Below are 56073 nucleotides of genomic sequence, written 5' to 3'. Positions count from 1 at the left end.
AACCGGCAGTTACGAACTCTAAAACGGCTCCACGATGTTCCCTGCCTGCGAGTAAAAGACTGTCTTATTCACGACGTTGAAGTCCCGATCTTGATAGGCAGCACGCCACATGAGATCGGGAACCTCGCAACCCAGTTTGATGGCGACCGTTTTGAAGTAGCCCAGCTCTTTGCCGATTGAGTTTGGATCGTCGAGATTGGAATACACAATCCTGTCTTCGTCGAACTCCTGACCTTCCGGCGGCTCCTCGAAGACGACCAGGTAGAAATCGGACATGGGCTTATCCCAGCCAAGCTGGACCCGGACCTGACCTCTCCCCCCCTCCCGCTCCAAACGCACAATGTGTTGGCTCATCTTTACTTCCCAATCAATCTGTCGTTATTACTATCCGTAATGTCCACCACGGCGTCTTCAAGCGGATTCGGAAGAACCTGCAGCCGACCAAAGCCATCCAAAACCCGTCCAAGGCTGTCGAATGCATGTACGATCGTTGACGAGTCCCCTTTGAGCGTGACCAGAGCGCCAGATCCGCACTCGCGAATGCCTTTTACCGTGTGCGTGGTCCGAATGGTCCTCGGCTCGTCTTTTAATGGGTTATCGAGACGTTCGTATTCGACACGCTGACCCACCGCAATACACCCAAAATGCTGAAGTTGCCGACTTTGCATCATCGATCCAAACCCACTCAGTAAGCCGAGTATTTGGCTTCGATGAGGCGTTGTTCACGCAGGTGTTGCTCGTAACTCAACTGTTTGTCTTCAAGCTTGTGATCGAGCTCCCGCAAGGCCTTGGCCCTGTCACGCTCGACCTGGATTTTGGTGCTGTAGTAATTGCGCGACTCTGCAGCTGCGGCCGTGTCGAAAGGCATCCAAAGCGGGCCCAGAGAAATCACATAGAGAGGAATCGTCGTAATGCCGAGTACCGGATGGCCGGTGTAAAAGTAACCGACGCCTGGGAGCAAACCTAATGCAGCTGCCGCCCCAACCGATTTGTCCTTCACGACCAGGCCTTTGCTTTCATAGATTGAAAGCTCTTGTTTTTGTCCTTCAGCGAGATGCGTTGTGCAACCGGATGCGAAGCTCAAAACAACTGCCAACGCGCTCAAAGTGAAGATTTTCATACGAGTTATTCCTTTGCGGGGTTTCGGTGCGATGTGAGCGCCAAGGTGGTCGAAGACCTTGGCGCTTCCTTTTTGGGACGGAAAGTGCCATCCCTTTACGGCCTGGGCCCCGCGTTTTGACGGCGGGGCTTATCGGTTTGTCTGGCATGCGAGAATGGCTAACGGCCCAACGCTCGAAGAATCATCTGACGCTGTACCGGGCCGCTAGCCTGGAAGTAGCGGGCAAATGCCCAGATGCCCATCTTGTGAATTTCGGACAGCGGCGTTTCAAGGATGCGGGTATACTCTGTGCCTGACATAGCGGATACCTTTTGCGGGGTTTCGGTGTGTTATGAGCGCCAAGGTGGTCGAAGGCCTTGGTGCTCTTTTTTGGGCGAAAGAAAGTGTCTTCTTCCTACGTCCTTGGCCCCGGCTTTGGGCCGAGGCTGGGGAATCTCTCCTACGCGAGGAATTGTTTACAGCCCGAAATTACGCATGAAGTCGCGGACTTTTTCGTGGGTTACTCCTTCAAGCAAGACGACCCACCCGAGATCATCAGTCAGAACCTGAATACCATGCGTACCCTTGGCAATGTTCTCGCTGAAGCAAATGGTTTTACCGCTTCGCTCGCGTGCGGCGCCGGTCAATTCAGCGTCAGCCAATACGACAGCCACATCCGCCTCAAAAGCCTCATCAACAATGTGCAGCGTTTTTGAACGTGCGATCGCCGCGTCTAGATCACCACCCTCCTCGACAACCACGCATTGCTCCGGGCGTGTATAGCGACGATTAACGTAATTGCGTGCCTTTCGAGCGGTGCTGTTTTCAAGAACGTCGATACAGGTTCCATCGAAGTAGACATAGAAGGTCGGCATTTCAAATTTTCCTAGACCTGGTGGCCCGGCGAACCGGGCAGGTTTCATTCAGTGTCAGCTGGCATTTGCCTACCAGCCGCGCATCCCATGACGCTGCATCAGAAGCGACGTAGCGGCGCGCTGCGGCTCAACCATGTAGTCCAGCAAGTGTTCGGCTTTTGCATTAGTAACCTCGGCGAAAGCTTCCTCGGAAGTAATCCCGTAATGCCGAGCGATTGACTTGAGAATCGCCGCCTTGGTGTCACTGTCGACGACTGAAAGAAACTCTTCGTTGCGGTTGGCCATGGCCATTTCATCCTTCCTCATTGATTCGCTTCAGTGAGGATAATATTAGCCTATAGGCTAACTTCAATCAATATAAAATTAGCCTATATACTAACTTTATTATATTCCGGCAAACCTCTCACCGCGTCGTCCCAATGCCTTGGACGCTCCGGATCATTGACGATCTTGCTGAGCGACACCGGGTGCTTACCCCAGCGCGCCGCCAGATCCTTACCGCTCCATCCCCGGCGTCGGTATTCGGCCTTGAACTCTTCCGAGGTCATTCTTTGAACCGACATCAAATAATTCTCCGTTTCTTGGCGGCTCTCAGTTAGCGAGGCTCAAACTGCAGACTTCCCTGTTCTTGAGATTGCAACTGCGCACGAATAGCCGCGGCCTCGACACGCTGCCTCACTCCAATCGCATCGTATTCTCCGGTGTGCACCCGGATCAGATAGCTGAGCGAGGTTGGTTCAGCAGGTCCTGTCCAGCTCATCCAACACCGACGTATAACCGCGCGATCCGCCGCCGGCAGCGCGTAGTACATCGCCCGGACCCGACGCCAAACACCGGCGTGAAATGCACGCATGCGCGCTTCGGTAGCCTGCATTCGCTCTGATCGGAACAACTCTTCTTCCATTACGGAGTGCTGCTCCTGTGCGATCTGCTCGGCCAGAAGAGGAAACCGCTCCTGTTCATTGCGTTGCTTACGGGCGAAGGCTTGCCGCTTGCGTTCTGTGAACTGGTACTGCTCTGAACGCAGAGTAGGTTTGAAGCGCATAGCCGAGTACCTCAACCTTTGGAGGGCGAACAGCCCAGTTCACGCGGCCCAGCAAGCCGGGGTGAGTAATAGGGTTTGGGCCTGGTGGACCAGTCATTTGCCTTCGCGCATTCAGCTGCACCCCTCGCCGTCCGTGAGCGCACGTACATGGTGCGAATGACCTTCCGCTTTTTTCCGCTGCCCTGGACAAGATCCACAGCAAAGGTCTTGAACTCCTTGTCCTTCCAAAATGCATGAGCGTCAGCTTCATCACCAAACAACATGCGCTCTTGCTTCGGCGCTGGAGGCATAGCCCGCCCCTCGGCTTGCTCCTGGGCCGCATCGATGATCTTGGCAGCAGTCAGCTGCACGTCCATGCCTTTGACCCAAGACTGCTGCATGTAGAATGGCTGCGCCACAACGACGCCAGTTGCGTCGGAATGACTGATGACCATCAACTCGGCCACCGCCTCGACCACTGCGCCTTCCCATTCGAAATACTTCATCGCGGCTTTCCTTGAAGGCCCCGGCTAACCGGAGCAAGTGGTTAGTCAGTCAACGCTCAGAGTCGCAAACTTGCCGTCCGCGACGTATTGCTGCCACAGCGCGATTGCCATTTCTTGCTGGTCTTGCGGGAAGGCCGTAACCACATTGTTCTCACCGTGCAGCGTTACCAAATACTCCATTCTCTACATCCCCAGTGATTGACTTCAATGAGGACAACATTAGCCTATAGGCTAATTTGTATCAACAAATAATTAGCCTATGGGCAAACTATTTGTACTCTGGTAGACCTCTCACGGCGTCGTCCCAATGCCTTGGACGCTCAGGGTCATTGACGATCTTGCTGAGCGACACCGGGTGCTTACCCCAGTGTGCCGCCAGATCCTTGCCGCTCCATCCCCGGCGCCGGTACTCAGCCTTGAACTCTTCCGGGGTCATTCTCTGAACCAACATCAAATACTTCTCCGCACTATGTCGCTCAAACGAGCAGGATCACCCGCGAAGAGCTTAACAAAAAGGCCGGGGATAGCCCCGCCTGCTCGGTGGACACGGAAATTACAGGGCACTACATAGGCGATTCGAAATCCACAGCGCCCCTCCCAGCGGCTCGGTGACAGGAAGAATTCACACCTTTGGTCTGCACGCCTATAGGCGCGCGGCTTACACTGCTTTACTGTATATAAAAACAGTATTAACGGTGCTGCAATGAATGTCGTGTCTATTAATCAACTCACCCCCTCCGATTTGGCCCTGCAGGTGCTCGCCGGAACCGCGGCCGGTGGATTTCCCAGCCCGGCGGCTGACTACTACGAGGCCCCGATATCCCTTGATGCCCTGCTCAACATTCGGGCACCCCATGTGTGGATCGTCCAAGTCGAGGGCGACAGCATGCGTGATGTCGGAATTTACAATGGCAGCCGGCTGGTGATTGACCGAGCCATTACCCCGTGTGCAGGGCACGTCGTGTTGGCCTACGTAGACAATCAACCCCTAATCAAGCGACTCGCCAGATCCGCCGACGGCTGGCTGCTCGAATCGGCCAACACCAATTACGCACCGATATCGCCGAATGAGTATGCCGCGATCGAAGTGTTTGGCGTGGTCACCTGGTGTCTGACGCACCATGCACTCTGAATCTCGCGCAGTCTTTGCCCTGGTCGACGCAAACAGCTTTTACTGCAGCTGCGAACGGATCTTCAGGCCGGAGCTGCGGCACCGGCCGATCGTGGTCCTTTCGAATAGCGATGGTGCGATCGTGGCCCGAACCAACGAGGCAAAAGCCCTAGGCATCAAGATGGCAGAGCCATATTTCAAGATCCGTCCATTCCTGGAACAACACGGTGTGGCGGTATTCAGCAGTAACTACACGCTGTATGGAGAGTTGAGCCATCGCATGTCGATGGCAATTGCCTCCCTCACATACTCGCAAGAGCAGTATTCAATTGATGAATGTTTCGTTCGGTTAGACGGCTTACCAGAACCCATTATCGAGGTTGGCCGCGCGATTCAGGCACGAGTGCTCCAATGGACAGCGTTACCAGTGGGAGTAGGGATCGGGCATACCAAAACCTTGGCTAAAGCGGCTCAGCATGCATCGAAAATCTGGAGGGTGAAGACGGGCGGCGTCGTTGATCTTAGAAAACCCGAGGCGGTGGAGTGGTTGCTACGAAGGATGCCAGTACAGGAGGTTTGGGGGATCGGTAGCCGGATACGGGATAGGCTAGCAGGGGAAGGCATCACGACGGCCTGGCAGCTGTCACAGGCTGATGCGAGAACGATGGGTAGAAAGTACAGCATCGTGCTTGAACGAACGATCAGGGAGCTGCAGGGCGAGTCCTGCATGGATCTTGAGCAGTCCGCGCCGGCTAAGCAATCGATCTGCTCAAGCAGAATGTTTGGCCAGCGAGTGCATACCATCGAGGGGCTACATCAGGCGCTGGCCACCTACTTACACAAGGCAACAGAGAAACTGCGCAAGCAGCGATCACTATGCGGCGCAATGCGCATCGGAATACAGACGTCATTCCATGGCGACGGGCCGAAGTACGCCAATGCTGCGACGATCATTCCCGATTATCCTACTGATGATGTGCGCAGGCTCACTGAGTACGCGCAGCGCGCATTGGAAGGCATCTACAGGCCCGGCTTTGCGTACAGCAAGGCAGAGGTGATGTTGATGGACCTCCGAAAACGCGGAGAATACACGCAGGATCTGTTCGCCCCAAGCCAGCCCGCACGATCAGACGCGCTGATGACGGTGATGGATCAAGTTAACCGCCGCTGGGGTCAGGATTGCTTAAGAACAGCTGCAATGCCCTTAACCCCTGATTGGGGTATGCGCCGGGCATTGCTGAGTCCCAGCTATATGACTAGCTGGGATCAGTTGTGGAGGGTTCGATGTCAATAAACCTCGAATGGCAAAACGCAGGTATGTTTGATTACTCTTCTTCAAGACGTACCGCGTCCAGATCAAGCGCACGCAGAAATTCTTCGAACTTAGTTCCCAGGCGCTGAACATCAATACCTTTGTCACACTTGAACTCAAGGCGGGTACCAGTCACTTTGATGGTGCCAATGCCTTTAACCGCCCTGCTCTCATTTTTTGGCGGTTCCGGTCGCTTATTCAGTGCAGCAATTTCTTTCTCAATCTGCCGTAGTGCTGATTCTTGTGTGCCACCCGATTCAGCCATTGCCAGCACGGCTTTTTCCACAATTGCTGGATGAGCATCGGCGTGGTCTACAAATCTCTTTGCATAATTACTGGTGATCAGTTTCGGATTGCCATCCAGAATGGCCCTGACCTGTTCTGGCAACTGCATCAATGTTAGGCAACGATTCACAATCGAAACGTTAATCCCCAAGCGGCGCGCGAGTGCCCGCTGACTCTTTTCCTTCTTGTCCTTCAGAATCAAGTGGTACTGACGGGCGTACTCGTAATCGGTTAAGTCCTCTCCGCCGTTGTCAGTCAGGGCGAGGATCATAGCGAAGCTATCCGACATGTTCTGAATGACCGAAAGTATGGTTTCACTTCCGTTCAACTGCACCGCACGCCAGCGCCGCTCCCCTCCGACCAACTCCAACTTACCATTCGGCAAACGCCGAACGATAATCGGTTTACCCAGACCAATGGTCTGAATGGAAGTGGCCAACTCTTCAATGCTTTTCTCGTCAAAATATAGTCGCGGCTGATAGGGCGACTTGACGATCTCGCTGACCGGGACCTCTTCAAGTGTCCGTTCTGCACTGATCCAGTCCCCCGTAAGTGGAGCCAGAGCCGGCGCAGGCGCTACCTGATCGTCTTCAGCGGTTTGATTGAGTCCAGCAAGCATCGCTGCCCTCGCAGTCACACGCGAAACTTGTGGCTCAGGTATGGATTCAGGTGATCTGAGTCCTGGCATTACTTTCGTGTTTGGATTACCTGGGAAGTCGGTAGATTTCATCTGCAGCCTCACTTTCTGTTTGCGTTGCTACTAGCAACACTTCTCACGACCTCAAGTGTTGCTAGTAGCAACACCCTGCCGGCGACAATCGCTGTTGCTACTAGCAACACATTACTCAGCTTTCGCCAAGCTCCGAATTCGATCAAGAATCTCACCGTAAACCGTCCTTGCAGTTTTTAGCGTGTCCTTGTTTGCACCCTTCCAAAGCATTAAAGGAACACCTTCATCCAAGGCTTTTTCGTAGTCTTCGGAAAAATAAATTTTCTCCTCTGTAACCCCTTTCGGGAACAACCCGTTAAGGCGAACGAGGTTGTTCAGCAGGCGAGTCCGATTACGTTTGAACATCGTGGGAATTGCGGAAATGACAGGAGAGTAGCTGTACTCTTTGGCAAATCTGGCACACCAGTCATGCAGGCGAATGAGGGCTCGGAATGAGAACTTATCCATTCGAACTGGGCAAAGTAGCAACTCGCTGGCAGCGACTGAGTTTTTCGTCAGGCGAGATCCAGACGGTGCGTTATCAAAAATAATCAGGTCATAACCTGAAAGGTCACAGCCGGGAATTTTTCCAGATGCCGCGTCGTCAATCCATTTCATGTACCACATGTCAGAATTGTTTGAAGCATCCAAGGCAAAACCCAGGTCCTCTAAGGAACTGTCGGCTGGAATCAGGTGAACACCCTTTTCGCCGAACGGTTTTTTGATCACCTGATCCAAGGTTTTGGCTTCAAATGGTCGCATGCGGAGGAGGGGGCTGATTAGATTCCCGAGGTGTCCATCAACAAGTCTGTCAGCTGGAATGCCCATTTCCATCAAGTCATCCGGATCGAGATCAGGATCGTAACCGAGCATGCTCGACGAATCGCCTTGAGGATCGTTGTCAATGATCAAGGTTTTCAGCCCCGCCATCTGTCCAACAATCGCCAGGCTGACAGCGGTATTTGTCTTGCCTGTGCCACCTTTCGGAACGAACGTAGACACGACTATCTGCCGCCCGATGCCTTTGACATGCCCGAGCGCGCGGCGCAACGCTGATATTTCGAAAATATCCTCAGCGGTATAGGTACGGCGCGACGAAGTCCCGCTTTGAATCCGGCGAATATCGAGACCATTTTCAGCTTCAATATCCGCCAGACGCCGGGTAGTTAGACCAAGGCACCCAGCAGCAAAGGCAGGTGTGTAATACACAGTGTTGAAGTCGACGAAATTCACCAGATCATCTACAGCATTGTTGTCATCAGTCATGGATTCACCATCCTTAATTGGCGAGCCCATTGTAATTCCTAAATCATCATAAAAAAACACTAATTCCGGAATTATCATAAAAAATAGACAAAAAGCCGAACTGATGGGGGGAGGGGTGGTAAAGAACCAACGTTCAGACTCGATAGAAGCGCGGCTCACATTGAAATCTGGGACAGCATGAGTGCTGCGCATCAGCAGATTTCAAGCTCGTGAAGGCATCCATCTACGTTCCAGCAGTATCAGGTTTAGGTGATGAAGCATCAGTGTGCCGATCACTCCCTGGGGATGATGAAGGCCTTTCATCTTCTTTCTTTTCGAAGCACTGCCCTATGCCTTTCAGGCATGGGGCAGGTACCTGATGTACACCGTAATTAACATTTTTTGCCGCAGCGCTCGCAGCCTCCAATCGAGGCGCGGAATCAGGACCTTGCTTAGGAGTGGCCCGGTCAGTGCCCACGTCCAGAACGGCGACTACAGCGCTACCATCTGCTTCTTTAAGGATGTGTCTGTAGCTGGCCACCGTCTGACGTGTCACGCCGGCGATCGCTGCAATGGCTGCCTGGCGCAACTTCTCGCCTTTCGCCTGCAGGTGACGACACGCGGCTCGGATTTTCGATTCGGTGGCTTTATCACGCAGCGCATGCGTGCGCTTGGCTGCCAGGCGCTGCCGCTCCTCCAGTGGAAGATTTTTGTCGAGCTGCATAACGCCACGGTGGCAGGTGCTGTCACCTTGGTACTTTTCCCAAGTCCAGCGAGCCACCGATTTGACTGTTGCCCTCAACGAGGACAGCAGCAGGTTCTGAGAGAACCCATGACTGATGAAATTGTTATGGTTGTACGCGAAGGCCTCGAGCGCGGCCGTGAATGACAGATACGAACCTCGATCTCTCTCGCGGTTGACGATGCTGTAGGCGAAGTACCGGAGCTGTTCAAACAGGATGCAGTGCCGAGAGTCTGGGATCTCATCGATCTGCGGGACTTTGCGCCACGGGGTGACGGTCAATTCAACACAATCCGCCAGTTCGCCCAGGTCGTAGACGTGATTATGAAATTCGGTTGTTGCCCACCACGGGTGGCCTGGCGTTTTCGCAACCGGACCGCTGTTGTAATCCTTATCGGCATTCAAGCGGGCAGCAAAAGCTGCGTAGACGGCCTTCATGTACTTGATCGGCTTGGCTCGAGCATTTTCTGTCGTGCAGACAGGAGCGATCGCGTAATAGAGGTGCGAGTGACCATTATTCCTGTTGCGAACAACCAGGTTGGGAGCAGGCAGGCCCGCGTCATCCCAAGCCAGAGAGTTGGTGTGATCGAGGTCAAAAATCAACCACGACACCATCCCTGGACGGTTGATCTGCATGTAGGGGTAACGGAGTGCGAGTTCGCGAGGGCGAGTCAGCGCCGCGGTTTTGTCATCGCTGCAGCGTGGGTAAAAAGGGGCTTCTTGTAAGACACGGTTTAGCGCTGTGTCGCTTTCAAAGAAACGATCGGAAGGGGAGTAGGTGGCAGCAGATTTGCCATTGTGGCGGGTGTTCCTGTCCAGATCGGACACGCTACCAGCTTTTAGAGTCAATTCCATTTTGAACGCCGTACGGCGGAAAGCTAATTATGTTGACTTTCTGCGGCTTGCAAGAATCCGCAGCGCGCTCCATAATCAGCTCACCAATGAGAGTGAAGAGCAGGTTTTCCCCGTCGAAAGAGAAACCTGTTCATGAGTTACCAAAAGCCCGGTTACCAGCCGGGCTTTTTGGTTTTTACGATTTGTTACGCCACTTTCAGATTCCCCCCTGAGAACCTAATTTTCATTTCTGCAAAGCCAACACGCTCAGCATCGGCGTGGACGGCCTCAAGGCTTTTGTAAACCTTCTGCCTGTCCGATCGCGCGACGGTCATAAATTCGTTTGAGCCATTGGTGCATACAACCATTAACAGCCACGCATCGTTTTCCATAGCGACCGGGACAGCAACAGCCGCCCTCAACTCACCTTGTTCAAACTTAACGCGCATCGCTGAAAGGTCCATGGCCTCGCACCTCAACCTGAAATCATCCTGTAACGATAAGCCTCGATGCATGAAAATGCAAATTCATGCAAATGCAAAGCTCATTCGACGCGCTTTTGCGGGCATTGCCGTGCAGGAAAATAGGTTTTCGTGTAACCGGCGATGGATGCCTTGGTGGGCATCCGCCATGGGATAACTGGGGGAGGGAACAGCAGCCTCGGGCTATGCCCTTACTGCCGCATCAGCTGCAGATTCCCGGCAGTGATGGGCTAGCCATGCCTTGGCACTTGGGTAGATATGGCAAAGACCAGGCTCCGTATAAGCCTTGATGATCACCTGCTGAAAATTGTCATCAAGGGAAAAGATTGCCATCGTAGCTGCAGTTAATGCTTGCTGATAAGTAGTAAACCCTACCTTCGTTTGCTTGCCGTTCAGCTCATAGTGCAGACAGCACGGTCCTTTGAAATCAGGACCTACAAGTGAGTAGGCACGACGTGACCCGTAACCAGGCGGGGACTCTCCCACGCAACGTTTAGAGGTGATAACACCCATTGAGAACTCCAAGGCATTTGGTGTGAGCGGACAGGGGGAAGGCGACTCGATAGCCACGAAGCTATCGAGTGTTGCCGATCGACAAATCATGATTGTTGTTAAACGAATTGGCTCGCCTGCTTAGTCCCACAGGTCGGCCGGCGGCTCGAGCTCATTGCTTGTCATAGGGCCAGGTAGCTCAGCTGGCAGCATGACCATTCGGGGCGGCCGGGCAGGCGCAGCGCTATAGCGCGATGACGGCTCCCGAACATCCGGCACCCAAGGCGACATCGGTTGTGTCGTTGCAACGTGTTGCATTTGATAGCCATCGAGACGCTTGCGGCTAACGGTCAATGATCGCGCAGTACGAGTACGTGCTTTGTACCCTGCGCCGCGCTTTGGCAACATGGACAAGGCGGTATGCCAAAGCAAGGTGCTGCGTACCGCCGCCCCGGGGCGCCGGCGCCAGATGTAACGCCATTCCTGATCCAGTTCGTTCAGCGTTGCTAGCAGCGGGTCGGTTAATACCAGATTGCTCAGGTCCGACCGCCCCGGTTCCGTGTCCAATGTCCGCAGGATCTGCTGAATATTCTCTGCCCTTGGGTAAGAACGTCGGACCTTCAGCGGCGCCTGAGCCAGCAGCATCTCAAGGCTTGGCGGCTGAACTTCGATGAAGCGGTTAATGCGGATGGTTTCCCGGGAGTGTTTGTCGATATCCTTGATGTAGAGCGAGCTGCCTCGAATCACCTTGCCCTTGTGCAAGGTGATGTGTTCGCCCTCCTGCAGTTGCTGTACCTCTTCCACAGTAACTCGCTGCTGATCACGGAGATTAAGCGTGCCTGAATCAGCCCAGGTCCCACCAAACATCCCCTCTTGGCGGACCATTCCACTCATTTCCGGTAAAACCTCTTTGCCGGCCATCAACTGCAGGATCTCCAACGTGTCCTTGGGATCCATGATTTTCCCTGTGATCCTGGTACCCATGTTAGCGATCAACGTCCAGACCTTATCGCCGGCCGCTGACTTGAGACGCTGAGCCTCCTGACCCGCCAATAGGAGGCAATAGCCAAGCGAACGGATTTGAGTAGCAGCTTCGCCAAGTTTCTCGGTGTAAATTGGGCCGACTTCATCGCAAATCCAGAGAAACGGGAATCGATCCTTGTACTTCCGGATCACCATGATGTCTTCTGGTTTTCCCTCAATCTTCTCGCCAAGATCCTGGCTCAGGACCATTGCAGTTTGCGAAACATAAAGCCGGCCCAACGTCGTAGCCTCGGTTGCGGATATCTCCAGTGCTGGAATCAGGACTGTGAGAATCCGGTCGTTGTGCACCACATCACGAATATCGATATCGCCGGCGTCACGTGCGAAAACATGGCCATAGGTGTCGTTGAACATGGCCAGCATTTTGTTGAATTGCTGGATCAGATAACCGTGCTGATTCAGCGCCTCCGGGGCCCATTCCGAAGGCGAGTCAACCTTCGCTAAATCGAAGCCCGCCAAAGTGCCGAGATAGTTTTGAAGCGGCAGCCGCGCTTCTTCATGCCATTGCTCCTGCACCGACTGGATGTAGAGTTTTGCCATTGCACGCAGCGGCAGGTGCGCCTGAATTGTGCGTTGCGACAAGACTGTTCCTTCCCGCCGGCACTTATAGACCAGGGCGCTCACCAGAGCCGAGTTCATACCTCGCGCCTTTTCCTGCCAGCCACCATCATTACCGGCGGCTGGAAGCATCGAGTCCATAAGGTTGATGATGTAGGTTTCCTCGGCAACTCCAAATGCCTGAACGGTGTTCGTTTGAGGCCGTCTTTTGTTGTTATCCAAAAGATCCTGCGCACGCGATCGACCGCCGGTGATGAAGTTCATTACGCGCAGATCGTCCTCGCGGCCGTAACGTCTAGCCAACGATGCGACCGCGATATGAACGTCGTTCTGGGCTTTTCCGTCGGAAAAAATTAGACCTTTTGCGTATGAAAGCTGGCCAGCCACAAACCCAAGGAGGGTTTCGGTCTTGCCGCCGCCGGTAGTTGCAAACATCAAAATGTGACGACAGAGGTCATCCATCGACAACCATAACTCGCGACCAGCATCACGGAGGCGGAGAAAGCCCAGATACAAAATCCCCTCGGCTTTTTCCATGCTGATACGCATTTTCGCGATCGGCAAAAACCCAAACAGTTTGCCGGGCACGAGGCGCTGCGTTGACGGGTCAAGTCGGTCCATATCAGACGGCATTCGCATCGGCATCTGCCACGGTTCAAGGAGTAGGGCAGGAGCCCATACCGCCAGCGCCGGAACTGTAAGCCAGATACTGACCGGGTACATGAACCCCGTCACTACTGCAGCCAGCATGCCCAAGGCCAGGCTCCCCGGCCCCATCAGCAGCTCGCCTAGCGCAGAGTGATAGATCCGCCGGTTTATTCGCTCGCGGTCAACCGCGTAATCATTCTGCTGCATCACTCGCATCCTCCCCGTTCAGAAACGCATCTAGCCTGGCCGGATCCCCCAACAACGACTGTTTTACGTGACGACCGTCATCTGCGATCACCCACGGGGTTCCCGGGATGCGATAGGCCTTGTAGGCCACCTCATTAATGCCCAGGGCTCGCTCCCCATCAGCACACGCGCTAGCGCCAATTTCCGTGTCGTTCACGGCACCTGCTTTACCGAGCGTCAACCCGTCACGACCTATATCGAACAGTCCTTCCCATGCCGCCTTACGCAGTTCTGGCGGCAAACAAAGCACCGGCGTGATGGATGCGATTGATTTCTCCTTCCCAATCACAGCCACAGGGAAAACCACGACGTTGACCGTATTCGAAGCGGCCTTCAGCAGGGGCTCTAAACGTTGACAGTTGGGGCAGGCTGGATCTGCGAAGACGTAGAGGGTTCGCGCATGACCGCTGGAGTAGTCCACCGAAAAAAGTTTGGTCGCTGCTGCTTTACCCATCGCTGTCGGTACCGATGCCGGCACCTTCCACTCAACGTCTTTTTGCACCCCGGGAACAGGAGCAAGTGCACGCGAATTGTTTCCGGGCGATAACGCTTTAGCCGACGTTGTGAAACCTGCGTCCGCGACGGCTTTGTCGTGGATGTCATCCTTGCTCAGCGCTGCGAGGTAACCCGTGATAATCAGCCCGCCGACAATTGCCACGCGCAGCGTCCAGTGCGCCACGCTGCTGCGGATGAAGCGTTTATTCAGTTTGGCGGGCACCAGCTGGGCGAGTAACTCGTGTGCGCGGCCGGCTGTTGTTTCGAGCGTGAACTCCTTGCCCTGATGATCGCGGCACACAACAACATCGTTTTCGATGTAGAACGACGGTTTCATTCGCCGATCAAGCACGCCCAGCATCCGGGGCTCGCCATTCGTGAGCTCAGCGATGACTAACTGGGTGCTATCTACCGATACCGCAAACGTGGAATGTGAAGTCATGGGATTGCCTCGGAATATGGATATACAAGCGCACGGAGGCCGCCCAAAAATTTGGGGATTCACCGGCTGTGAATTTTTGATTTGAAGAGAACTGCGGCCTAGGCGTCGTCGGTGACGGGTGGTTCATCCGTGGAATACACGGCTGTCACGACAGCTTCCATCGCAACCTCACGCAGTCGAGGCGCTTTGATTTCCAGCGGAAAAACTTCACCGATGCCCTCGAGCTCAGACTGAAGCCCATCGATCGCTTTCGTCACAAGCAACCCTGGGCGCGGCAACGAAAGCTCTCGCGCACGGCTTTCTGCTCGAGCTTGAGCAACCACACCGGTGCCCTCGGGATAGACTTTTGCCGTATCTGCAGTGTGCAAGGCATACCACAGCGTGCGATCGACACCTTTCAGCCAACGGTATTTCGCCGGCGGCAACCGCAGGTCACGGCCGTAAAGGCCAACAAGCGCTGTACGCACGTACCCGTGGATCTCAAGCAACTCGGAAAATCCATCCGAGTTCGCCACTCGTGCAAAAAGCTTGTTGGCCAGTGAATAACGTGGCGGTCGAACGCCTTGCTTACGCCCTAGAAATCCCTTGATAAGGCAGGATCTGTTCAGGTCATCGAGCAGCCGAAGCGCGGCTTTACGGTCATTCAAAAATACCTGCGCACCAAAGACTGCGAGCAAGGCCCGCTCATGAGGTTCCCAGCCCTCACGGCCGGCGTGAGGCCGGCCTATTTGCGCTTCAAACGAAGCCCGGGCAGCCTCTCGATCAAGTACCTGGCGTTTGACCAGGTTGTCCTGCTCCGCGAGCTCCTCAGGCCATTGACCCCAAGCATTCTCGGGCGAGGTATCGTTCATTAGCCCGTCAGGACCTGAAGCCGCCATAACCGGTATCACCGCCGGCGCGAAAGCACTGACAATTTTTGGAAGTGTATGAATATTGACGAAGCGCCGACTGCGGAATGGCAGCATCGGATGTTGACCCAGGACCAATGCACTGAAAAAAACAATCGGGATCAGGAAAATCATCAATATCCCGGACGTCTGATTCATCACCTCCAGCCACTCGTAGAAGGTCACTTCCTTGGCATGGTTTGCGAGGTTGGCCAAGAGATTGATCTTCGTGCCGGCCCAGACGTGGATCCTGGGGAAATCCACCAGCATCCACAGCCAATACAGGACCCAGCTTGTTCCATAAACGAAGGAATCGAAGAACAACCAACATAAGAATGCGAAGGCGCACACCATGAGTAATAACAGCCCTTGTTCACTCTCCGGGCTGGATTGCGGCAGTCTGTTTTGCATGTTTTTGTCCCACAAAAAAACACACCGACCCAGATGGGTCGGTGTGCAAGGAAATGCTTCAGGGGAATTGAGCGACGATCAGTGCCAACAGCGGCTGTTGACGATCAAGTGATGCGGTGGTTAGGCAAAGCGTGGGATCTGGATTTCAAAATCACGCTCAAGGCGCTCCCGCTGGACGGATACATAGCTCGAGAACGCGTTCGCTGTTCCGATCTTTCTGACTGCCATGGCGCCCAGGGTATCGTGAAAACGTTGTGCCCAAGGCGTCACGATTTCGATTCGCGGCAGCTCCGGCAGCTTGGTTAGCAAGCTGAATTTTTGCCCGTCATTGTCAACCTCGCTGCTAATCCAGTCGCTCATGTTCATGGCCACCACGTCGACGGCACCGTTGCGGACCTTATGCACATACAGAATCGTGCCATTGTGAATGTCGATACCCAGGTACTTGCCCTCACCATCGTGATACACCTCATGGGCATCATCCGGAGCGAAATGCTCCTTGGTGCGCAGGGCGGCCGTGATGTTACGGATAAGCCGCCGGCGTACGACGAGCCGATAGCCGAAGAGTCCAACCGGCCCAAGGATCGCTGCCCACACGAGAACCGTAAGCAAAGGCAGCCCCTCGATTCTGGCCTCTGGCCGGGTCGAGTTGAGGGCATAAAGCAAAATGCCCCCTATCAATAACAGGATCGGGAAACAGAGCGCGTAGCCCATTTTTACGAGCCAGGCCAATGTTTCCTTGGCGGTCTTATGACGTTTCACCATGATTTCCTCCTTGAGGAATGGATTCTATTGAAGCCTCTGCTTCAGCAAGACATTCAAGAGCAAATTGCACTGGATAACTGGCTTCTCGGTACAGCGGCTCAGACTCATCACGCAAATAATGGTTGAAACCCGTTCGCGACATGCCGATCAACCTTGCCGCTTCACTGCGGCTGATCCCTGCCTTATCGAGTAACCCACGTAAATACCGCGGATCAGGATTGTGATGACGAGCGTCAGGCTTCATCGATTGCCGCTCCTCTTCAGTAGTGGCCAATTAGCCACATCCGAAGCATAGCTGTCAACAATGTTGACAGCTATGCCGATGATCGGAAATTACTGAACACCATCCCCTGTCGCGTTCGGATTGCGTTGGCTGGTACGTACACCCGGTGCACGCTGTGCGCCGGCACCTGCTGCCGCGAACATTCCTTTGACGTTATCGACCATACCCCCCATCAGGTTTGCACCGTCACGGCCGCCCAGGAACGTAATGACGTAATCGGGCAGCGTTCCCTGTAAACCGAACAAACGTGTGGTCCCAAACGTTGAAAGCCGAGCGTAGATCATCAGCCAGCCAATCGATTTGAAAAGGCCGACCATGGAATCAGCATTCGCGTTGGCCAACGCTGGAGCGAACATCAAATTGAGAATTGTGCCGCCGGCGATCACTGATACAGCTGCGAAGAAAAAGCCGAGAACCATCAGCGATGGTCGCAGCATCATGTCGATCAAAAAGATGTAGCCGTACGCGCTGCGACTGCCTTTGTCCTCTTCAGCACCCAAATGGGTTGCAGCCCACATAGGCCCGGCCGCACAACCCACCAACACACTGACAATCCAGTTGAAAACGCCACCCATCCAGAAAATGAACGGCACTGCCGGAAGGTATACCGCCAGTGAGAACCCGATGGCCATCAGCATGAACATGATGAAATAGAACAGCGGCGACATTGCGCTCATAACATCCTTGACCACTGCGCCAGTGTCCACTGCAAACACCCGGGTCACAGTCCCCAGCCCGGAATTGCTGGCAATAGACGCAGCCGCCCAAGTTCCTGCGTAAGCAACAGTCAGGGTTTCGGTCGTCAACAAGGTGGCGTCACCGATCTCCTGCATTTTGATCAGCGGATTCACCTGGTTGGAGAAGTCTGCGTCAGTACCGATTTTGCCGGTCGCGATCAGACTTGTGAGCCACTGCATCGGCGACCTGAAAACGCTCACGAACACCGCATTAGGATCGACTGCCGTTGCTGCAGCACCATCATCCTTCGCTGTTTGGGTACCGAGAGGAGCTGTGTACGGACTATTCAGCACTTGCGAACGGTAGGCAGCAAAAACCTGGTTATAAAGATCACCAGTTCCCGTTTCGCCTGATCCGCTCATGCCCGTGACAACAGGAACCGAGCTGGCCACGTCATTGGTTTTGCTATTGGCAGTCGCAAATGTGTGGTACCAGCTCCCCAAGCACACCCATCCACAGCTTTTTATTTGGTTGGATAGCTGACTCTGCAGCGTGTCCTTGAAGTCAATTCGGTGCAGCGCCTGGTTAACCGTGTCCTCATAATCGGCCGCTGCATTCTGAATCTCAGTCTCTGCGTCCTGAAAGGAGCCAGTATCGTCATCCCGTTTGCTCAGGTACGTCTCGACGAAATGCTGGGCGGCCCTGTCCAAGGTCGTCTGCATGTTGTCCAGACCTTGCTTCTGCGCAGCAATGACCCCCTGAGTGTCAACGTCGCTGTCAAACATGAGGTTCCATACACCGGTTCGCCCCGTATTCGGAGTTTTCGCGGTACCACACACGGCACTGCCATTGCCCGTGCTGTACTCACCACTCCCACCTTTCGTGGTCATCATCGGGGTGTTGGCCACTCCGTCGGCATACAGCGATTGCAGCTCGCTATTGACGGCGTATTTACACAGGTTCATCTCGAAGATTCCACGCGCGGCCGAACGCGTTGCCGGAGCAGTCGGCTGGGTAACCATGGAGTACCCTTCGTTCATCTTGTCTACCGAACCATCGGTGAGCAGATTGGCGCTGCCGACGCCCATCACCGATGTTGCCCACAGCATGACCAACTGCGAAATCGACCAGCCAGAGCCCGTGGGCACCAAGGTGATAAATCCCGCGAAGGTCATTATCGGCCAGAGGGCTGATCGCCCTCCGTTAAAAACCTGTCCCTGGTGGCCTGCCTTCACCACGTTTTTAACTGTGATGGAAAGGAACCAGATCAGGGCCACCGAGCTGAGTACGCCATTGATCGTGGCAAATATCGACCCGATTAGTGTTGGCCTCGAAACGTTGAATGGATTCAACACTACGTCGCCGAAGATCATCACCAATGCCTGGCGCGACATATCATTGTTCTTTTGGGCGGCCTCACTGATGGTCTGGTAAGTCACGCTGTCGGCGAATACCGGCAGGGAAAAGACCAACAGTAAACCGACCCACCAAAATCTTTTGATGAGTTTCATAGCATTGTCCGAGTGTATGCCGGGCCGAGGAAGGGCCGAGCGGGGGGGGAGAAGCGAAGAAGGGTTAGCCGGCCATTCCTAGGGTGATCACATGCCGACACCAACGGGTTTCAGACAGGAAGTGTTGGAACGTGCCACCTTCTTCCTCGCTGACACGCCGCATCTGCAACTGCCAGAGCCGGTAAGAGGCGATCAGCGCCTTCACAAACCCCACGCCACTCAAACAAGCAAGCACGACTAGCGCCATTCCAGCGCGTAGCAAAGTGGCCGAGGGCAGATCCAGTTTGGTAATCATCATCATAAGCAGTAGCAAGGCAGCCAATCCCCCAGTCACCGCCATCAAAACCCACCATGCCGCACGAATCGCTTTGAATGTCTTCTGCAGGTGCTCGATCGGCTTACCCGCCCGCTGCACGGCCTGCTCCCAATTGAGCGATTCTTGGACTGCTGGTTGGTGGGTCAGTATCTTGTGCAGCAGCTTGAACCGATCCACGGATGGCAATACGCCCTTTCTGTAAATCACTACCAGATCGGAAAACGGGTTGATCAGATCCAGCCCGATCTGGCCCGCGCGCTGCAATGGCGTGACGGTTCTTCTTTCAGATCCCACCACTGAAGCCTGGCCTTCAACCCCAGATTGCTTGTCATCAGTTTGCATTGGCACTCACCCCTGAACTCATCTTGCTGGACAGTTCCTGGAACTGCGGTACGTATTTGACATCGGCCTGAAGCGCCAACTGCTGCCCTGCAATGATGTTGGCCTTACGCTGCTCGTTCTTGATCCCCAGTTGCAGCCAATTACCCAGGCCTTGAACCCGGATCAACTCGCGAGTCAGATTGTCCCCGCTCATTTGCTGCAGATCGGTCTCGTACGCCGTGTTTGCATAGCGCCGCCCAACTTCGAAAGATTCGAATTCCCGTTCGCTCATCACCATGGTCCGTTGCGCCTCCTGACTTGCAGTCGCAGTGAAATATTGTGCAGCTGATGGGCTTTTCATCGTTTCCGCTAAGGCCTCCCGCGTGGCCGGGTTGGCTTGGCTTGAGGCGATGATGTCTAGTTGGGGTTGGCTGGCAGCACTTTGTATCGCCTTGTATTGGGTCATCAGCCCCTGATACTCACGCCCTGTAGCAGACTGGATTTCGCCCTTACCAGGCGATCGGCCGCCATCATGTCGCGCGGAGTTCTTCATGTACGCCATGCCGGCGTCCACCTGCGCCTGTGTGAAGGTCAGATCCGGAGCCTTACCAACAGAGCCGGCACCGTCCAATAACGATCGCAGCTCAGTATCCCCCCCTGGCAGGTCTGACACCCTCGGGCACAGGTCGGTCCCACCGTAAAGTGCGGCTTCAGCAGCAGTGCAATAACCTGCGTGCATCGCTGCGCTGCGGTAACCACCATGCCGCGGCGCCACTGGCAGCGACGCAACAGTGGTTCGGACTGCCTGACTACTCACGCCTTCCCCGCCGGCGAGACGTGAAGCTCCCGCCCGGCTCACCCTGCCCACAGCCGAAGCCACCCCAGAAGCAGATTCGCTGCAAATGCTGTCCGGGACCGTGAACTTGTCCCGGGCACGCTCCAGCCGGTCTGTTTGTCGGCCGAAAATGTCCGCTTCACGCTGGGTTCGCGCAGCTTCAGTAATGGCGCTTACCTGCTTATCACTGGCCTGAACAATTGCTGTGCCAATTTGCATTTCTGTTGTCAGAATTTCGGACAGTGTTGCCTCCATCGTCCCCAGCGTGCCCTGCATTGTGGCCATGGCTGGCAGCACCTGTGTTTCGATGGGAATACTCGCTACTACTGTCACAGCAACAGGAGACGCCAGGCACTGATGCCCCCCCAGCAAACCGACAGCCAGAGCCGTCGCCGCATAACGTCGATTCATGTTCGTTTCCTTCTCAAATGTTGTAACCGCGCTGGGAAAGAAGCTGGTTGGCCAGGCCTCGGGTCACGTTGGTAAAATCGGCTTCACCGGCCTGTTTTTTTCGAACCTCAATCAATTTTTGAGCCGAACCCAGCTTGAATGCTTCCGCCAAAATCGCTCGGGCAGATCGACCACCCACGGCTTCGTAAAGGATTTTGCGCAGTGCGCTATCAGCAGGTGAGGAGTTGAGCGACCATAGCTCCAGTGGCCCGAGAGCGTTTTTAAGGATCCTGGCCATAGTGCCGCTTCCCTTGATCCTGAATATTCCCAGGAATGGCACCCCGCTTCCGTCAGCCGCTGGCCCTGAGCCAATTCGCTGAAACTTTCGTATGGTGACCTTGGGAACCTTGAATCGCTCTATGAGAAGCGGCTCATCCTTGGGATCCACTTCCATCATGAACAGCGAGTTCGCCGACTCAAGAATTGCTTGAGGGAAATCTCGCAGATATTGCGAGGACAACACCGTACGGACACCGAACTTCCGCTGTTCACGATCCTGTGTTTCGAGCATCGGGAATATAAACGGCACTTTCGCGGCGTTATGGAGCTCGTCATACAGTTTGGTTTTGACCTCTTGATCCAACTGCTCCAACCGTTCCTCGTGCATCGGACGGTACATCGGAGCAACTGCCTCCAAAAGTGCTTTCTTGTACTGCGGCAACACAAAATGGCCGCCGGCCACTTCACCGGCAAATAGGAACATGAGCCCCGTTTTGATATGGCCGGACTTGCTGTCATCACCCATAACGTTATTCAGGTCAATGGCAATGATCCGGGTAGCTGGGCTGATCACGAATTGAGTGCGACCTGCCATCATCTTGTACTCAGAACACGCACTGGTGATGCAGCGGCGCAGATACCCCAATAGGACTTCATCACTGTCCTCGCGCTGCACGTCGCCGAATGCAGTCAGAACATCTTCATGGTTCAAATAACTGGTGATGTCGGCCAGCTCAGGCACAGCCTGGAACTGAGCCCTCTGGGCTTCACTAACATAGCCAGCCTTGAACAACAGATCCCGAACCTCATACCAGGTCGCGCTTGACCACCATTCCGCAGATTCGCTTTCGTAGATGCCACTTTTATCCAGTGCGGCATCTACCGCCGGCACTACGCCTCGCATCCAGCCGCGGGGGCTCAATTGAGAATTGTTACTGAAGGCCATGCTTACGACACGATCAAAGATCTGATGCGTGTCCCGGGCATTCGGTGGCTCCCCGCTCTTCGGATCAATACACATAGCACTGAGGATGCTGATGATAAAGTTCCGCTCTGGAGCAATCGGATGATCCGCACCCAGCTGGATATCGAACAAGTTGCGGCAATACTCCGGCCTGTTTTCCAGGACAATACCAATCGCTTCATCTACCCGATTGGCAGGCAGGCTATCCCGCAGCAGATCGATCTGGCCCTGCATCGAAAAACCCTTATCGACGCCGGCCATGAATGGCAACTTCTGCTGGGCGCTTGCCACGTTCGTATTACTCAGGGAGTTGAGCAAAATCGATTTCCCCAAGCCCGGCGAGCCGCTCACCAGTTCTGTGTGCTTGTTCTGCTTGGAACTTGCCAGACCAACTGGCCACAGCTTGCCATCAAGCGTTGGAAACAGTGCGTTTCCGTCATCCTGCCAAGCCGAGGCCGGCCGGGTAATTGGCAGCAGATTCAATGCTTCTGATATTGGTGGATACAGCAGATGCGGACCGCTTCCCTTGCTCGATGCCACCAAGGTTCGCGTCCAGGCTTTTATAGGGTCGCCAAAGATTTGGGTTACCTCGCAAATACCCCAGGCCTGAAATGCCTGAGTCAGCAGGGTAAGGTTGCGGGTAACTGCCTCCTGAGTTTCCCCCCAAGTGGAGGCCATTATCGTCATGACGCAGACGGGCTCCTGCTCTTCGACCTTAGTCAAGGCGGCGATGGATTCCCATACCGGCTTGAGTGCTGGCACAAACGCCATGAAGTCCAGCGCGGTCTTTTTCATCCCGAGTGCTTTCATGCCGCCTGGCATTAAGTCCATCCGCACGCGCCAAGGAACGTGCCGAGGAACCAACGCTTTTAGATGTGCGAAGGACTTCGGCGCCTGCGGGCCCAGCGAGACTGAAAGTGTCCCGTGCCACAAACCGTTGTTGACACACAGTTTGTTGCCCTTTGGCTGCACGTCGACGTTCAAGAGCTGAAAGTTGAGATGGGGTGCGAGGAAAGGGGTGTGGTCGCTTCCCTGACGTGAACCGTGAGGAATAATCCGGTCATCTGGTAACAGGGGCTGCCATTTTTCACTGGTTCCCTGCCGATCGACTTGAGACCGCAGCGCTTGGCCAACCGCATGAGCGTCCATGAGGTTCATCAGTACACCCTGACCGTTATCGCCGAAAGCCCCCTCCACCAGACTCAAAAATGCATCATGCCGGATCTTCTGACCGGCCATTTCGGCCAATACGGGGTTCTGACCGAATTTGGCATCTGGACTCTGTTCGGCCAAAGCCGTGAGCCGTTTGTTCTCATCCGCCAATTCGTGCGCCGAAAGTGCTTCTCGGCCGGTGTAGCACACCAGATAGCAACGTTCGCGAGATACCCAGGGTGAGAGTTTCGTGCAGCGCTCATCCAGAATCTCGGCCAAGGCAACTCCGGTACGCTTCACGGACGCATACTGCGGCGCTAAAAGCCGCTGAACCTCCTCATGCCCCCGGTGCGGATCCTCTTCGTACACCAAGCTGATCTTGTTGCCATAGCGACGATAGTTGGCAGTCAACTTCTGAGCCATACGCTCAAGCCGCCCAGCCCAAGAATGGGGCTGATCGGCCGCCGCATCCTCGTCGGTATCACAGAAACTGCCGGCGACATCATAAACCGAGCAGTAGTCGCCATCGTGATTGACCAAAATGTACGGCGCTTCAAGTTGAGGGTGTCGAACGCGATCGTCATCGGTCAGCCGCACCACGGTCTGCAGGTCGCAATAATCAGGCAAGTCCCGCGACACAAGAAAGCGTGAAGCGACGGTAATAGTGTCTTCAACCCAGCGGAACACGTTCGACATATAAATCACTCCTGGTGTAGGTAGTCCAACTTCGAGAGGTCAGAGCTGACTCAACCGTTTTCCCTGTCGGCAGCAAAAGCGACAGGTCATCTTCAAAAACATCTGCAGGCAAGATGAGCGCGCATCCAGTGAGCCGTCTGTGCAGCTCATGGCGCTTGTGCGGAGGAAGACGTTTCATAGCGGCTGCAAACTCTCCGGCACGCGCAGAACCAAACGCTGTTTCAACTTCCCGAGCGTGCAATAACAACCACCGCCAAAGCCCCTTGCCCGCACTTTTCTGCGAGCGCGAACCACCAATGATGGCGAGGAGCGCCCGACGCTGCAGGTGTTGTACATCGCTCATTACCAACCCGGGCAAATACGCCAGTCGCCCATGCGCAGCAGTCGGACTGTCCAAGTGACCGGTGAGGTAGCAAAGGGTGCACGCTGAATGTGAATCCGGATGGGCTGCTCGTGCGCCCTGCCACAGTTTGGTCGTATTGAATCCGCAACAATTGCAAACTTCGCCTTGCACTACTTCAGGCTTTGGAGTTTGAGGATCACCGCTAACATCAAGCATCAACGGGACAAGTGGTGTTTGTTCACGACGTGCAGACAGCAGTGGTTCAACCTCTGCTTGTGGTTCTATCAAATCCATATCCCACCCCATTCCCCTGTGAACACATTTGTTCACAGGGGAATCACTCGATTAACCCACAGAAACTGGGGTAAGGCCGACTTGCTTCTGAGTGCGCTTAATGATCTCGGGAACAACCACAAGGCAGACACCGAACAGAATCCCACCTGCAATGTGGGATACCTTGATCTGTGGGTTGTCTTTCTTATTCTTCGCGGCAATCAAAGCGCCAACCACGAAGACCACGCCGACAAATTGCGCGATATCCAGCGTACTTTTCGTACCACTGGTTGCGCCGTCAGCCCCTGCTCTGAGCATTCCTGCAAGGTCATCGCCGTCCGCAAATGCAGCTACTGGACTGCACGCTGCCAAAGCAGTAAGCGTCTTGATCGCTCGTTCTTGAACTTGTTGTTTGATAATTGTCGCGCGCACAAAAGCTCGCAGCATCATGTCGTTAGCCATGGCTATATTCCTTATTTCAGTTAATTCAACACGTTTGAATGAGCGCGATTGCGCTTTTATTACTCGACTGGGTTTACCGACCGAGAGAGTTTCTTACAGCTTCGATCATGTAGGGGTTACAAACACATAGAACCCCAATAATGAACTTCGTATACCCTTTTGATATATCTTCACCGGCCGACAGGCCTGTGTGCCCATCTTTGAGAGAGCGTCGCCAACTGAGCATTCCTTGGAGCGCGTAAAATACGCCAAACATTCTTACTAGAGTCAGCACAGCGTTTGCTGCATCTGCCGCTACACCGAATGTACCGACGTCCACATAACTGATGGCGTCGAAAGTCGCACCTTGCCAACCCAATTGCCGAGCTCCTGCCTGGATCATCTGGTCCAAGCCTGCCAAGCCTCCGCATAACAACAACCAAGCGATGACCGAACCAGGCCCCGGCGCCTGCCCAGGCGCTTTGCGCCCCGCACTCGCGCTTCTTGCCAGATAGGAGACTGCTCCGACTACCGCAAAAAGGACGCCTAATTTGAACGCCAGTCCGGTTGCAGCCCCGAGCAGATTGTTCGATAGGTTGACCAAAATCTGGATCGCGTCATTGCCTCCACTTGATGCCGGCATTGATCACCTCATTTGATTGTGCCTGCACTGGTGTGCACTTGTCGGGAGGCGGCATCGATCGCTGTGATGGTCACCTTCCCGTCCAATAAACTGTCGCCAACTTGCACAGCCCATGTTTTGTTTTGCCAATTCACCCATGCCATTCCTACCTGGGCCGCACTTACACGCATTTCACTCAGAGGCGAGCTGGAAGGGGCAGTGGCAACGCTTTTGACCACAGGCTTTGTGGCTTGCCGAGGCCTTGTCTCAAACGATGACAGCCTGGCCGACAGCACGCTGACTTGCGCCTGAGCTTCCTTCAACTGTTCGCTCAATACAGCGGCCTGGCTCGCTTGAGTTTTAACCACGCGTGACAGCTGCTCAATGGCGGCTCGATTGGCCTCGGCGTACTCACGAACACCAACTACAACCTCAGCTATATCGACCGCCGGTTGAGTCTGGGGCACGTCGAAGCCGGTATCGAAATGCGCTGGAGGCTGGGGGGCATTTTGCACGGGCTGCATTCCACCACCATCGCCAAAGGCCAGAGCATTGACCTGTGAAGGTCTTTCCGGAGCAAACAGATACCAGCCTGCTGCTCCCAGCAAAATTGCAATGCCCACCAACCATGGGAGTGAGAGCCCAAGGAACATAGGGCGCTTAATCCAGTCCAGTCGATCTTTCGGTTCGACAGGTGGCGGACGCTGTGCAGTGATAGGGGTATCTGGTGCGGGGCTGAACTCACTCATCACTTACTCTCCTGCAGCAGACGCTGCTGCTCGATCCGCGCCTGGGCTTGGGCTCGCAGATGATCTTCTGTGTTTGGCTGTACATATGCAGATCTTGACGATTGCGAAGGAATGGCCGGAGCAACTGCCTCACCCCCTTGGCCCGGTGCAATTGCGTCCCCGGAATAAACGCCACGCATGAACTGGATTGCCACGACTTGGCCTTTGGTCACAGTGACCTGTTTTGCCGGCCTGCGTGCCGCATCCTCGCTCAACACTTTGCCCGCCTGAGCTGCACCACCACCCACCACCGCCCCAATGACAGCGCCGCCGTCCGGCATCCCTGGACGAACAGTTTGGGTGGTGAAGCCATTGCTCAGCACTTCGGTGTTGGCCTCCTTGTACATCTCCCCGACGCCTCCGATGGCGCTCAGGAACGAAGGCAAGATGATGCGACTCATGTATCGGTGGTCGACGTCGGTCGCAACGTTCGCCAGCAGAGTGTCATCTTGAAGCGCATAGGCATCAATCTTGTAGTTGACGCCCCTGAAGGCCATTTGAGTAAAGTGAATCACCACTCCATCGCCGGCGAGCTTCGCGCCTTCCGATGCGTTGAGAATCGCACCGGCGTATGGACCTGTAGAAAGCTTTCCAAGCACTGGAGTTGTGCTGTTGTCAGAGTCCACACCGACATCAATGATCCCCGGTCCACGCCAGTAAGGCGGTACGATTTCTACTGGCGGTGTCACAGAAGCTGCTCCTCCAGCAACACTACTGAAAGCGGTGGCCTTCAGTCGCTGTCCACCGGGTAGCGAGTCACTCCAGACCTGGTAGCCACCACCAGCGTCACCGCTGGCCCCGCCGCCCAGCACTTGACCAACCTTCAGTCCGCCTGCATCAGTGCCTGTAATGCGGTTGAGCAATTTAGTGAGCGCTTGTTTGCGGTCGCCGTCTTTGTCGCCAACGTTGGAACTACTCTCGCCTGAGCTCTGCCCACTCGCGCTTTGGCGAGCGGTTGACTGCACCGGGGCAACGGTTTTTTTGGCGGTCGATACAGGCAGGTCATCAACGGGCTCCTGCTCCATTTGCATACTGGCGATGAAACTGGTGTTTTCACGCTGCGCAGTCGCTTTACCCTTTTCATTGGATAATCGGAGTAATTCGCGATAGGCCGGTGACTCTGTATTACCACCACGAGACGATGCACCAACGCGATTGAGGTCGATTTGTGACGGCGGCGCCTCAGGAGTTCCCATCCAGCTCCAGAGGAAATACCCCCCCCCGACCAGCACCACCAGCACGCCCAGCACTAAACCAATCGTGAGTTTGATGTCTCTTTCAGCATCATTTTCGTTTGCCATAACTACTCCAGGGCGACATTAAGCGCTTCCGTCCGGCCCATTACCGAGAACGAGACATAGGGCGTTAGCGGCAACTTCCACAGGTGAGTTCCATCAGCTGAAGAAAGGGTGGCCTCAAATTCATCTCTGATATCAGCCCTCGACCGGACGTAAAGATCGTCACCCAACTGCCATACAGTTGTTTCCGGAATCCCACCTGTAGTTTTGAGTCGTCGTGCTTCTTTGGGCGGAACGCCGTCGAGAAATGCCTGCAGAGTTTTGTCATGCAGCCCGATTCGCATCTCAGGAGCCGCACCAGGTTGCGCGGCAGGCCCACGTCTTGGAATTCGCATATCGAGTCTGCTGTCGACGGTCCAAGTCTTGATCGATGTGTCTGCCTCACCGCTGCTGACGCTCAGCATGATTGGAACCGACAGGCCTTCGAGGTAAACGGTGACATTCGCGCTAACAAACGGCTTTTTGGCGTAAATCACCATCACCGCTGAATTCGGCACCCAAAACACATCGAAAGCGTCTGAGCCCGGGATCGGGGCAGCCCCTAATTTCCAAGGTGCCCCCGTGCTATCCATAAAACTCAAGGAGCTGGGGTAATTCAGCGCTGTACGCACCAATGGCAGGCTTGCGCCCGGCGACAAGTCCACGGTTAGTGCACTGATTTTGGGGATAATGGCGATCGGTTGCGTCGCAAACGCCTTGTCCATCTCCACCGATCGGCCTACCAGCTCGCGTGTTTCCTCCGGTGTAACTGGTGATATCTGTTCAATTGCCTGGTTAAACATCACCGACCGAGGCGGCGGCAATGGATCGTTCCCCGAGGCCATTTGCGGATTGGGATTCTGCGCCGCCGGCGCCGGCATTTGAGCTGTTTGTGTCGGTTGTCCAGAAAGCGGCCCCGTCGACGCCCAGCCTTGTGGGGCCGAGCCAGCAGTAGCTTGAGAGGGCGTATTTCCATCCGCCGCCCACGCGCCACTACTTGCTGCCAGCCAGATGGCCAGCGCAATGTGAGTTCTCATTTTTTTCCTCGTTACATCGATGGCCAAGAAAAGGCCTAGATAGGGGGGAGTAGCTCTAGCTTGTGCTGCAGCTCAATCTATAAATGACCATCATCGCGACAGTCCTCAAACCAGCCAGCCAGCAGATCCCGATCGATCTCGGCATACGTGTCGGCAATGTCTCTTAGGTACTGCTCACGCTCCAGGTGGTACTCGTATTCCTCAGACCAGACCCGTTCAGCCTCAAGAATGCCCTCAAAAGTCACCTTGTAACGCGTCGCCAGTTCCGGTACGTCCAGGAACAGCGGCGGTACGCTAGAGCCATACCGGTACAACGCACCAGTTTCCATCACGGCCAGCTGATCCACTGCCTCGTAAGCGGCCTCGACGGCGGCCTTAATGTCCGCATCAAGGCCGCCGACATGTTCGAGACAACGCACATCCATCCAGAGCAACCGCGCCGCCAAAGCCACTTCAAAAGATGGATTCATAATCGCGTACCCACCTCAGTTGGCGTTACTGGTAATCACCTGCGTGACTTCAAGGCCCGCATTTTTCACACGTTCATCTACGCGCTGAATGCGTTGGGTAAAAATGTAGCGTTGAGCAGGACTGCTGGTTTGCTGCCCTTCCAACTTCAACGTGACCGGATACTGGAATTCCCAAGTTGCAACCCCTCCCGGCATGCCGCGACTTCGGATCACACCAGGACCCACGTCTACCGAGAGATTCATGCGCTGTTTTTTTACGGCTTCAAACACGTTGGATGCCGTCAGCGCCTTGTAGTAGTCCGCATAACCCTGCTCCGAATAACGCTCACCCAGTCTCGTCGTTTGGTCACGGTAGTGCACAAAGTCGAGTGTGAAACTCTCGCGAATCGTGTCTGCGCCGAACTGGGCTACATCAGTTTGCGAGTAAGAAGGCTGATCGGTAGGGTTGGCTTTGACTAGTCGGCCCTTCTCGGTTGCGAAGTATTTGATCGGTGGATTTGCAATCAGCCATCCGAAATACACGTTGAGACACATCGACATTAACAGTGCCACGCTCCCCCGAGAGGCAACACTCAGGCACTTATGAGCGAATCCCGCGCCCAACTCGCGCTTTTTTTGAAGGCCTAGGGCAAGGTCAAAAGCTGCGGCATCGTCTTCTGACAACACCCGAACCTGATTCTTCGCCTCAGCAGGATTCTCATCCGCCAAGTCATTCACATCGGACGTATGCATTTCTCTGCTCCTGAATTACTGGTACTGCTGCCAGGGGTCGATGCTGCTGGGAATATTGCTGTTGATCTTGTCCAGCGCGGCCTGGCACACCTTTTCCGAAACCTGATTCATAATCTCTTGCAGGCTCGGAAACGATGGCAGGCTGATGCTGGTCGTGCGGATCCGCGATAAACATTCCTGCAGCTGATCGGACATGGTGCGTTCCCGCTCGCCCCAAGCATCGGCGGCGCGTTTGGCTTGCTCATATCCAGCTTGACTCCCCTCCTGTGCCGCCTGGCCAGCGCGGCACACCGCTGCGTTTGCTACAACCGGCGAACAGCACAAAACCACCAGCAGTGCAGCGCACATGCTCGTCTTAAACATGGTGAGTTCCTTTACTAACGTTTTAGGCCGGGCGGGGTTCGCTTGGCTGAGCCGTTGGTGCCGCCGCCGGTGCGGACTTTGGGAGGGTATTGTCATCGCGCCACCGCTCATCAAACCCAAGTCGGGCATGCAGTGCCGGCGGCACTTCGGCTGGTTTATCCAGTTTGCCGATACGTACCGCGCTGTCCCCGTCAATTTTGAACGCGATATGTTCGCGGGAAACCGCCTGTCCACCCGACTGGTTGATGCCGTTCCCGGTGCCGATCGGCACAAGGCCGTTCGCTGTAAGCGCATTGAAAATCATCGGTGGAGCATCATCCTTGCCCGGAAGGCTGACCAACACATGTTGGAAATGTCCGTTCTGCCGCACCACACCTTGCAGGTATGGGCCATCTCCGCGAACCAGCGCCATGTCCAAATGCCCATCAACGGACCAACTGCTCATCACGGGCTGTGCAGCAAATCTGTTGTCCTCGGGTGGTCGAAGTGCAGACAGGGCGTCACCTGTTTTGGCGCTGCCCTGACCGTCTGGAGTCATCCAGAACAGGCCATCACTCGGGGTATTTGGCAACGGCAGATCCAGTCGCAGCTGCGCTAACAGAGCTTGCTGAACGTGAGCAAATCGGTTGGCGTCATACGCCGCAAGTTTGACGCCCTCGTCCTGTCCCGTTTGTACAGTTGGGCCGCCCATAACGCCCAGCGACCACTGATTGCGCTTCGCATCCTTCGGTTCGTAGCGCTTGATGACGCCTTGGTCATCTTTGATCGGAACCTGGACAACGACATCCTTTTGCCCCTTCCATTGAAGGGTGACCACGTTACCCGGGTTGATTCTCGTGTCGCGCAAAAGCCCAGCCAACTCCTTGCCCCAGTACGTCTGCACCCCCTTCTGAGTACGCAGTTTGATGTAGGTGCTTTCTGTGTTGCCCTCTTCAAACCGAAATGGTGCGTTTCCGGACGCTAGCACTTTCCCTACAACACCCTCGGCGGCCGAGGTGTGGGGCTCATGAATTTCAGAAGCAATCTTGCGTGCTGGGCCGGCCTCAGCAGTCGGGGCATTTTCTACGCTCAGCGCCACTTCATGCCGGACTGGTGCAAGTGGCGTTTGAAGCGTCGGCTGTTGAGTATCTGGGCTTGCCCCGATCGGTTGAGTCATGCTGGATGTGGCATCAACCGGATGAATCGGCGCTACAGGATCGACAACAGGAGCGTTTGTGGCCGGCGCAGCAGCGCTACCCGTTGCGGGCTGATTAGGTTGATCTGGCGCTACCGGAGGTGGCTCGCCGTGAATGCCGTCCTTCACTACCGGCGCGCTCTGCAACGCTTTGCGAGCCTCAACGAGCAGCATCTGCTGCGCAGGGTTTTTCATCGTCACATTGGGCTGGTATTTGGCAATCAGGCCGATGGCCTTGCTCTGAAAGGCTTCACTGCCAGTGAGCTCAATACGGCCGCGGTAGAACTCTGCTGCGGTCAACAGTGCCGCCAATACCTTTTCATCGCTTTGGCTCGCACCCTCAGCCATTTCCAGACGCATGCCACGGTCGATAAATGCAGGCTCGCCATCGAGCTTGTACAGAACGCTTTTGTCCTCCTGTACAACGGGCTCCAGGCGCTGCAAGAGCGCATCCTTGTCGATAAGACCCAGCTGCGGTTGCACTTCGTCAACACCACGACGTACTCCGACGATCGAGTCAACTACGGCCTGCCCCTCGGCGACCGGTTCACCGGCGCCTGCTTCGGGTTGACGTGGCTGATTCAGCGGCATCTCAGGAGGCAATGCCGTTGCTTCTTCCACCACCGTTGCAGGCTTCAGCACAACTGGTGCTACTACCGGCTCTACGGGCTCTACGGGCTCAACCGGCTCGATTTCAGCGTCCGCTTTCGGGGCCGCCGCCGGCGAACCTTCAGGGTCGCTGGTGTAGCTGGCCAGCGCGGATCTGGCTTGATCCGCTGGGATATCGGTGAGTTGATCGTCAGTCCAGCCGTGACCGCGCAACTGATTCCGCTCGTATGGAGTCAGCTCACTGTCTGGCGACTCAGGCTGCACAGTCGTAAGAGGGATCGGCGTTTCCGGCGCCGATGGGGCAACTTGAGCAGAAGCATTAATAGGTCCGACAACATCAGCCGCACGCTCTCCAGGGTCTTGAGTTGCCGTGGTGGATACTGCAGCCGTTGCTGATGCCTCAGCGGATTGTGAATTGCCGGCGCCGGCGGGTGGTGACGATTCAATTTTTGCTTCAGCGGCAGCAGCTGGTTTAGCCCGGGGAGTGCGAGGTTTCTTCGCTGGTACGGCTTCGCCCTTTGCACCAGCAGGCTTGGCCGGAGTGGCTCGCGCACCGCGCGTTTTTTTCGTTTCTGCCGCCGCCGGAGCGACATCGGCGGGCGCGTCAGTTTTATCGAGTTGCAGATTCGGTGTTACACCAGGTTCGAGGTCATCCTGCATGGGAAGGTCCTTGATCAATTTATTGAGTGCCGGCGATACCTGGCTGAGTACCGCGTCCAGTCCCCGGGATTGGTGAAGGTCATTGAAGTCGGTCAGACCAAGCGCTTTTTCTTCAGCGGTAAAGTCGGGGTACACCACCACACCACCGACGCGCTCTGCAGACAGAGTTGCGGTTACCAGCCCCTTGTTCTCTGCTTTGGCGTGGTCAAAATCTGCCAAAAACAAATGAGGGGACATCGGATAGTTCGCATGCAGTACCGCCGAAACTGAATGCATATTTCCGGCATCAACCGTCATTACCACAGGGTGACCTGTGGCCATGTTCAGGCTGCGAGCAGTTGCATAGCCTTCGGCGTACAAAATCGGCTCGCCATCTGATAGCTGGCCCCCAACGACCAAGTAATTCCCCTGCTTGGGGGCATCTTTGAACAGGAACTTATCGCCAGTTGCTGGTATGTACTGCAGGGTCTTGAACTCGCCGGCGGCATTGAAAAACGGCACAACCATCGAGCCATTGTTTGTCTGCCGGAGTTCAGCGGTTGGGGTAATCCCCTTGCGTACCAGGTAGGGATGCTCGGGATCTACAGCAGGTAACCGCTCATACAACCGTTTCGCCGCTGCGGTATTCATCGCATGAGTCTGTGCGCGCTCGCGTTCAGCTTCGTCCTGGGACTGCCGAGCCGCGGCACGCAAATGTAGGCGCGTATCTGGATCAGCCTCTCCTCCACTGGACTTCCAGGTGGTCACTTCCTTGTCGTTAGGGGCTCGGTGATAGTTGATAAACCACCCTGCTGGGCGACGGTCGTCAAAGCCACAATAGACGCCGCTTTTTTTGCCACTTTTGTCCTCAACGGTGGCCACCCGTTGACGCTTGCCATTCATCACTGGCAACCCCTGAACCTTCAGGCCTGCCTCGGTCAGAACGTCCAGAAACTCTTGTTGCGGATCACCGCCGCCGGCGCGCCGGCTTCTGTCTGGCAGCCATTTGGCCAACTTCTCCAGATCACAACCGGGCCGAGCAAAAAACAACTTGTCTTCTTTGTCCCACTCGATGGCGGATCTACCATCAGCGAGACGCCCCGCGTCCTTTCTGGCTTCTTCGCGAAGCTCATAGGGGATTGCCAACCAAACCGGAAAATCTGATGTCTTCATGGGTTACTCCCCTTCAGTAAAGCGGCGGTACCACCACGGACGCCCTGACAGCTGTTTTCCACGTGTCAGAAACACCACGCGGGTCACCAGCACTTGCAGCGTCCATCCGAAAAATGACAAAAGTCGAAATCCAGCAATCACCGCCGTGACCACGTAGATCGTCATCCACGACGGAAAGCGGAACCAGAATAGGTACAGAAGAAACAAAGGCGCGGGGATCCCATACACACTCATCAGGCGTGAGGCATTGCGCCAGAACCCTTTCCCAAAATCGGTAAATCGGCTCATGCTGGATCTCCACGCGGTTGTTGACGCTGCGCTGCCAATTCCGGGAATTCAGCCGCGAGCGCCTCACTCCCTTTCGCAATTAGCGCAGAAACAGCTGACTCGATGCTTTCACGCACCCTGCCCTCTGAAACGAAGTGCAGCGCGCGGGCTTGCTCGGGTGTGCTGCACGAAAGAAAGTTCTCGATTTCGTATGCTGCGTGCGCTTCGGACTCGGTGCAGCGATAGCATTTGTCACACATGACACTCTCCCTCCACCGGTCCGACCTGGGCGGTGGAACTCTTTTGGCTAATAACCAGACTGGTAAGGCCTCCCCTGATCCCAGCGCGACTGCCAGTGCTGGAGGTAAACGCTGGCCACCTCTGGAAACCCCCACATCACCACTGCGTTCTCACTGTTGGAACGTGCCGCTGCGGTGGAGTAATTGAAGGAGCCTGTCTGCACGTTCAGGTTGTCGCTGATGATCACTTTGTCATGCTGGATCTTGAAGGCATCGTTGGTCCGCAGCGGGATGCCGGCGTTGACGATAAAATTCATCGCCGCACGGCTGGCTTTGTTCTCGTTCCCATGGGCATCCAGCACGATCTGCACGTCCACGCCACGGTGCTTGGCGGCGACAAGAGCTTTCACTACCTTTGGCGATGTGAAGCTGTAACCCATCATCCTGATCTGCTGGTGAGCAGACTCGACAACATCGATCACCAGCGCTTCTGCGCTTCCCTCCGGCGAGAAACCCACCTGCACCTCCGCAGCCAGTGCTGGTCCACAAAACGTGAGGGAGGCCAATAGAAACCCTATTGGGCCCACCCGAGTTCCTGAGCGGCAGCTCATTCTTAAAACCACCATCAACCTCTCCCCTTTTCAAGTTCCCGCAACTTGGAAGGCGTCATTGAAGATGCCAACTCGGCGCGATCGATGCGCCCTTCCAAAAATAGAAACCACGCCTGGTCAGCGATTCGCCGGCGCTCCATGTAGATAATCGTGTCGATGTGGTGCCCCCACGCCGAATACGGCATGCTTCGCAACTTCTCGCGCAGCGGATCATCGAAAACGATGTATTCGCGTACAGCTTGTCGCTTTCCGTCGGTGGTTCTCAGAAGCGACTGCACCGCGATGAACTGCAGGACACTTAGCATTTCGCTTGCGGTGGCTTCGCGCATCTCTGTCGGAACCGTCGACAAACAGCGCGGAATGGCTTCACCTGGGGAACTAATGTGCAACGTACTCAGATTGAGATGGCCAAGCTGGCCAGCGAGAATTCCCATAGAAATGGTTTCGAAATCACGCATTTCTCCAACACCGATGATTGACGGCGCTCGCCGCAGGTCGGCCCTAATGCCCTCGGCATAGGAACCCACATCACGACCGATCTGGAGTTGAGTCGGCTGAAGAATGTCCTCCGGGCGACCCAACACATACTCGACTGGGTCCTCAATTGTGGTGATCTTCCGATCTGGATAATGGTTCTGGCAGTAGCGATAAATCGCCGCAAGTAACGTGCTCTTCCCAGAGCCGGTGATTCCTCCTACTAGACCAAGCCCGGAAGGCGGTAACAGAGCCTCAAACAGATCCGGCTCGATCCCCATCGCTGTCAAATCAGGAATCAGCGAGTTGATAATTCGCATCGTCACAGCGATTGTTTTATCGAGGTTGCCTGCCGTTGCCTGGACGAAGTTGCAACGAAACCGCAGCCGTTCCGCTCGCTGCAGGCCGTATCGGAGATTTGCATCTCCATCGAGCTGCAGCGCCCTATCCACCGGCCGCCCCGAACCGACTGTTGCACGAATCTCTGGAGTGAAAACCTCATCCAACAACTTGGCTAACGTGTCATCGGCCAGAACAAAAGGACTGGCTTTACGCAACCGGCCGTGATGGCTGACTACGAGATGGCTTCCGCCTTGGATATGGATATCGCTGACAGCTTGGCGGCTGCACCACACAAAGAAGTTGCGCAGGGATGTCGCGTTCAAGCCACCTTCAAAAGCGTAGGGATCAAAAAGTGACTGGCTCATGGTTGCACCCTGCGAATAACCGGCCGCCACTGGGTTTTGTCCGGAATAAAACCAGCGTTTTCCTTCAGCGTGCGAACACGATCGCCGGTGGTGAGTTTCTGCCGGTCGCCCGTCACGCTTTGTTGTTGATCGGTGACCACTGGCCGAGTCATGAAGCCTTCACGTAAGGCATACGAGTACAGCAACATGCCTCGGTAATCGCGTTTGATTCGGTTGAAATTGGCCTCAAGAATGTGGTCGGCACTCAACCGGCCCTCATCCCATCCCTTCCGAATGGCTGCTTGCCAAAGCCGCTTTTGCACGGCGTTTTCTGGCATCACCGAAAACTCTGGCCCCATGGTTGGCACCGTGGCCAGGCCTGCGAAAAGCCAGCTGCGCCACGATGGCGGGTTACTGACGAACCGCTCAGGAGCAATAATTTCGTAGACTTTGTTAGCCATGTGAATTTGCCCTGGAGTGATGTGGGCAACGTCAACAGCCTCGTCAACCACGGGTGGCAACAAGCCTTGCGAGCTGATTAGCGTGCGAAAGTCATACAGCAGCTCGAGTCGACCTTTGCGACTCTCAAGCGCTTGTCTTAACTCCCACGCACGTTCTGCCTTGCCCCCACGGAACCCCACGGTCCGCCCGGCCTCTTCCAGCAGTTGTCGCTTTGTGTCCGATACATCAGCTGCGTCTGGTCGTGTCGCGCTCAAATAATTGTCTAGCGCCGGCGGCGCGTCTGTTGGAGCCGAAGAAGGTGTTTGCACGCATCCCATCAGCCCCAAAGACAAGCAAAGCGTCAGGAGGGATTTACTCACTGCCGCCCCCCTGCCGTCGGCGGCATCGATTGCGCGAAATTCAACGACAACTGACCAGGGAACTGGTAAAGCGTGGCGCGCCACGCCGTCTGCGCTTCGATCAGGTGCAACAGATTTTGGTACGTGATGGCACTGGCATGCACGTTGACCGGCAATGGCAAGCGAACACCGGTCCATGTGAATCTCACGCCACGCTGCCGGGCCAGGTAAGACAGAAGCTCGATGGCATCGGCGCTCCAATTGACCGACACAAAGTCGCCATCGAAACGGATCACATCAGCCGGCAGAGCTGCAGAGGAGTTGATCACTCCCTCCTGCCACAAAATCTGCTGCTGGGCGATCACACGAATTAAGGCGGGGTCAGGCTGGGCAGGTTCAGGTGGTTTTCCATAAAACGCCTGACAGCCAGACAGCAGCAATACCGCCGCCGGCGCAGCAAAAATAAAGGGCTTCATTAAAGGTCTCCTGTCACCCGGAAAGGGTGCAGTCATTAGCGGATGGCGAAGTTGGCCGGGGTGCGGCCGCGAGCTTTCAGACGGTTGTAAATCGCGCGGACTTCCCGGGCATATCGAAGGCGTTTTTCTTCCTGCTTCGCAGAGGGATTGAACCCGGCGTTGTAGGATCCGAGGCAGCGCCATGTGTTGCCACACACCCGCAGATGGCGGGCCAGCACCCAGGCACCGGCCTGAACGTTGAAACATGCGTCCAGCAACAAATCTTCCGGAGTACGAATCAAGCCCATGCGAATCAACCGATTGGCATTACTGGTGTTGATCTGCATCACCCCGTAGTCGGTACTGAGCAGCTTGCCGTTCTCGTCGAAATTTTTATTGATCACGCGTTGTCGCAGATGACTTTCCTTAATGCCCATCGACTCGAGCAACAAAGGGTCTAATTCATATCGCTGCCCTGCTTCTTGAAAGCAAAATGCCGAAGCTGGCAGCGGTATCAGCAAAACCAGACAAACCCAGAGGCTCCTCATGATTGGTCTCCATTTGTTAACTGCTTTTTATTGCGCCGCATTCAGACGGGTCGCGTGATACGCCTATTAGTTCAGGCCCAGCACCTGGCGGTACTTTTTGCTAAAGATTTCCCTGTAGAGCCGTGCCGGCTCACCGCCTGCAGGACGGTGATAACAGCCAGCGGCTTTGATCCAGTCGCCTTCCTTCTCAAAACACTTGCGCAGCTCGATCACTGCAGTGTTGAGGTTGTCGATCGGAGACAGCGAGTCACAGGGATGTGCGTAATGACTGGAACCGATCCAGCCCCAATTTTGTTGGGTCAGACCGATATCAACCCCATATTTACCGTGCTTAGCAATTCCAGCTAAAGCGGCATCACACGCTTCTGCGCGAGTAGCAAAATAGAAAGATTGTCCCTTGATATTCAACGTCCAAGGCCAGGGGTAATACCCGATCTTGATCTTGTAGTTGCTTTCCACCTTGGCAACTGCGTAAAGCACTGCCGGCGGAACACCTCCTTGCAGACCCGCACGCTGGTATGCAGGCGGAGGCATTTCGGCGTGTGCATATAGGCTCAACGTGGCACCGAGGTTGATCGCTACGAGCCGAACGATTCGCGGGCTCATTGGTTGATCACCACTGAGGAAACAGGTATTTGGGCGGGCAAGGTGATTCCCGTATTGCCAGCCTTGGGGGAGTACAGAACCCCCCCTGCGTTGGTGCCGACATTCATCGACTCAGTTCGTTGAACCAACGCGTCCACAAGCCCAGGCATCCGTCCAGCGAAGTACACGAAGCTCCTGCCGGCGAGGACGTAATTGCCGAGAGAGGGGGACTTGATGTACCAAGTTGGCAACCCCAGCGACGCATCCGGCACGCTACCGACCATAGTGGGATTAGAACTTGCAAAAGAAGCTACAGCGTTACGGTAAACCATCATGTTTCCCGCAGCAGCTTCGACTTCGGACTGAGCCAACATTAGATTCTGATCTGTTTGCGCTGAAATAAATAAAACTGCAGACACAAACATTAGAGTTAACAAATAACCAATTGCAGGCATGGCTAATCCCATCCTTAATTCGTTGATCGGATGCGGAGAATTAGTAAGAATATTGAGAATCATGGAACATATAAAGCGAGGAATAAACCTCGCTAGGTATGCTCACATATAAAGCTTGGGGAAGTTTTTTACGGTACTTTTAAACAATCGAACGTTCTGAAATATAACGCTTGAACGCCTCGAAGTCTCCTGAGCATAGAAGCGGTGAGCAGGCTCGAATCTCATGTTCAGGCCAAGTCCACCATTGAGCCTGCGCAAGCATTACACGCAGCGGCTCATCAAACCGCCATTTCAAGAAGCGCGCCGGGCTCCCCCCCACAACAGCGTAAGCGGGCACATCCTTCGTTACGACAGCCCCGGCCGCAACCACTGCGCCGTCACCGATCGAAACCCCCGAAAGGATCATTACATTGGTGCTGATCCAACAGTCGTTACCGATGATGACATCGCCATTCGTGCCGCCGTAATCCTGAATATGGCTCGCTTCGGGGGTTTTCGCAGGAAAGGGGTAGCAACTGATCCAGTCCGTTCGATGGTGTCCACCGAGAAAAATTTCAACACCTTCCGCGATCGAGGTGTAGGCCCCGACTTTCAGCGTTGCACCTTCTTGCCAGTCGTGCACCAACGGCTCGCCGTAGGTTCCATCACCAAAGCTATAGGAAGGATATTTGAGCTTTAACCGCGTAGTGCCACGGTGGAGCTTTGGCGTTGCACGCAAGACTCGTCGGTTGCGCCGATTAAGGAATTTCTCGATGAAGTTCAAAAGTATTCTCCAAATGCTACGACACCAGACTCGCCGTACGAATCCAGGCTTCAAAAAAGTGTGGGATTGTAAACAACGTAGAGAAAATTATTGAGTGAATTCAGACAGGCTAATCTGGCCTTGTCCGCAAAGGTATGGAGCGGAGCTGACAGTGTAAGAGCTGCCGCCTGGCACCATAAAACTGAGGAAAGTGGATTTAACGCCGAGGTTATAGGTTTGTTGCGTGTCGCCGACAACAACCCAAGCGCCATCCCAAACCGCTGCGGTCATCTGATACACGTTTGTGCAGGTTCCCCCAACGCCATAACCCCCGAAGGCAGTCACCAGCATTGGTGATGAGGTCGGATTTGTCCGTGTCACTGTTCCCATATAGAAGCCTGCGTTGACCAGCTTCCCTTTTCCAACGCTTGACCCCTTCCACAAACCATCTTTGCAAAAAAGCCCCATGCCGCTTGCATCGCGGCCCAACAAACCGTTCGGTGAACAGGCAGTATTTTCTGCTGCCACACCACCTAACTGCAGGTACTCACCAACCTCGGCACGCCCTGTCGATGTGAGTTTGCCTGCGCGCATTTCCCCACCGGTTAACACTCCTTTGTCTGCATAGGAGCGAACCCAGCCAGGATCCGTCATGTACCAGCCACCATTGTGCTTCTCGTTGTAAAACCCAGTGTCACCTCGGGATCTGAACCAACCACCGGTATAGGTTTCGCCGGCAATATCGGCGTTCCCGCTAATGTTCGCGGTCTGTGCGTTGACCACGCCGGCGTTGTTGAGGTTGTTCCCTTTCATGTTGATCGCAGTGTTCATTTCGTTGACTTCGGGATGGCCGGGCACCGCATTGCGGTACAGGTAATCATTAACGAGCGCACCGTCTTCGAAGAACAACGCCGACGCAAGATGCCCGGATCCGGTCGAGCCGCCGTAAGGCGCAAGTGAAGTCGACCAACCACCAAAACTACCGGTTGCTACACTCGCGTTCAGCGTCGAGATATAGCCACCTTGTGCACCGATCTGCTTGGCGATGTCGATCATGGACAGCTCATTGATCGGGTCACCATTGCGCGTAACCACCAGCGACTGCAACTTGTTAGGCGTAGGCTCGATGGCAAGGACGTTGTAGCTCTGTCCAAAGGCGTTCTGGTCAGCAAAACCGGCTGGTAGATAGCCTGTGTTACGCAGCATGTCTAGAGTGATCAGGGCCGGCGTCGTCGGCGTAGCCAGGGCGGACACAGCTGCATAATTATCCTTGATGTATCTTCCAGCAGCTTCCGTCACCAACTTCATCTGTTGGGCGGAAGACGTGTTCATTTGCCGATTGGAATATAATTTCCATTGTTGTGCCCCTGCGATCACCATAGCGGTAGAGACCATCAATATGACCAAGAGCTCTATAGAGCTAACCCCTGCTTGGCGCCGCTTGGCAATGCTGCGTCGTCGATTCACACTCCCCCCTTAACCATTAGTTTTTCCAAAAACCACGCATGGCCTGCTGCTCGATTTCCTGCTGCAGGGACGATATTTTTCCACTTCGAATTTTTTCCCTAACGGTCGAGGCATTTTCACCACTTACCAGCAGGGTCTTCACCATAATTCGGGTAACTGCCTTGCCATTGTGATCACGTTCTCTGATTCGATCCTGCCAAACGACACCCAGCAAACTGTCAGCAAGAAGTTTGGCAACTCTCTCACCGCCCATCGAAACGAGGCGTTCAAGTCCCTCCGGAATTCCAGCAGCATGGAATGTAGTGCCTATCAGTTCACCGTTTGAGCCCGCCATAAGGCATTCAAACGCCGTAGCAGGCTCCCGGATTTCACCTAAGAACATAAAGTCAACTCCAGACCTGAGACCCCTGATCAAATGTTCGGTGTACCCGCCGTTCTGGCGGGAGGCATTGATCACGATGCAACGGCCTTTGCCATGTACGCCATCGACCAGCGCCTCAACTGGATCTTGAATCGCCAGCGAAACACCTCCGTGTTGACGATGGCGTTCGACTAACCACGACGCTGCTGTGGTTGTCTTTCCAACGCCGAATCCGCCACAGAAGAGAACCAACCCCTTGGACTTCTCTGCGACCAAAACATCCGCGAAGTGCTTCGGGATACCGAGACTTCTAAAGTCGCGAATCTCAATTTTCGATTGACGAAGAACATAGGCGCCGCCTGGCTCCGTACTTTCAAGGTGTGTGACTCGATACAACTTTCCTTGGTAATTTATGGAGAACTCTGGACCACCTACTTCGATCTGCCTGTCCCGACACAAAGCTAAGACTTTAGCTACATCTTCATTCCAGCTTTCAGGTACAGGCACGCGAGTGTCATCGACACTCGCAAGCCCTTTTACGTCTGCAAAGCTGTTACTAACATACAGATCGATAAAGTCACTATTTGAGAGACTGCTTTGCAGAATGTCCATCAGCGTCCGGACCAGGCCAGAGTGTTGCTGCCGGCATTACATGCAGAAGTTGCGGTGATTGAATCAACCTCACCACTCAAAGCAGATCCGCCGTTGATTTTAAGAGTCATGGCATTGGTTAATGCCACTTTAGTCGCAAGGAAGATGCAGCTTGAATCAGGTACTGCTGCGACTGAGTTTGTATAGCCCATCCCCGTAGAAACCGCGGTGACAGCCCCGCCCCAAGAGTTAAAGACGGTGGTGCTGGTTTTTTGCATTGACGTTGGAATTCCATCGCTAGTAATCAGAGACGGAATCAAATTCGAGCCTGAAGGACCAAAACCGCTCGCAGTCTTCAAAGTTAAGATGTTGGTTTGTATTGTAGTAATGTTCTCCAGTTCACTGCTGTTCTTTTGGCTACCAGTGAGTTTGGGCCACCAGACCATTCCCGCCAGCAGAATCAGCAAGCCGACAAAGATGACGACGACCATTTCAATACCGCTAGCTCCGCGCTGCTTGCGCATACGCTCGCCAAGTAAGGTTTTTTCTTGATCGCCCACAGTTGCACGCCCGACCGAAATTTGGTGTTTCATCATTATTTCCTTAATAGTTAAGAGTTACTTTGAAGCTCGTACAGAAGCGCGTTCGAAATTGTTCTGCATATCCTGTGTGCCGGTCACGATTAGCCCCATTACGACACCAATAACTAACATGCCTACAGCAAAGGATACTTTTGCTAACAACTGAAGTTTTTTAATACTGCTGGCGAGCCACCGGGCAGCATACTTATTGATGGCCTCTGGAAACCCATCGCGCCCTGCCAGAATCCGAATGAACTGAATGGCCTTTTTATCAGGAAAGTTGAAACCCGAATTTTCAAGAGCAACACCTAAGTTATCTCCCTTGTCCAGTCCATGTCTCGCACCGGCTATGCGCTCTTTAAGCCAAGGATTTGCGTACTCCGCAAGGGTTTTCAACGCTTCGTTTGGACCGCTCCCTGCCCGCATCATCACTGCAAGGTTCAGAAGGAACACCGATCCGTGAACCATACGATAGGTTGCATAGAAAGGTCCGTTGTCTACAGCTGCGCGTAAAGCACCTGTCCAACGCGGCAGGCTGACAATGAATGCAATAGCTAAAAGAAAAAGCCCGCAAATGAACAGAACACCGTAGTTAGTGGTCAGATTGGAGACCAGATAAAGCGCGCCTGAGCTTCCAGTCCACTTCGCGGGATCAGACACCTTCGCCATGACTGGAACCATTTGATCCGAAACCATCCACAACAATGTGCCCAATGGCAATGCTAGAAAGCTTGGATACATAACGGCTGAGGCTAATGCTCCACGAATTTGCTGTTGAGCATCAATCACCCGAACCACGTCGTCGCAGGCCTGGCTCAATCCTGCCCCACGGCTTCCGGCCGCGATTAACGATGCCTCTTCATAAGGTACCCAACGTGTTAAAGCTTGGCTAAGTGGCATCCCGTCGACCAAGTGAATCATCAGGTCCCTACTGAAAATCGCTAGAGGTTCGTTGGGCTTTTTCCCGCCATCACTCCAAATCAAATTCAGATCCTTCAGCGCATCGTTTGGGCTTACACCGTTTTCGACTAAATTCTGAAAGCCTTCATAAAAGTTGATACGAGTGCTGCTCGAATAACGCATGGTCACCGCAGCAAGAAGGTCATATATACGCTCTCTCATGCGGCACCGCCCAGGGTCATAACATCTTCATCAAGTTGGCAGACATCACGCTCGCCATGCGTTGGGTCGATTAGTCCCTCATTGATACGCTGGATTAAGTGTTGGTTTTTCGTGACACCGCCCAACTCTTTCACCCAATACACTTGCGCGGCAGCGCGCCCCCCCTTACGAAACAACTCCATGTAATCAAGGTTCGGCGTAATGATCTCAGCAACTGCCGTCCGATCGACAACCCCCCGACCTTGGCAAACGGTGCAACCCTCGCCCTTGAGAAAGACTTGCTCGGGGATGCATAGGTGATCGATTCGCTCGCGTATATCATTTGCGAGAGCAGAACGCCGTGACTCATAAGGTTCTTTGCAAGCCGGACACAAGACTCGTGCCAATGACTGGTTAACCAAGCCTTTGATCAATGCCGGGTCGTAGAGCAGGTTATCATCAACACCCAGGTCACCCAGGCGCTGGAAGGCTGCAGCAGCTGCGTTAACGTGGAGAGTCGACCAAGCACCATGACCAGTCAATACGGCCTGAATTGCGGCCATTAGTGATGCCCGATCCCTTACCTCACCAATCAGCAAGACATCAGGATCCAGACGCATCAGATTAGTGATCGCTTCATCCCATTTTTCTCTCGGCCCCAAAGGAGTCTGATTAGCTCCTTTGATACGGTACTCAACAGGGTTTTCAACCGTCACCAAGTTAATCGAAAAGTCCATTGCCTCCATCAGCATCCCGAGCAATGTTTGAATGCTACTGGACTTGCCCGACCCTGTAGTGCCAGTCAGCAGTACCATGCCGTCCTTTCGATGTACCAGCCGAGTCAGTGTCTCAATTTGCGATGGCAAATAACCCATTTCTGTCAGCGTTCGCTGTTTGCCACTGTCATACAGTAGACGCATGGCCATCCATGGTCCGTTCAACGTAGGCCGCGTTGCAATTCGTGCACCGAATAAGCCGCACCTCGTTACAAACTCGCTGCGCAGCCGACCATCCTGCTTGTCTTCTGGCTTCCAGCTATCACCAGTTGATTCACACATGGTTTCGTAAATCGATGACAGAACCCGATTGCCGTCAACACCCACATATGACGCGACCGTCTCCAGTTGGCCATGCACTCGGAAACGCACATGGTGTCCGTCTGGGGAAGCGAAAAAATGAATGTCACTTGCGCCGCTCTTGGTCCCTTTGTTCAAGAGTTCAATGACTTCTTCATGCTTACCCTTGCCGGATAACGTCGATGTCGACTGGTTTTTCCCGGCGACGCTCAATACAGTCCCATATAGAGCTTTGATCGCTTCCGGCGAAACGTATTTTAATTCAACCCGATGCCCTGCCCTGCGCACCTTCTCTTTAAACGCCAGAACAAACTGATTTGCCCCGTAGCCCTCGACAACGTGCAGCACATAGTCACTGGTCAGACAGAGCATCTGACGAACATCCTCATGGGCGGCGAATAGCTGTCCTTCGCCAGACAACGTGGTAATCGGTAAATCCGGAACACTTGTCAGTTGATTCATGAGCAAATCCTCAACGCATAGGCATAGGGGGCGCCATCGTTCCTGGCAATGACATCTGCATGCCACCCTGGGGTACTGGTGCCGGTGGAGTAGCAACGCCGAATTGCAGCGGTATTCGCCGATCACCGATGGTCAACACCACCCGATCAATACTCACCTCAGAGGCGAGAAAACCACCGGGTAGCTTCTCGCCGGATTTCGCTCTCAGCGTGGTGCCATTGGGATACAGAAGCGTCGCGAAGAGCCGCCCACCTACGCCCGAGACTCCCGTTACGGTTGGTAAGTCTGACGCGATAACCGAAGGCGCAGCGTTCGCAGTCGTGCGAATTTGCGTAAGGTCCACGCCGGCTTTGTTTGCGTTCTCCTGCAGCTTCCCCAAGGCCTCGGCACGCGCCGCCTTGGCTTGATAAAGAATGGTGTCACTCTGAACTGCCGACAGTTCTCCAACGGTGTGCAACTCCGTTGGCTCAGCACAAAGTGCCATTCGCGGCAAAAACAGCGCCGCCAGCAGTAATGAATTAATGCGCATAGATTTCTCCCTTCAGGCTCCAGCTGAGCTGGGGGCCCTGACGAACCACAGATATTTCAACCAGGCGCACACCTTTTAGATTCAGCCCGGCGAAGAGGTATTGCGGGGTATACGGTGATGTCAGCGAAAAGCTGAACTGCTTCCAGTCTGGGCGGGGTGCAGGAGGAGGCGTTTCCCCACCCGGGAGTGGCGGTGGCGGCGGCACTACGACTGGCACTTCAGCCATGTCCGCTTTCAGATCGAGCTGCTGCAGGTAGGAAGTGAAATCTGCCTGCAATTCTTCGAACGGCATCAGGTCGTCGTCGCCGCCGGCTCCCATACCGACCACGTCCCCGAGTCCGGCTCGGTCTGCCCCCTCCATTAACACCGGTGGGTTAGGAAAACGTCCTTTTGTCGCCTGGGCAAACTCGTTGAACGTCGTTTTACCGGACCTTCCATAAACGGATTCAAATGCCGTCGAGGTGCATAGGGCCGACTCAAATGTCCAACCACCGACTGACAGAGGTAGCGAATCGATTGCCGCCTGACAGCCATTGAGAAAATCAACCACTGCCGGCTGTGTGGCCCAGGGATGCTTAAGTGCTTGCACTGTCTGCTGGGCCCCGGCTCGGGCGTTGAGGTCGTCCAATTCCTTTTGACGCTTGAGCGCCGCCTGCTTCGCCGCTATGGCTGCCTCTCTGGCCTGGTAGGCCTGCCACTGGCTGTAACAGATCACCAGCACCAACAGAAATGTTAGGGCAGCGCCGATCTGCAGGATTTCGCGCTTTGTGAGACCGAACGTCAGCTGCTTTAGCTCGTATTCCTTGCGCAATACTTCGGGCTTAAGTAGCTCCTCAATGTCCAGTGGACGGCCGCGACACTCGAAATCGTCAGGAGCAAAAACCTCGCGAAACTCCATGACATTAGGCTGACTATCCATCTCCTTGAGACGGTAAAGAACCTCAAGTCGATCGCCTACATAGTCGCCACCAGGAACGACCAACCCATTGAATACCGCCACTAAAGCGAATTGGCCCGACGGTAGAGCAAAGGCGCCGAGCCATGAGTCATGCTTGATTTGACCGGCCAGTGAAGCGGCGAGCGAGTACAGGCCTTTCGTTACACCGTTGTCTTTTTTGACAAAACCGGCTTGAGCCATGAACCCTAATCGGATTGCAACGATGTCCATCGACTCGCGCTTGCCAATTTCCCGGGCCTCGCGCATGTAGGCACGTTGCTTAAGCGGTTCCCACACAAGCCCGGAAACGAATGGTTTGCCGTTGATCCTGACGATATTGATCTCAGAGCCAGACGTTGGATGCATAAGTCACTCCAAGACTATCGGGGTGATAATCAGTACAACCACATCCCGTGATGATTTCCGCGTACCGCCTCCGCCAAACCAGAAGTTGCTCGCGCTTCCTGTACCGGACTTGTTTGCGTCTTCGGTAATTTGATCAAACCCGCTCAACACCAAGGTCTGCCCATTTCGAAGCTTCACGGACTGGTTAAGAATCTGGATGTCGTAATTGGGGGTTTGGACTTTCGAGCCGCCGCTGGAAACTTCGCCAAAGACTGGATCACTGCTCATGTTGACGGCCAGCTGCAGCAGCAACTTGTCTCGAGGCATCACCAAAGGCTGCATCTGCATGTTGAAGCCAGATGTGATGGATCCGGGTGTCAATGACGTTGTAGACCCAACGTTTGCGGACTGGGTTTGAGAACTTGATGCGAGATAACCCCTGACTCGACCGATCTGCAGCGGTGCCGTTTGCAAGTTCAGGGTCGTCACCGATGGGGCACGGTAAGAGGACACACGACCTTGCTGAGACAGAGCTTGGATGATCGCTTTTGAGCCTGCCCAAGGCGAACTGGCAGTATCGAGAATGCTGACTGTACTGTTGACTGCACCGCCATCAATCCCAGGGAAAGTGTTGTTGAGACCAAACCCCCACTTACCGCTCACCGACTTGTAAACCAGGCTCCAGTCAATACCGTACTGGTCCTTGTCATTGAGGCTGACAGAAATCACCTCGACATTGATCAGCACCTGCTTGGTGATGTTTTCATTCTCGGTGTCCAGATATTCAGACACGCGATCAAGAACGTCTGGCCTGTCAGTAACACTCATGACGCCGGTAGTCCGCGAAAAAGACATGCGGTCTATGGTCAACATGCTTCTAACGTTGTTCTCAATGTCGTCCATCAGCGATGAGACCATCACCGTTTGAGTCGACTGATTACTCCCAGATTCACCCGAAACACCAGAACCGCCGGAGCTAGCTTGCCCGCTGCTCCCTCCAGATCCGGATGTTCCCGCAGACGCGGACATTCCGGACTTCACTTCAGTATTGAAGCTACCGGTCTTGTTAAACGCGTAGATGGGGAACTGGCGCGTATCGAGGTAGAAAATTTTGATGCTGCCGCTGCCTGGCTCGTATTTCCACGACAGGCCAAGGCTGCCTGTTTTGCTGTCAAGCAACCCCGAGAGCTTACCAACGTACTTCTGTGCACTGCCCGTTTGGAAATGAAGGGGGGCTGATGCTGCGCCATACGCTCCAGCAGAGGACGTCCCGCTGTAACCCGGGAATAAGTCGGCGATCTGGTCACCGCCTGAAGCTGAGGCTACTGGGGGCGGCCCAACAGTGCGGCCGGAAGTCTTGTTTTTCGCGTAGGAGGCGCCGTAATCCAATGCATCCGGTGCAACTCTGGTTGGAATCCCTGTGTTATCACTAACCCATTGAGCAAACTGCTGCAGGTTCTTGGTCTCGTTGTACTCAACAGAGACGTCGAGCGAAGGGGGTAGCCCCTTCTTGATGGGTAGCGGCTTCGTGCTGACCCACTGCTCGTTCGTGAACACGACAGACGACTGAGAGGAAGACTTCTGATTACGCAGAGACCGCGCAAGCGAATCAGCTTTGTCAGTAGTTGCATCCACACGGTCCATCGATTCGTTGACGCGTTTGATTTCACACCCTGCCAGCATTACTGCCAACGCAATCAACGTCAGCGCTGCCGCATGTGTACGAATTTTCATGGTGTTGCCCCTTTTGACTTCTTCAAGTCTTCTGTGACGATGAGCCGATGTTGCGGACGCCGACCGTCAACAATGAAAGAGCGATCGGCTTTGTCGTAGAGGTGAAAGATGCTGGCCACCGCCTCTTCATAACTGCCCTCGAAACGCAACGGTGCTTCGATTCCGTAATCAAGATCCTCGGCGCGCCATGACAGGGTGTAACCAGCGCGCTGGCTCCATGCCGTGATGACCTTGCGCAGACTTTCACCTTCGGAAGCGATCCATACAGGCTTGGGAATCGGTGCAGGAACAGCCGGCTTTGGAGTTGCTACCGGAGGTGGTGTCTTAGCTGCAGGAGTAACGGGCGCAACGACCGGAGGTGGCGCATGCGTCGAGGAGACAGAGAAGTCCTTGGTCGCGGTTGTTGTCGTTGACTGCGATTTTGAAGGCGCTGTAGTTGAACCAGGAGTTTGCAAGGGCTGCGCAGAGGCTACTTGCTTGGGCGTACTCCAGGTGGTCGTCGAAACTTGCGGCGGCTTAGCCGGCGAAGCTGTTGATATTGGCGGCGCAGCGGGGACGGCTACAGGTACGGCGGAAGAGGTCTTCGCAATAACCGGTGCAACAACAGCTGGAGCAGCTGGAGCTGAACTGGTCTGGTGCAACTGGCGTTGCGCCAGGCTGATCGCTGATGCGCTTTGCGCAATCTGCTCGTCCACCCAACTGTCAGCAGGAGCCTGGACTGTTTTGGGTGGGGATGTGCAACCTGAAATCGCTGCTACAAGAGCAGTTAAAAGAAAGGGGCTTCGCATAATTGCCTCGCAGCTGAGCGTTGGCTTGTATCGCCTACTCATCGTTTGTGTTTTGCATTTCCTTGATCAGGCGCGCTTTGGTCTCATCCGTGATGTTGAAAGCCAGATGACGCGCCAACTTGGCCGGGGTGATTTGCTTCCCTACTTCAGAGCTGATCGCAATCGCGGCAGCAAGAAGGTGGGCGTACCCATCAGTTCCCACATACACAACGCGCGTTGAGGTGCTTCCCCGTGGGGCCCGACCTCGAGGCTTTGTTTCCATAAGTTTTCTCCGGACAAATGCAAACACACCGCTATGCGTATGCATGCGGTGTGCTTAAGTCGATGTGTGGGTGTTTTAAATCAGAGAGCTACCAGAGTCGTTCGTCGATCTGGAGCTTCTCAGTAATCGATGCGACACGCAGTTGCGAGTAAGGCCGAGCAACTACATCGGCTAGCAGTGAATCACTTTTGAGCAAAGCGAAAAGAGCTGTTTGACGCTCAACCACATTTTTCATCAGCCTGATTGCAGAAAGCGCGTTCAGCACCTCTGCAGGAACGTTACGGCATTCCAGGTTAATGATCTTTTTGTCAATCTGAAGCAGCATTGAATGCTTCAGTGCCTCGACCAACCCGTTGGAAACGGTACTGATCGCGCCCCCAAACCGAACAAACTCTTTCACGCCACCAATGTCCAGAATGACAGAATGGTGAACCAGCTCAGGGTTGATTCTCACAAAGAGGTAGCCTGGGAAAAGCGGCTTTTCCGTCTTTCGCGTCCCTTCGCAATCTCGCCGTTTCTTGACCTGAACAATTGTTGGGGAATATGCCTCTACGCCGAGAAGCTTAAGCCGCGTTGTAACCTTCTGAAATGCATGAAAATTATATGTGATCAGGTGCCATCGAAACATCCCTATACCCCTGTGTTCGGGCACGCGCCGCCACAAACGCGCCGTAGCCCATCCCTTTCCGCGATCCCTCCCGGGAGGGTCGCCAGACCGTCATGTTGACGGCGGCGGATTATATGTACAGTGTGAAAAATTGCAATGGCACAGAGCCATTACCGATTCTATGCACACTGAACAAAATTATCAATCACATATGCAAATAATGCAATTTTGCCATTCCAAAACGCAGGGCACGCCCGAAACTGACGCATTTCAGGCGGAAAAATGACATCTCCAATACGGACGCTGATTGGGTCAAGGATTAGATCCCACCGCAAAGCGATGCAGATTTCCCAAGCGGCGCTTGCAGAAGCTCTTGATTTGGAGCCGACCACGATCAGTCGCTACGAGCGCGGTGATTACGCCCCTGATGCTGAGCAGCTAGTCAAATTGGGGAGTTTCTTCGGAGTCTCGCCGCTCGACTTCCTTCCCTCACAGGTAGAGGCTCGCTGGCAAGCTGTAAACGAACTACGGTCAGTTCTCGTCGATTTGGTATATCGAATTGATGATCCAGCAGACTTACAGCGTCTTATCCTCGAAGCGCGTAGCTCAAAAAGAGCTAATATCCGCTGAACCAGCCCTGCATGTAATGGATCCCATTTAGCAAGGACTAGCACAAGGCCACGTGAGCGCTGGTAAAAAGCGCGGCTTCACGGCATCTTATCGGCCCTTCTGGGCGCGAGAGGCGCGTTTGGCGGGGATATTTCAACAGGTCTGAGGCACAGATGAACTCCGTAAATATGGAACGTTTAATCAAGAACCTGGGTTGTTCATACGATGCTCTAATTGCAAATCATGTAATCAAAAATCTTCCACTACAGAGCTTGTACGAAGACGGTGATTCATTAGAGATCGAGCCGGTTCCTGGAATAGAGTTAGTATTCTGGCCCGAAACCGAACGTTTCGAGGTTATATATATAACTTTAAAGGATAGTGATTTACCAGAGTACGAAGGAGAGTTGCCAGAACCTTTTAAAGAAGTCAAAAGCCAAGATGATGTTCATCGAATTTTTGGCGACCCAGCTTTTTCGAAAAGTGCACTGGAGCTTTTTGGCACAGGGTTAAGCGGGTGGGATACATACCAACTCGACCCACAGTGGCACCCTGCTGCGCTAATGGAGTTTCAATATGTGAAGGATATGCGGATTGGTACACTTCTGTTTTCATTGATCGACCGAAACGTCTAGTCGAGTTTCTCGCCTTGGGTGCGCACTGGGGAGCGCCTTGCAAGTTGCAGCTGTCACCCTGGATCTTAATCAACCCGAAAGACGCTCCCCAGTGCGCACCCATTCAGCAGAGCCTCAAAGCTGAGGCTTCAATTCCGTAGGCTCGTTCTCATCATGCAAGTCTGCTTCATGCGCGGATCGATCTGCAGGTCGCTCAACCTGATGGTCCAGTGGGACCTCCAGAGACGCTGATTCAAGATACTGGAACCGCACCTGCTGACCCGAATCAGTCACTGCGAACTTATCAGCTCCGTACTGAGCGTTAAAGCGGACACCAGCGTATAGCATCTCATCGACGAAATCAGGACTGCCGACAACCTCAACACGCTCGCCACTTTTCGTACTCGCAAGCCCCGCCGCCATCTTGTAATTGGCCTCTTGATCCAGGTCGTCAAAACCTGACCTGATCTCAACCTGGTCCCCTCTATCAACAACCCCAACACGACCGTAACGAAGGTACTCGATAGTGCCATCACGACGGAGTTGAGTAGCGTGACTACGGCGATCTAGAACGGCCGTATCATCAGCAGGGGCGAACCGAACTATACCGTCAACGTGCTTTTCGATAGCTCGCTCTTTGCGTTTTTCTCTGTATGCGAAGCCTCGCAGTTGGCTTACTGCGGCTTCGTCGCCCTTCAAGGCCTCCTGCTCAACCCACACTTTATACGCAAGTGGCCGAAAGGCTCCTTTATCGGCTAGCTCTTGGCGTTCCTGGCGTAACTGAACGCGTAACTCAGCCATGGCTTTCATACGCTCAAATTCGGCAACGCGGTACATGAGTTTGCGAAGGAGAGGATCTTTGAACGAACGTCGAGCATGCAATTTCATTGACTGAAATCGAGAGGCGATTTCTTGCTGTCTTCCCGGCACATTCAAATCAGGCTTCGACCAAGAATCACGGTAGACCTGGTACCGAGCTTTAAGCGCTTCACGGGCTGCGGCACGTTCCTCACGCCGCTGTGTTCGAACATCTTTATCACGTAGATGGAACGATGGTTGGTATGTTTCAAAGACACCATATTGTGCTTCAAGTGGATCGACAGCGGTGAACGAAGGCGCGTCCTTGAAAGCGCCGTAATGCGGCTCAAGTCGAGCCTTCGTCAAGCTGGGATGGATAGACGATGCCTTCACCGGTGAACTGTCAGGGCGGAGTGCATCGTAGATAACCAGGCCGCCTCCCTGCTCGCGCAGGCCTAGACCATTTTTATGCAGTAGCAAATGGACAGGTTCCCAGTCTGAGAGATTACGTCCAATGATCTGATCGACCTCATCTCTAACGGTTCGAACCGAGTAGTGGAAGAGGCTTTCCTTGTCCGAAAATATCTGGGTTTTAGCTGCACCTTGTGGCGCACTAGGAAACCGGAAAGGTGCAGGAACCAGCTTATCGTTATCGTTCCATTCCCAACTGCCATTGTCCTGTTCGAAGCCGAACCGACGCTCCAGGACGCGACAGCATTTCTGAAGCCGATCAACATCGTTCCACATGTTTGCAGCTTTGAATGTAGTGGGATTGACCCGGTTCACAGCGACATGGCAATGAACGTTATCGGTATCGAAGTGTATCGCCGTCACATACTGATGCCCATCCAGCCCTAGGGCATCGATGCAGTGTTTTGCACTTTCGAAAACCTGGGCATTAGTCGGCGCTTCATGCTCCTGCCAGGACAAAATGAAATGGTAAACGGGATCTGCGCAGCGAGGACTTTGCGCAGCAATCATATTCATTTCAGCCGATGAGGTCTCCCAGGAAAAACAGTTGGTTTCACAAGGAACATCACCTACGAGCGCGCGCTGCCTGCCGTCGGCAAACTCCTCAACATCACGAATAATCGGTTCAACTGCGTCGTTTCGCTCGATGTAATCCACAAGACGATCAAAGAGCTCATTCTTCGCTTGGGATGGTGCTGAGTTTGGGGTGTCAGTAACGATATCGTTTGCAGGTGGCTTGTTGTCCCGGACGCTAATGTACGCTACCAGTTTGTTGAAACTGGTACGTCCGTTTTTCGGTTTCTCGGGGACAATGACATTCATTACTTCTTCTCTATGACAACAGGCTCGGGCTGCAAATCGAGCAGCAATACTGCCTTCTTCAAGGCGACCAACGTTTGCGAAAACTCACGACTTAACTCTTCAGTCATTCCATCCTGCATCTGGTTATACAAATGCTTTTGCAACCCCCCGAGACGAAGAAGCTCCCCCATTAGACGTTTGTCGGTACGGGTCAAAATCCTGCGGTTTAGAGCTGAGCTACGAAGTAAATCTGAGACCGTCAAACCCGCAGCCTCAGCTTTCGCTCGAATCAGCTCCTCCTCCTCTTCATTGCACCTGGCTTTAAGCCATTTGTTTCTCTGACGCTTTTCGCTTTTCGACATAACGGCTTTCCAACATTACACAACGGGGTATCGGGGCGCAGCCCTGATCAGGGTTTTGGGGACATCCGACCGCGTGCGGGCGGTGGCCACAAAACATTTCCTGTCCAACAATGAAAACGCATTTCAACCTGAGCCTTCAGCGATCCGTCCTCCCCCGCTGCCCGACTCAGATTCAGCGCTGAGCCTACCATTGCCGGGGCCATCGCGTGAAGTGGTCACAGTCTGTTGCCACGCCAGTGTTCAGCATGAAAGCAATGGATCGACGAGCTGCGCAGGTGCATGGCTTGAAATGGGCTGTGTCAATGCAGACGCACGGCGGCGCGCCGACGCTCTAACGAGAATGACTCAGGTTCTCCGCGAAAATGCCGCTCGACTGGATTCGACGATAGACCTCAGTTAACAATCGCTGGACAGCTTTCAGTCAAGATTAGGGCTGATGCGACGAATAGATAACTGGACGTGTTTGGGTGGCGATTCTGCCGCTCGACTGAGAAAGACTCGAATTCACTATTCGCCCTTCCGCTGATCCGCGCTAAGCCGCAAAATCTGCGGTGACACACCGCTCTATGAATATCGGCAAACTATGGCATTTCCTGCTTATTACGCAGGCATTCCAAGCTGACGTATATAGTGAATGAAATGGCCAATGGGTTCGACACAAGTGCGCCGAAAACCAAAAATCGCCTGTGCACTTCGCTCAAATTCTTTTGCCAATGCGGACGAGGCGGCACGGCGTTTGATCTGTTGCGTTATCGGAATGGCAGGGTAAAAGCGGCTTCAAAGTGGGGGGGTGTTCGGGCGGGTGGGCATGGGCTAAAATTCGGCTCTCAGTTGATCCACTTTATTCAAAGAGATGCGACGCATGGCTAAGCGAAAAACTTATACGCAATCACAGATTCTGGATTTTGGCGCTCGATTGGCTGAGCTCCCGGATCTGAGCAAGGAAAAGATTTCGACCGCAGAAGCCCTGCAGGAACTGAAAGAACAAATTGTGGATCTTGCAAACAAGCGGGGATATTCGCCATCCGAGATTAAGGACGCGCTGGAAGGTGTGGGAATGACCGTAACGGTCAAAGCTATTTCAGACATTCTTGGATCTCAGAAGAAGCGGCGAATCACTCCAAAGGTACCAGCCAAGGCTGACTGATCTTCGATCCATTAAGATCTATTTGCCCTGGTCGAATCCCGATATAAGAAAACCCCGCATAGGCGGGGTTTTACTTTGTTTTACGTGATTGTCCTTCGCTGATGATTACATCGAGTCCCGAACGTCCAGTCCTTCATTTCGTAACGCTGTGGCAATGCTCTCGACGGTTTCGCTGTTCCATTGAGTCCCATCAAGAAAACTCAGAATGGTATTGAGCAAAACTACGGCCCGATTGACAGCCGCCGCGTGTTCCTTGGACCTAATCGAGCCTCTGGCTTCTCGCAGCAGGTCGATGATTGTCGGTTGCGTTGAAGACATAATTACACTCCAGAAGGGTTGCCCGGCTAAGCCGGGCGGTTGTTCAGGGTTTGCACTTCGGGCAGGTGCACGCAATGCCGTTTCTTCGCATGCTCTTGCCTTGCAAAATCGCGGTGCTATAGGCGGCAAGACTCATTCGACTTTCGGTATAGATCCGCACTGCTTCGCGATCGTCTCCGTGATAGCCTGCAACTCTGATGTGGGCCAGCGCTGCGTTACGGTTCACGCCACCTTTCCTTCTGCTTCTTCGTTGCATTTCACAACGCAGCGGATCCGCTCAATGATGACGTCATGGGTCAAATCGCAAACATCGTCGAACTTCCAGTAGCTCGTTCCAACCCGGGCATAGATCGCGGTGATCCGACCATTTTTGTGTTCGGTTAGCTTGAACGACTCGGTGTCCAGATTGCTTTTGCGGCCCTTGTTCTCAAGCGATGATTTTGCGTAGTAGAAGTCAACCGAATCGATCGGCCTCGGAACGGATTTGCACATCGCCTCGATCGCCAGCATTGTGTCCGCCAAGGGGCCGATTACTGCGCCGGGGTACTTCTCCTGAACCTGCATGAAAGTAAGGCCGGCAAGCGCACTCACCAGCTCGCCGTCCTCCCGTACGCGGACGTCATCGATGAACCACGGTTGATTCGGAACGTAGAACACACGTTTCATTGAAAT

General features: G+C 54.3%; 63 protein-coding genes. 6 read left to right on the top strand and 57 right to left on the bottom strand.

Going from position 1 to position 56073, the window contains the following annotated elements; all coding sequences use genetic code 11:
• Positions 1 to 18 precede the first annotated feature (18 nt).
• The 10 genes from M0814_RS26880 to M0814_RS26840 all read right to left on the bottom strand — a co-directional run bounded on the left by M0814_RS26880 (position 19) and on the right by M0814_RS26840 (position 3955).
• On the bottom strand, positions 19 to 276 hold the full coding sequence (locus M0814_RS26880) for a hypothetical protein (protein WP_177434783.1): 258 nt from the start codon (positions 274 to 276) through the stop codon (positions 19 to 21).
• 409 nt (positions 277 to 685) lie between these two features.
• On the bottom strand, positions 686 to 1120 hold the full coding sequence (locus M0814_RS26875) for a TM2 domain-containing protein (protein WP_112997873.1): 435 nt from the start codon (positions 1118 to 1120) through the stop codon (positions 686 to 688).
• Positions 1121 to 1278: 158 nt separating this feature from the next.
• A complete protein-coding gene (locus M0814_RS26870; protein ID WP_158547279.1) occupies positions 1279 to 1419 on the bottom strand; it encodes a hypothetical protein in 141 nt (46 codons plus the stop codon).
• Positions 1420 to 1575: 156 nt separating this feature from the next.
• On the bottom strand, positions 1576 to 1974 hold the full coding sequence (locus M0814_RS26865) for a hypothetical protein (RefSeq protein WP_103486297.1): 399 nt from the start codon (positions 1972 to 1974) through the stop codon (positions 1576 to 1578).
• Positions 1975 to 2043: 69 nt separating this feature from the next.
• Positions 2044 to 2259: a hypothetical protein gene (locus M0814_RS26860; protein WP_103486306.1), complete on the bottom strand. Its 216-nt coding sequence runs from the start codon at positions 2257 to 2259 to the stop codon at positions 2044 to 2046.
• An 83-nt stretch (positions 2260 to 2342) separates the two neighbouring features.
• Positions 2343 to 2537: a hypothetical protein gene (locus M0814_RS26855; protein WP_103486298.1), complete on the bottom strand. Its 195-nt coding sequence runs from the start codon at positions 2535 to 2537 to the stop codon at positions 2343 to 2345.
• 32 nt (positions 2538 to 2569) lie between these two features.
• Complete coding sequence (locus M0814_RS26850; RefSeq protein WP_103486299.1) at positions 2570 to 3019, bottom strand: hypothetical protein; 450 nt, start codon at positions 3017 to 3019, stop codon at positions 2570 to 2572.
• An 11-nt stretch (positions 3020 to 3030) separates the two neighbouring features.
• Positions 3031 to 3504: a hypothetical protein gene (locus M0814_RS26845; protein WP_247868550.1), complete on the bottom strand. Its 474-nt coding sequence runs from the start codon at positions 3502 to 3504 to the stop codon at positions 3031 to 3033.
• Positions 3505 to 3549: 45 nt separating this feature from the next.
• On the bottom strand, positions 3550 to 3684 hold the full coding sequence (locus tag M0814_RS29115; protein WP_256617480.1) for a hypothetical protein: 135 nt from the start codon (positions 3682 to 3684) through the stop codon (positions 3550 to 3552).
• A gap of 88 nt (positions 3685 to 3772) precedes the next feature.
• A complete protein-coding gene (locus M0814_RS26840) occupies positions 3773 to 3955 on the bottom strand; it encodes a hypothetical protein (protein ID WP_218565924.1) in 183 nt (60 codons plus the stop codon).
• A gap of 252 nt (positions 3956 to 4207) precedes the next feature.
• Between M0814_RS26840 and M0814_RS26835 the strand changes: the two genes are divergently transcribed.
• A complete protein-coding gene (locus tag M0814_RS26835; protein ID WP_103486300.1) occupies positions 4208 to 4636 on the top strand; it encodes a S24 family peptidase in 429 nt (142 codons plus the stop codon).
• Positions 4626 to 5909, top strand: a complete 1284-nt coding sequence (locus M0814_RS26830; RefSeq protein WP_103486301.1) for a Y-family DNA polymerase — start codon at positions 4626 to 4628, stop codon at positions 5907 to 5909. The genes M0814_RS26835 and M0814_RS26830 overlap by 11 nt, the downstream gene beginning before the upstream one ends.
• 31 nt (positions 5910 to 5940) lie before the next feature.
• Here the strand turns inward: M0814_RS26830 and M0814_RS26825 are convergent, their stop codons facing one another.
• From M0814_RS26825 to M0814_RS26620, 42 genes are all read right to left on the bottom strand, one after another.
• Positions 5941 to 6942: a ParB/RepB/Spo0J family partition protein gene (locus M0814_RS26825; protein WP_103486302.1), complete on the bottom strand. Its 1002-nt coding sequence runs from the start codon at positions 6940 to 6942 to the stop codon at positions 5941 to 5943.
• 111 nt (positions 6943 to 7053) lie between these two features.
• Complete coding sequence (locus M0814_RS26820; RefSeq protein WP_103486303.1) at positions 7054 to 8187, bottom strand: ParA family protein; 1134 nt, start codon at positions 8185 to 8187, stop codon at positions 7054 to 7056.
• Between the two features lie 223 nt (positions 8188 to 8410).
• A complete protein-coding gene (locus tag M0814_RS26815) occupies positions 8411 to 9763 on the bottom strand; it encodes a replication initiation protein (protein WP_103486304.1) in 1353 nt (450 codons plus the stop codon).
• Between the two features lie 185 nt (positions 9764 to 9948).
• The gene (locus tag M0814_RS26810) at positions 9949 to 10206 is read right to left on the bottom strand and encodes a plasmid replication protein RepB (RefSeq protein ID WP_247868548.1); all 258 of its coding nucleotides are present in this window, start codon (positions 10204 to 10206) and stop codon (positions 9949 to 9951) included.
• Between the two features lie 201 nt (positions 10207 to 10407).
• Positions 10408 to 10737 carry a hypothetical protein gene (locus tag M0814_RS26805; protein ID WP_146774726.1) on the bottom strand — a complete coding sequence of 110 codons (330 nt, stop codon included), beginning with the start codon at positions 10735 to 10737 and terminating at the stop codon, positions 10408 to 10410.
• Positions 10738 to 10857: 120 nt separating this feature from the next.
• The gene (gene trbC / locus M0814_RS26800) at positions 10858 to 13173 is read right to left on the bottom strand and encodes an F-type conjugative transfer protein TrbC (RefSeq protein WP_247868546.1); all 2316 of its coding nucleotides are present in this window, start codon (positions 13171 to 13173) and stop codon (positions 10858 to 10860) included.
• On the bottom strand, positions 13160 to 14149 hold the full coding sequence (locus tag M0814_RS26795) for a thioredoxin fold domain-containing protein (protein WP_103486724.1): 990 nt from the start codon (positions 14147 to 14149) through the stop codon (positions 13160 to 13162). Before M0814_RS26795 ends, trbC begins: the two co-directional genes overlap by 14 nt.
• A 98-nt stretch (positions 14150 to 14247) precedes the next feature.
• Positions 14248 to 15447, bottom strand: a complete 1200-nt coding sequence (locus M0814_RS26790) for a conjugal transfer protein (protein ID WP_103486723.1) — start codon at positions 15445 to 15447, stop codon at positions 14248 to 14250.
• A 120-nt stretch (positions 15448 to 15567) separates the two neighbouring features.
• Positions 15568 to 16212, bottom strand: a complete 645-nt coding sequence (excA, locus tag M0814_RS26785) for a plasmid IncI1-type surface exclusion protein ExcA (RefSeq protein WP_112997874.1) — start codon at positions 16210 to 16212, stop codon at positions 15568 to 15570.
• Positions 16196 to 16456 carry a helix-turn-helix transcriptional regulator gene (locus tag M0814_RS26780; protein ID WP_103486665.1) on the bottom strand — a complete coding sequence of 87 codons (261 nt, stop codon included), beginning with the start codon at positions 16454 to 16456 and terminating at the stop codon, positions 16196 to 16198. The genes excA and M0814_RS26780 overlap by 17 nt, the downstream gene beginning before the upstream one ends.
• Positions 16457 to 16545: 89 nt before the next feature.
• Entirely contained in the window at positions 16546 to 18684 is a 2139-nt protein-coding gene (locus M0814_RS26775) for a DotA/TraY family protein (RefSeq protein WP_103486664.1), read from the bottom strand.
• A 64-nt stretch (positions 18685 to 18748) separates the two neighbouring features.
• The gene (gene traX / locus M0814_RS26770) at positions 18749 to 19342 is read right to left on the bottom strand and encodes a conjugal transfer protein TraX (protein WP_103486663.1); all 594 of its coding nucleotides are present in this window, start codon (positions 19340 to 19342) and stop codon (positions 18749 to 18751) included.
• Positions 19332 to 20567 (bottom strand): conjugal transfer protein TraW, encoded by a 1236-nt coding sequence (traW, locus tag M0814_RS26765; protein ID WP_112997875.1) that lies wholly within the window; start codon positions 20565 to 20567, stop codon positions 19332 to 19334. Before traW ends, traX begins: the two co-directional genes overlap by 11 nt.
• Positions 20568 to 20580: 13 nt before the next feature.
• A complete protein-coding gene (locus M0814_RS26760) occupies positions 20581 to 23637 on the bottom strand; it encodes an ATP-binding protein (RefSeq protein WP_112997876.1) in 3057 nt (1018 codons plus the stop codon).
• Positions 23612 to 24274, bottom strand: coding sequence for a conjugal transfer protein TraT (locus tag M0814_RS26755; RefSeq protein ID WP_247868545.1), 663 nt, complete (start codon positions 24272 to 24274; stop codon positions 23612 to 23614). Before M0814_RS26755 ends, M0814_RS26760 begins: the two co-directional genes overlap by 26 nt.
• A 51-nt stretch (positions 24275 to 24325) precedes the next feature.
• Positions 24326 to 24715 (bottom strand): DUF6750 family protein, encoded by a 390-nt coding sequence (locus M0814_RS26750; RefSeq protein WP_103486533.1) that lies wholly within the window; start codon positions 24713 to 24715, stop codon positions 24326 to 24328.
• 73 nt (positions 24716 to 24788) lie between these two features.
• Positions 24789 to 25337 (bottom strand): conjugal transfer protein TraQ, encoded by a 549-nt coding sequence (traQ, locus tag M0814_RS26745; protein WP_112997877.1) that lies wholly within the window; start codon positions 25335 to 25337, stop codon positions 24789 to 24791.
• Positions 25338 to 25345: 8 nt separating this feature from the next.
• A complete protein-coding gene (gene traP / locus M0814_RS26740; protein ID WP_103486739.1) occupies positions 25346 to 26065 on the bottom strand; it encodes a conjugal transfer protein TraP in 720 nt (239 codons plus the stop codon).
• On the bottom strand, positions 26065 to 27405 hold the full coding sequence (traO, locus tag M0814_RS26735) for a conjugal transfer protein TraO (RefSeq protein ID WP_112997878.1): 1341 nt from the start codon (positions 27403 to 27405) through the stop codon (positions 26065 to 26067). The genes traP and traO overlap by 1 nt, the downstream gene beginning before the upstream one ends.
• A 2-nt stretch (positions 27406 to 27407) precedes the next feature.
• Positions 27408 to 28418, bottom strand: coding sequence for a DotH/IcmK family type IV secretion protein (locus M0814_RS26730; RefSeq protein ID WP_103486684.1), 1011 nt, complete (start codon positions 28416 to 28418; stop codon positions 27408 to 27410).
• 77 nt (positions 28419 to 28495) lie between these two features.
• On the bottom strand, positions 28496 to 28888 hold the full coding sequence (locus tag M0814_RS26725) for a hypothetical protein (protein WP_103486683.1): 393 nt from the start codon (positions 28886 to 28888) through the stop codon (positions 28496 to 28498).
• Positions 28889 to 28903: 15 nt separating this feature from the next.
• Positions 28904 to 29620 carry a DotI/IcmL/TraM family protein gene (locus M0814_RS26720; RefSeq protein WP_103486682.1) on the bottom strand — a complete coding sequence of 239 codons (717 nt, stop codon included), beginning with the start codon at positions 29618 to 29620 and terminating at the stop codon, positions 28904 to 28906.
• 15 nt (positions 29621 to 29635) lie between these two features.
• A complete protein-coding gene (locus M0814_RS26715; protein WP_103486681.1) occupies positions 29636 to 29983 on the bottom strand; it encodes a conjugal transfer protein in 348 nt (115 codons plus the stop codon).
• Positions 29984 to 30005: 22 nt separating this feature from the next.
• On the bottom strand, positions 30006 to 33578 hold the full coding sequence (locus M0814_RS26710) for an LPD7 domain-containing protein (RefSeq protein WP_112997879.1): 3573 nt from the start codon (positions 33576 to 33578) through the stop codon (positions 30006 to 30008).
• Positions 33579 to 33581: 3 nt separating this feature from the next.
• Entirely contained in the window at positions 33582 to 33866 is a 285-nt protein-coding gene (icmT, locus tag M0814_RS26705) for an IcmT/TraK family protein (RefSeq protein ID WP_103486350.1), read from the bottom strand.
• Positions 33867 to 34152: 286 nt separating this feature from the next.
• Positions 34153 to 34695 carry a phospholipase D family protein gene (locus tag M0814_RS26700; RefSeq protein ID WP_103486374.1) on the bottom strand — a complete coding sequence of 181 codons (543 nt, stop codon included), beginning with the start codon at positions 34693 to 34695 and terminating at the stop codon, positions 34153 to 34155.
• A 14-nt stretch (positions 34696 to 34709) separates the two neighbouring features.
• Entirely contained in the window at positions 34710 to 35876 is a 1167-nt protein-coding gene (traJ, locus tag M0814_RS26695; protein ID WP_103486352.1) for a plasmid transfer ATPase TraJ, read from the bottom strand.
• Entirely contained in the window at positions 35873 to 36676 is an 804-nt protein-coding gene (locus M0814_RS26690; RefSeq protein ID WP_103486353.1) for a type IV secretory system conjugative DNA transfer family protein, read from the bottom strand. The genes traJ and M0814_RS26690 overlap by 4 nt, the downstream gene beginning before the upstream one ends.
• Positions 36673 to 37131, bottom strand: a complete 459-nt coding sequence (locus M0814_RS26685) for a DotD/TraH family lipoprotein (protein WP_103486354.1) — start codon at positions 37129 to 37131, stop codon at positions 36673 to 36675. Before M0814_RS26685 ends, M0814_RS26690 begins: the two co-directional genes overlap by 4 nt.
• A 35-nt stretch (positions 37132 to 37166) precedes the next feature.
• On the bottom strand, positions 37167 to 37658 hold the full coding sequence (locus M0814_RS26680; RefSeq protein ID WP_103486355.1) for a lytic transglycosylase domain-containing protein: 492 nt from the start codon (positions 37656 to 37658) through the stop codon (positions 37167 to 37169).
• 66 nt (positions 37659 to 37724) lie between these two features.
• A complete protein-coding gene (locus tag M0814_RS26675) occupies positions 37725 to 38264 on the bottom strand; it encodes a Soluble lytic murein transglycosylase (RefSeq protein WP_247868544.1) in 540 nt (179 codons plus the stop codon).
• A complete protein-coding gene (gene pilM, locus M0814_RS26670; RefSeq protein ID WP_247868543.1) occupies positions 38261 to 38698 on the bottom strand; it encodes a type IV pilus biogenesis protein PilM in 438 nt (145 codons plus the stop codon). The genes M0814_RS26675 and pilM overlap by 4 nt, the downstream gene beginning before the upstream one ends.
• A 139-nt stretch (positions 38699 to 38837) precedes the next feature.
• On the bottom strand, positions 38838 to 39461 hold the full coding sequence (locus M0814_RS26665) for a CatB-related O-acetyltransferase (RefSeq protein ID WP_103486357.1): 624 nt from the start codon (positions 39459 to 39461) through the stop codon (positions 38838 to 38840).
• An 87-nt stretch (positions 39462 to 39548) separates the two neighbouring features.
• Entirely contained in the window at positions 39549 to 40907 is a 1359-nt protein-coding gene (gene pilV, locus M0814_RS26660; protein WP_247868542.1) for a shufflon system plasmid conjugative transfer pilus tip adhesin PilV, read from the bottom strand.
• 16 nt (positions 40908 to 40923) lie between these two features.
• Positions 40924 to 41880, bottom strand: coding sequence for an ATPase, T2SS/T4P/T4SS family (locus M0814_RS26655; protein ID WP_103486359.1), 957 nt, complete (start codon positions 41878 to 41880; stop codon positions 40924 to 40926).
• Positions 41880 to 42452, bottom strand: a complete 573-nt coding sequence (locus M0814_RS26650) for a type 4 pilus major pilin (RefSeq protein ID WP_158547280.1) — start codon at positions 42450 to 42452, stop codon at positions 41880 to 41882. Before M0814_RS26650 ends, M0814_RS26655 begins: the two co-directional genes overlap by 1 nt.
• Before the next feature lie 24 nt (positions 42453 to 42476).
• Entirely contained in the window at positions 42477 to 43562 is a 1086-nt protein-coding gene (locus M0814_RS26645; RefSeq protein ID WP_103486361.1) for a type II secretion system F family protein, read from the bottom strand.
• On the bottom strand, positions 43559 to 45079 hold the full coding sequence (locus M0814_RS26640; RefSeq protein ID WP_103486362.1) for an ATPase, T2SS/T4P/T4SS family: 1521 nt from the start codon (positions 45077 to 45079) through the stop codon (positions 43559 to 43561). Before M0814_RS26640 ends, M0814_RS26645 begins: the two co-directional genes overlap by 4 nt.
• Positions 45080 to 45089: 10 nt before the next feature.
• The gene (pilP, locus tag M0814_RS26635) at positions 45090 to 45608 is read right to left on the bottom strand and encodes a type IV pilus biogenesis protein PilP (protein ID WP_103486363.1); all 519 of its coding nucleotides are present in this window, start codon (positions 45606 to 45608) and stop codon (positions 45090 to 45092) included.
• The gene (pilO2, locus tag M0814_RS26630; protein ID WP_103486364.1) at positions 45598 to 46911 is read right to left on the bottom strand and encodes a type 4b pilus protein PilO2; all 1314 of its coding nucleotides are present in this window, start codon (positions 46909 to 46911) and stop codon (positions 45598 to 45600) included. The genes pilP and pilO2 overlap by 11 nt, the downstream gene beginning before the upstream one ends.
• A 3-nt stretch (positions 46912 to 46914) precedes the next feature.
• Positions 46915 to 48624: a PilN family type IVB pilus formation outer membrane protein gene (locus M0814_RS26625; protein ID WP_177434785.1), complete on the bottom strand. Its 1710-nt coding sequence runs from the start codon at positions 48622 to 48624 to the stop codon at positions 46915 to 46917.
• On the bottom strand, positions 48621 to 49079 hold the full coding sequence (locus M0814_RS26620; protein WP_247868541.1) for a TcpQ domain-containing protein: 459 nt from the start codon (positions 49077 to 49079) through the stop codon (positions 48621 to 48623). The genes M0814_RS26625 and M0814_RS26620 overlap by 4 nt, the downstream gene beginning before the upstream one ends.
• 22 nt (positions 49080 to 49101) lie before the next feature.
• On the opposite strand from M0814_RS26620, the gene M0814_RS26615 reads away from it, so the two are divergent.
• Positions 49102 to 49632: a hypothetical protein gene (locus M0814_RS26615; RefSeq protein WP_247868540.1), complete on the top strand. Its 531-nt coding sequence runs from the start codon at positions 49102 to 49104 to the stop codon at positions 49630 to 49632.
• A gap of 130 nt (positions 49633 to 49762) precedes the next feature.
• On the opposite strand, the gene M0814_RS26610 is transcribed toward M0814_RS26615, so the two are convergent.
• Entirely contained in the window at positions 49763 to 50302 is a 540-nt protein-coding gene (locus M0814_RS26610; RefSeq protein ID WP_103486366.1) for a transcription termination/antitermination NusG family protein, read from the bottom strand.
• 261 nt (positions 50303 to 50563) lie between these two features.
• Between M0814_RS26610 and M0814_RS26605 the strand changes: the two genes are divergently transcribed.
• Together M0814_RS26605 and M0814_RS26600 are read left to right on the top strand one after the other, a co-directional pair.
• Positions 50564 to 50911: a helix-turn-helix transcriptional regulator gene (locus M0814_RS26605; protein WP_103486367.1), complete on the top strand. Its 348-nt coding sequence runs from the start codon at positions 50564 to 50566 to the stop codon at positions 50909 to 50911.
• A gap of 167 nt (positions 50912 to 51078) precedes the next feature.
• Positions 51079 to 51525, top strand: coding sequence for a DUF6392 family protein (locus M0814_RS26600; RefSeq protein WP_247868538.1), 447 nt, complete (start codon positions 51079 to 51081; stop codon positions 51523 to 51525).
• A gap of 114 nt (positions 51526 to 51639) precedes the next feature.
• On the opposite strand, the gene traI is transcribed toward M0814_RS26600, so the two are convergent.
• On the bottom strand, positions 51640 to 53595 hold the full coding sequence (traI, locus tag M0814_RS26595; RefSeq protein ID WP_103486369.1) for a TraI/MobA(P) family conjugative relaxase: 1956 nt from the start codon (positions 53593 to 53595) through the stop codon (positions 51640 to 51642).
• Positions 53595 to 53936, bottom strand: coding sequence for a plasmid mobilization protein MobA (gene mobA, locus M0814_RS26590; RefSeq protein WP_103486370.1), 342 nt, complete (start codon positions 53934 to 53936; stop codon positions 53595 to 53597). Before mobA ends, traI begins: the two co-directional genes overlap by 1 nt.
• 862 nt (positions 53937 to 54798) lie before the next feature.
• Between mobA and M0814_RS26585 the strand changes: the two genes are divergently transcribed.
• Positions 54799 to 55083, top strand: a complete 285-nt coding sequence (locus tag M0814_RS26585; RefSeq protein ID WP_103486371.1) for a mobilization protein — start codon at positions 54799 to 54801, stop codon at positions 55081 to 55083.
• Positions 55084 to 55444: 361 nt separating this feature from the next.
• Here M0814_RS26585 and M0814_RS26580 read toward each other — a convergent pair whose 3' ends face one another.
• A complete protein-coding gene (locus M0814_RS26580; protein WP_146774727.1) occupies positions 55445 to 55627 on the bottom strand; it encodes a hypothetical protein in 183 nt (60 codons plus the stop codon).
• Positions 55624 to 56073: hypothetical protein (locus M0814_RS26575; protein ID WP_247868537.1), on the bottom strand; the 450-nt coding region annotated here is incomplete at its 5' end. The genes M0814_RS26580 and M0814_RS26575, both read right to left, overlap by 4 nt.

The organism is Pseudomonas sp. MWU12-2020, assembly GCF_023100605.1.
Taxonomy (GTDB): Bacteria; Pseudomonadota; Gammaproteobacteria; order Pseudomonadales; family Pseudomonadaceae; genus Aquipseudomonas; species Aquipseudomonas fluorescens_H.
Note: the sequence above shows the minus strand (reverse complement) of the source record. Positions and strands in the feature narration are given on the sequence as shown.

Coding starts and splice junctions, on each gene's coding strand:
- M0814_RS26880 (WP_177434783.1), bottom strand. CDS start 276: ATGTCCGATTTCTACCTGGTCGTCTTCGAGGAGCCGCCGGAAGGTCAG.
- M0814_RS26875 (WP_112997873.1), bottom strand. CDS start 1,120: ATGAAAATCTTCACTTTGAGCGCGTTGGCAGTTGTTTTGAGCTTCGCA.
- M0814_RS26870 (WP_158547279.1), bottom strand. CDS start 1,419: ATGTCAGGCACAGAGTATACCCGCATCCTTGAAACGCCGCTGTCCGAA.
- M0814_RS26865 (WP_103486297.1), bottom strand. CDS start 1,974: ATGCCGACCTTCTATGTCTACTTCGATGGAACCTGTATCGACGTTCTT.
- M0814_RS26860 (WP_103486306.1), bottom strand. CDS start 2,259: ATGGCCAACCGCAACGAAGAGTTTCTTTCAGTCGTCGACAGTGACACC.
- M0814_RS26855 (WP_103486298.1), bottom strand. CDS start 2,537: ATGTCGGTTCAAAGAATGACCTCGGAAGAGTTCAAGGCCGAATACCGA.
- M0814_RS26850 (WP_103486299.1), bottom strand. CDS start 3,019: ATGCGCTTCAAACCTACTCTGCGTTCAGAGCAGTACCAGTTCACAGAA.
- M0814_RS26845 (WP_247868550.1), bottom strand. CDS start 3,504: ATGAAGTATTTCGAATGGGAAGGCGCAGTGGTCGAGGCGGTGGCCGAG.
- M0814_RS29115 (WP_256617480.1), bottom strand. CDS start 3,684: ATGGAGTATTTGGTAACGCTGCACGGTGAGAACAATGTGGTTACGGCC.
- M0814_RS26840 (WP_218565924.1), bottom strand. CDS start 3,955: ATGTTGGTTCAGAGAATGACCCCGGAAGAGTTCAAGGCTGAGTACCGG.
- M0814_RS26835 (WP_103486300.1), top strand. CDS start 4,208: ATGAATGTCGTGTCTATTAATCAACTCACCCCCTCCGATTTGGCCCTG.
- M0814_RS26830 (WP_103486301.1), top strand. CDS start 4,626: ATGCACTCTGAATCTCGCGCAGTCTTTGCCCTGGTCGACGCAAACAGC.
- M0814_RS26825 (WP_103486302.1), bottom strand. CDS start 6,942: ATGAAATCTACCGACTTCCCAGGTAATCCAAACACGAAAGTAATGCCA.
- M0814_RS26820 (WP_103486303.1), bottom strand. CDS start 8,187: ATGACTGATGACAACAATGCTGTAGATGATCTGGTGAATTTCGTCGAC.
- M0814_RS26815 (WP_103486304.1), bottom strand. CDS start 9,763: ATGGAATTGACTCTAAAAGCTGGTAGCGTGTCCGATCTGGACAGGAAC.
- M0814_RS26810 (WP_247868548.1), bottom strand. CDS start 10,206: ATGGACCTTTCAGCGATGCGCGTTAAGTTTGAACAAGGTGAGTTGAGG.
- M0814_RS26805 (WP_146774726.1), bottom strand. CDS start 10,737: ATGGGTGTTATCACCTCTAAACGTTGCGTGGGAGAGTCCCCGCCTGGT.
- trbC (WP_247868546.1), bottom strand. CDS start 13,173: ATGCAGCAGAATGATTACGCGGTTGACCGCGAGCGAATAAACCGGCGG.
- M0814_RS26795 (WP_103486724.1), bottom strand. CDS start 14,149: ATGACTTCACATTCCACGTTTGCGGTATCGGTAGATAGCACCCAGTTA.
- M0814_RS26790 (WP_103486723.1), bottom strand. CDS start 15,447: ATGCAAAACAGACTGCCGCAATCCAGCCCGGAGAGTGAACAAGGGCTG.
- excA (WP_112997874.1), bottom strand. CDS start 16,212: ATGGTGAAACGTCATAAGACCGCCAAGGAAACATTGGCCTGGCTCGTA.
- M0814_RS26780 (WP_103486665.1), bottom strand. CDS start 16,456: ATGAAGCCTGACGCTCGTCATCACAATCCTGATCCGCGGTATTTACGT.
- M0814_RS26775 (WP_103486664.1), bottom strand. CDS start 18,684: ATGAAACTCATCAAAAGATTTTGGTGGGTCGGTTTACTGTTGGTCTTT.
- traX (WP_103486663.1), bottom strand. CDS start 19,342: ATGCAAACTGATGACAAGCAATCTGGGGTTGAAGGCCAGGCTTCAGTG.
- traW (WP_112997875.1), bottom strand. CDS start 20,567: ATGAATCGACGTTATGCGGCGACGGCTCTGGCTGTCGGTTTGCTGGGG.
- M0814_RS26760 (WP_112997876.1), bottom strand. CDS start 23,637: ATGTCGAACGTGTTCCGCTGGGTTGAAGACACTATTACCGTCGCTTCA.
- M0814_RS26755 (WP_247868545.1), bottom strand. CDS start 24,274: ATGGATTTGATAGAACCACAAGCAGAGGTTGAACCACTGCTGTCTGCA.
- M0814_RS26750 (WP_103486533.1), bottom strand. CDS start 24,715: ATGGCTAACGACATGATGCTGCGAGCTTTTGTGCGCGCGACAATTATC.
- traQ (WP_112997877.1), bottom strand. CDS start 25,337: ATGCCGGCATCAAGTGGAGGCAATGACGCGATCCAGATTTTGGTCAAC.
- traP (WP_103486739.1), bottom strand. CDS start 26,065: ATGAGTGAGTTCAGCCCCGCACCAGATACCCCTATCACTGCACAGCGT.
- traO (WP_112997878.1), bottom strand. CDS start 27,405: ATGGCAAACGAAAATGATGCTGAAAGAGACATCAAACTCACGATTGGT.
- M0814_RS26730 (WP_103486684.1), bottom strand. CDS start 28,418: ATGAGAACTCACATTGCGCTGGCCATCTGGCTGGCAGCAAGTAGTGGC.
- M0814_RS26725 (WP_103486683.1), bottom strand. CDS start 28,888: ATGAATCCATCTTTTGAAGTGGCTTTGGCGGCGCGGTTGCTCTGGATG.
- M0814_RS26720 (WP_103486682.1), bottom strand. CDS start 29,620: ATGCATACGTCCGATGTGAATGACTTGGCGGATGAGAATCCTGCTGAG.
- M0814_RS26715 (WP_103486681.1), bottom strand. CDS start 29,983: ATGTTTAAGACGAGCATGTGCGCTGCACTGCTGGTGGTTTTGTGCTGT.
- M0814_RS26710 (WP_112997879.1), bottom strand. CDS start 33,578: ATGAAGACATCAGATTTTCCGGTTTGGTTGGCAATCCCCTATGAGCTT.
- icmT (WP_103486350.1), bottom strand. CDS start 33,866: ATGAGCCGATTTACCGATTTTGGGAAAGGGTTCTGGCGCAATGCCTCA.
- M0814_RS26700 (WP_103486374.1), bottom strand. CDS start 34,695: ATGAGCTGCCGCTCAGGAACTCGGGTGGGCCCAATAGGGTTTCTATTG.
- traJ (WP_103486352.1), bottom strand. CDS start 35,876: ATGAGCCAGTCACTTTTTGATCCCTACGCTTTTGAAGGTGGCTTGAAC.
- M0814_RS26685 (WP_103486354.1), bottom strand. CDS start 37,131: ATGAAGCCCTTTATTTTTGCTGCGCCGGCGGCGGTATTGCTGCTGTCT.
- M0814_RS26680 (WP_103486355.1), bottom strand. CDS start 37,658: ATGAGGAGCCTCTGGGTTTGTCTGGTTTTGCTGATACCGCTGCCAGCT.
- M0814_RS26675 (WP_247868544.1), bottom strand. CDS start 38,264: ATGAGCCCGCGAATCGTTCGGCTCGTAGCGATCAACCTCGGTGCCACG.
- pilM (WP_247868543.1), bottom strand. CDS start 38,698: ATGCCTGCAATTGGTTATTTGTTAACTCTAATGTTTGTGTCTGCAGTT.
- M0814_RS26655 (WP_103486359.1), bottom strand. CDS start 41,880: ATGGACATTCTGCAAAGCAGTCTCTCAAATAGTGACTTTATCGATCTG.
- M0814_RS26650 (WP_158547280.1), bottom strand. CDS start 42,452: ATGAAACACCAAATTTCGGTCGGGCGTGCAACTGTGGGCGATCAAGAA.
- M0814_RS26645 (WP_103486361.1), bottom strand. CDS start 43,562: ATGAGAGAGCGTATATATGACCTTCTTGCTGCGGTGACCATGCGTTAT.
- M0814_RS26640 (WP_103486362.1), bottom strand. CDS start 45,079: ATGAATCAACTGACAAGTGTTCCGGATTTACCGATTACCACGTTGTCT.
- pilP (WP_103486363.1), bottom strand. CDS start 45,608: ATGCGCATTAATTCATTACTGCTGGCGGCGCTGTTTTTGCCGCGAATG.
- pilO2 (WP_103486364.1), bottom strand. CDS start 46,911: ATGCATCCAACGTCTGGCTCTGAGATCAATATCGTCAGGATCAACGGC.
- M0814_RS26625 (WP_177434785.1), bottom strand. CDS start 48,624: ATGAAAATTCGTACACATGCGGCAGCGCTGACGTTGATTGCGTTGGCA.
- M0814_RS26610 (WP_103486366.1), bottom strand. CDS start 50,302: ATGTTTCGATGGCACCTGATCACATATAATTTTCATGCATTTCAGAAG.
- M0814_RS26605 (WP_103486367.1), top strand. CDS start 50,564: ATGACATCTCCAATACGGACGCTGATTGGGTCAAGGATTAGATCCCAC.
- M0814_RS26600 (WP_247868538.1), top strand. CDS start 51,079: ATGGAACGTTTAATCAAGAACCTGGGTTGTTCATACGATGCTCTAATT.
- traI (WP_103486369.1), bottom strand. CDS start 53,595: ATGAATGTCATTGTCCCCGAGAAACCGAAAAACGGACGTACCAGTTTC.
- mobA (WP_103486370.1), bottom strand. CDS start 53,936: ATGTCGAAAAGCGAAAAGCGTCAGAGAAACAAATGGCTTAAAGCCAGG.
- M0814_RS26585 (WP_103486371.1), top strand. CDS start 54,799: ATGGCTAAGCGAAAAACTTATACGCAATCACAGATTCTGGATTTTGGC.